This window comes from Croceibacterium selenioxidans, assembly GCF_018599195.1.
In the GTDB taxonomy this organism is placed as follows: domain Bacteria; phylum Pseudomonadota; class Alphaproteobacteria; order Sphingomonadales; family Sphingomonadaceae; genus Croceibacterium_A; species Croceibacterium_A selenioxidans.
In genome coordinates this window covers 951986-1009656 of sequence record NZ_JAHFVK010000001.1, presented here as the reverse complement: position 1 = coordinate 1009656, position 57671 = coordinate 951986, and the positions used below count along the sequence as shown (strand labels likewise).

Annotated in this window: 46 protein-coding genes (2 of these 46 running past the window's edge); 25 read left to right on the top strand and 21 right to left on the bottom strand. The window is 60.9% G+C overall.

The features are described 5' to 3' along the window. From KK137_RS04920 to KK137_RS04905, 4 genes are all read left to right on the top strand, one after another. A protein-coding gene (locus KK137_RS04920; RefSeq protein ID WP_250893583.1) for a TadE/TadG family type IV pilus assembly protein crosses the window boundary here: on the top strand, positions 1–178 show its end. It extends 470 nt beyond the left edge of the window; 178 of the gene's 648 nt are visible here — the last part of the coding sequence; its start codon lies off the left edge, out of view; its stop codon occupies positions 176–178. 251 nt (positions 179–429) lie between these two features. Next, positions 430–2520, top strand: coding sequence for a pilus assembly protein (locus tag KK137_RS04915; RefSeq protein ID WP_214534992.1), 2091 nt, complete (start codon positions 430–432; stop codon positions 2518–2520). Positions 2521–2591: 71 nt separating this feature from the next. Then, positions 2592–3149 carry a TadE/TadG family type IV pilus assembly protein gene (locus KK137_RS04910; protein ID WP_214534989.1) on the top strand — a complete coding sequence of 186 codons (558 nt, stop codon included), beginning with the start codon at positions 2592–2594 and terminating at the stop codon, positions 3147–3149. Further along, complete coding sequence (locus tag KK137_RS04905) at positions 3134–3835, top strand: TadE/TadG family type IV pilus assembly protein (RefSeq protein ID WP_214534987.1); 702 nt, start codon at positions 3134–3136, stop codon at positions 3833–3835. Before KK137_RS04910 ends, KK137_RS04905 begins: the two co-directional genes overlap by 16 nt. A 103-nt stretch (positions 3836–3938) precedes the next feature. Here KK137_RS04905 and KK137_RS04900 read toward each other — a convergent pair whose 3' ends face one another. From KK137_RS04900 to KK137_RS04890, 3 genes are all read right to left on the bottom strand, one after another. Beyond that, complete coding sequence (locus KK137_RS04900) at positions 3939–5300, bottom strand: pyruvate dehydrogenase complex E1 component subunit beta (protein ID WP_214534986.1); 1362 nt, start codon at positions 5298–5300, stop codon at positions 3939–3941. 2 nt (positions 5301–5302) lie between these two features. Continuing rightward, complete coding sequence (gene pdhA, locus KK137_RS04895) at positions 5303–6421, bottom strand: pyruvate dehydrogenase (acetyl-transferring) E1 component subunit alpha (protein WP_214535985.1); 1119 nt, start codon at positions 6419–6421, stop codon at positions 5303–5305. 120 nt (positions 6422–6541) lie between these two features. Further along, positions 6542–6871: an FtsB family cell division protein gene (locus tag KK137_RS04890; protein WP_214534984.1), complete on the bottom strand. Its 330-nt coding sequence runs from the start codon at positions 6869–6871 to the stop codon at positions 6542–6544. Positions 6872–6997: 126 nt separating this feature from the next. Between KK137_RS04890 and hppD the strand changes: the two genes are divergently transcribed. Continuing rightward, the gene (hppD, locus tag KK137_RS04885) at positions 6998–8089 is read left to right on the top strand and encodes a 4-hydroxyphenylpyruvate dioxygenase (RefSeq protein ID WP_214534983.1); all 1092 of its coding nucleotides are present in this window, start codon (positions 6998–7000) and stop codon (positions 8087–8089) included. 88 nt (positions 8090–8177) lie between these two features. Further along, positions 8178–8726 carry a hypothetical protein gene (locus KK137_RS04880; protein ID WP_214534981.1) on the top strand — a complete coding sequence of 183 codons (549 nt, stop codon included), beginning with the start codon at positions 8178–8180 and terminating at the stop codon, positions 8724–8726. Position 8727: 1 nt separating this feature from the next. Here KK137_RS04880 and KK137_RS04875 read toward each other — a convergent pair whose 3' ends face one another. Further along, on the bottom strand, positions 8728–10041 hold the full coding sequence (locus tag KK137_RS04875; protein ID WP_214534979.1) for a MarR family winged helix-turn-helix transcriptional regulator: 1314 nt from the start codon (positions 10039–10041) through the stop codon (positions 8728–8730). 613 nt (positions 10042–10654) lie between these two features. Here KK137_RS04875 and KK137_RS04870 point away from each other — a divergent pair. Beyond that, positions 10655–14122 (top strand): TonB-dependent receptor domain-containing protein, encoded by a 3468-nt coding sequence (locus tag KK137_RS04870; protein ID WP_214534977.1) that lies wholly within the window; start codon positions 10655–10657, stop codon positions 14120–14122. 139 nt (positions 14123–14261) lie between these two features. Continuing rightward, positions 14262–15251 (top strand): zinc-dependent alcohol dehydrogenase family protein, encoded by a 990-nt coding sequence (locus tag KK137_RS04865; protein ID WP_214534975.1) that lies wholly within the window; start codon positions 14262–14264, stop codon positions 15249–15251. A gap of 86 nt (positions 15252–15337) precedes the next feature. Here KK137_RS04865 and KK137_RS04860 read toward each other — a convergent pair whose 3' ends face one another. Further along, positions 15338–16696, bottom strand: coding sequence for a metal-dependent hydrolase family protein (locus tag KK137_RS04860; RefSeq protein WP_214534974.1), 1359 nt, complete (start codon positions 16694–16696; stop codon positions 15338–15340). Positions 16697–17037: 341 nt separating this feature from the next. On the opposite strand from KK137_RS04860, the gene KK137_RS04855 reads away from it, so the two are divergent. Genes KK137_RS04855 through KK137_RS04845 form a run of 3 tightly spaced genes read left to right on the top strand, consistent with a single transcriptional unit; the run spans position 17038 to position 19512 of the window. After that, positions 17038–17919, top strand: a complete 882-nt coding sequence (locus KK137_RS04855; protein ID WP_214534973.1) for an alpha/beta fold hydrolase — start codon at positions 17038–17040, stop codon at positions 17917–17919. Between the two features lie 55 nt (positions 17920–17974). Then, positions 17975–18571: a glutathione binding-like protein gene (locus tag KK137_RS04850; RefSeq protein WP_214534971.1), complete on the top strand. Its 597-nt coding sequence runs from the start codon at positions 17975–17977 to the stop codon at positions 18569–18571. A 23-nt stretch (positions 18572–18594) separates the two neighbouring features. Continuing rightward, on the top strand, positions 18595–19512 hold the full coding sequence (locus KK137_RS04845; protein ID WP_214534969.1) for a TIR domain-containing protein: 918 nt from the start codon (positions 18595–18597) through the stop codon (positions 19510–19512). A gap of 117 nt (positions 19513–19629) precedes the next feature. On the opposite strand, the gene KK137_RS04840 is transcribed toward KK137_RS04845, so the two are convergent. Continuing rightward, on the bottom strand, positions 19630–20526 hold the full coding sequence (locus KK137_RS04840) for a LysR family transcriptional regulator (RefSeq protein ID WP_214534967.1): 897 nt from the start codon (positions 20524–20526) through the stop codon (positions 19630–19632). Between the two features lie 100 nt (positions 20527–20626). On the opposite strand from KK137_RS04840, the gene KK137_RS04835 reads away from it, so the two are divergent. The 3 genes from KK137_RS04835 (at position 20627) to KK137_RS04825 (ending at position 22750) form a co-directional block, all read left to right on the top strand. Further along, complete coding sequence (locus tag KK137_RS04835) at positions 20627–21325, top strand: pirin family protein (RefSeq protein WP_214534965.1); 699 nt, start codon at positions 20627–20629, stop codon at positions 21323–21325. Between the two features lie 86 nt (positions 21326–21411). After that, a complete protein-coding gene (locus KK137_RS04830; protein ID WP_214534964.1) occupies positions 21412–21993 on the top strand; it encodes an NADPH-dependent FMN reductase in 582 nt (193 codons plus the stop codon). A 451-nt stretch (positions 21994–22444) separates the two neighbouring features. Next, positions 22445–22750, top strand: coding sequence for a hypothetical protein (locus KK137_RS04825; RefSeq protein WP_214534963.1), 306 nt, complete (start codon positions 22445–22447; stop codon positions 22748–22750). 49 nt (positions 22751–22799) lie between these two features. Here the strand turns inward: KK137_RS04825 and KK137_RS04820 are convergent, their stop codons facing one another. The 6 genes from KK137_RS04820 to KK137_RS04795 are packed head-to-tail and all read right to left on the bottom strand — an operon-like array spanning position 22800 to position 31429. Further along, the gene (locus KK137_RS04820) at positions 22800–23969 is read right to left on the bottom strand and encodes an acetate/propionate family kinase (protein WP_214534962.1); all 1170 of its coding nucleotides are present in this window, start codon (positions 23967–23969) and stop codon (positions 22800–22802) included. Positions 23970–24000: 31 nt separating this feature from the next. Continuing rightward, positions 24001–24972 (bottom strand): phosphate acetyltransferase, encoded by a 972-nt coding sequence (locus KK137_RS04815; protein ID WP_420829312.1) that lies wholly within the window; start codon positions 24970–24972, stop codon positions 24001–24003. Between the two features lie 25 nt (positions 24973–24997). Further along, positions 24998–26422, bottom strand: a complete 1425-nt coding sequence (locus KK137_RS04810; RefSeq protein ID WP_214534960.1) for an efflux transporter outer membrane subunit — start codon at positions 26420–26422, stop codon at positions 24998–25000. A gap of 13 nt (positions 26423–26435) precedes the next feature. After that, positions 26436–27563, bottom strand: a complete 1128-nt coding sequence (locus tag KK137_RS04805; protein ID WP_214534959.1) for an ABC transporter permease — start codon at positions 27561–27563, stop codon at positions 26436–26438. Positions 27564–27566: 3 nt separating this feature from the next. Then, a complete protein-coding gene (gene rbbA / locus KK137_RS04800; protein WP_338027975.1) occupies positions 27567–30329 on the bottom strand; it encodes a ribosome-associated ATPase/putative transporter RbbA in 2763 nt (920 codons plus the stop codon). A gap of 2 nt (positions 30330–30331) precedes the next feature. Continuing rightward, positions 30332–31429 (bottom strand): HlyD family secretion protein, encoded by a 1098-nt coding sequence (locus tag KK137_RS04795; RefSeq protein ID WP_214534957.1) that lies wholly within the window; start codon positions 31427–31429, stop codon positions 30332–30334. Positions 31430–31853: 424 nt separating this feature from the next. Between KK137_RS04795 and KK137_RS04790 the strand changes: the two genes are divergently transcribed. From KK137_RS04790 to pflA, 4 genes are read left to right on the top strand one after another with little or no spacing between them, the layout of a single operon-like run. Further along, a complete protein-coding gene (locus KK137_RS04790; protein WP_214534955.1) occupies positions 31854–33458 on the top strand; it encodes an L-serine ammonia-lyase in 1605 nt (534 codons plus the stop codon). A gap of 10 nt (positions 33459–33468) precedes the next feature. Beyond that, the gene (locus tag KK137_RS04785) at positions 33469–34761 is read left to right on the top strand and encodes an MFS transporter (protein WP_214534953.1); all 1293 of its coding nucleotides are present in this window, start codon (positions 33469–33471) and stop codon (positions 34759–34761) included. A gap of 17 nt (positions 34762–34778) precedes the next feature. Continuing rightward, the gene (gene pflB / locus KK137_RS04780) at positions 34779–37034 is read left to right on the top strand and encodes a formate C-acetyltransferase (RefSeq protein ID WP_214534951.1); all 2256 of its coding nucleotides are present in this window, start codon (positions 34779–34781) and stop codon (positions 37032–37034) included. Between the two features lies 1 nt (position 37035). Next, entirely contained in the window at positions 37036–37869 is an 834-nt protein-coding gene (pflA, locus tag KK137_RS04775) for a pyruvate formate-lyase-activating protein (RefSeq protein ID WP_214534948.1), read from the top strand. Between the two features lie 13 nt (positions 37870–37882). Here pflA and ppk2 read toward each other — a convergent pair whose 3' ends face one another. Then, the gene (gene ppk2 / locus KK137_RS04770; RefSeq protein ID WP_214534947.1) at positions 37883–38761 is read right to left on the bottom strand and encodes a polyphosphate kinase 2; all 879 of its coding nucleotides are present in this window, start codon (positions 38759–38761) and stop codon (positions 37883–37885) included. Positions 38762–38975: 214 nt separating this feature from the next. Between ppk2 and KK137_RS04765 the strand changes: the two genes are divergently transcribed. Beyond that, complete coding sequence (locus KK137_RS04765) at positions 38976–40748, top strand: SulP family inorganic anion transporter (protein ID WP_214534946.1); 1773 nt, start codon at positions 38976–38978, stop codon at positions 40746–40748. A 118-nt stretch (positions 40749–40866) separates the two neighbouring features. Here the strand turns inward: KK137_RS04765 and KK137_RS04760 are convergent, their stop codons facing one another. Beyond that, the gene (locus tag KK137_RS04760; RefSeq protein WP_214534943.1) at positions 40867–41064 is read right to left on the bottom strand and encodes a hypothetical protein; all 198 of its coding nucleotides are present in this window, start codon (positions 41062–41064) and stop codon (positions 40867–40869) included. Next, entirely contained in the window at positions 41061–41816 is a 756-nt protein-coding gene (locus KK137_RS04755; RefSeq protein WP_214534936.1) for a Crp/Fnr family transcriptional regulator, read from the bottom strand. The genes KK137_RS04760 and KK137_RS04755 overlap by 4 nt, the downstream gene beginning before the upstream one ends. Before the next feature lie 253 nt (positions 41817–42069). On the opposite strand from KK137_RS04755, the gene KK137_RS04750 reads away from it, so the two are divergent. After that, a complete protein-coding gene (locus KK137_RS04750) occupies positions 42070–44292 on the top strand; it encodes a catalase (RefSeq protein ID WP_214534934.1) in 2223 nt (740 codons plus the stop codon). A 10-nt stretch (positions 44293–44302) separates the two neighbouring features. On the opposite strand, the gene KK137_RS04745 is transcribed toward KK137_RS04750, so the two are convergent. The 3 genes from KK137_RS04745 to KK137_RS04735 all read right to left on the bottom strand — a co-directional run bounded on the left by KK137_RS04745 (position 44303) and on the right by KK137_RS04735 (position 47124). Further along, positions 44303–44929, bottom strand: coding sequence for a DUF1989 domain-containing protein (locus tag KK137_RS04745; protein ID WP_214534932.1), 627 nt, complete (start codon positions 44927–44929; stop codon positions 44303–44305). Next, a complete protein-coding gene (gene gntA, locus KK137_RS04740; protein ID WP_214534930.1) occupies positions 44899–45579 on the bottom strand; it encodes a guanitoxin biosynthesis heme-dependent pre-guanitoxin N-hydroxylase GntA in 681 nt (226 codons plus the stop codon). Before gntA ends, KK137_RS04745 begins: the two co-directional genes overlap by 31 nt. 207 nt (positions 45580–45786) lie before the next feature. After that, the gene (locus KK137_RS04735; RefSeq protein WP_250893582.1) at positions 45787–47124 is read right to left on the bottom strand and encodes a glycine zipper 2TM domain-containing protein; all 1338 of its coding nucleotides are present in this window, start codon (positions 47122–47124) and stop codon (positions 45787–45789) included. A 517-nt stretch (positions 47125–47641) separates the two neighbouring features. On the opposite strand from KK137_RS04735, the gene KK137_RS04730 reads away from it, so the two are divergent. After that, positions 47642–48943, top strand: coding sequence for a L,D-transpeptidase family protein (locus tag KK137_RS04730; protein ID WP_338027972.1), 1302 nt, complete (start codon positions 47642–47644; stop codon positions 48941–48943). 116 nt (positions 48944–49059) lie between these two features. Here the strand turns inward: KK137_RS04730 and KK137_RS04725 are convergent, their stop codons facing one another. Continuing rightward, the gene (locus KK137_RS04725) at positions 49060–49263 is read right to left on the bottom strand and encodes a hypothetical protein (RefSeq protein WP_214534928.1); all 204 of its coding nucleotides are present in this window, start codon (positions 49261–49263) and stop codon (positions 49060–49062) included. Between the two features lie 278 nt (positions 49264–49541). On the opposite strand from KK137_RS04725, the gene KK137_RS04720 reads away from it, so the two are divergent. Continuing rightward, a complete protein-coding gene (locus KK137_RS04720) occupies positions 49542–49778 on the top strand; it encodes a hypothetical protein (protein WP_214534925.1) in 237 nt (78 codons plus the stop codon). Next, positions 49775–50173 (top strand): YegP family protein, encoded by a 399-nt coding sequence (locus KK137_RS04715; RefSeq protein ID WP_214534924.1) that lies wholly within the window; start codon positions 49775–49777, stop codon positions 50171–50173. The genes KK137_RS04720 and KK137_RS04715 overlap by 4 nt, the downstream gene beginning before the upstream one ends. Before the next feature lie 767 nt (positions 50174–50940). On the opposite strand, the gene KK137_RS04710 is transcribed toward KK137_RS04715, so the two are convergent. Both KK137_RS04710 and KK137_RS04705 read right to left on the bottom strand, forming a co-directional pair. After that, positions 50941–52416, bottom strand: a complete 1476-nt coding sequence (locus KK137_RS04710) for a phospholipase D family protein (protein WP_214534923.1) — start codon at positions 52414–52416, stop codon at positions 50941–50943. Between the two features lie 251 nt (positions 52417–52667). Further along, on the bottom strand, positions 52668–55643 hold the full coding sequence (locus KK137_RS04705; RefSeq protein ID WP_214534922.1) for a hypothetical protein: 2976 nt from the start codon (positions 55641–55643) through the stop codon (positions 52668–52670). 248 nt (positions 55644–55891) lie between these two features. On the opposite strand from KK137_RS04705, the gene KK137_RS04700 reads away from it, so the two are divergent. Both KK137_RS04700 and KK137_RS04695 read left to right on the top strand, forming a co-directional pair. After that, complete coding sequence (locus KK137_RS04700) at positions 55892–56239, top strand: nuclear transport factor 2 family protein (RefSeq protein WP_214534920.1); 348 nt, start codon at positions 55892–55894, stop codon at positions 56237–56239. Between the two features lie 20 nt (positions 56240–56259). Next, on the top strand, positions 56260–57671 hold the 5' end (the start) of the coding sequence (locus KK137_RS04695; protein ID WP_214534916.1) for an FG-GAP-like repeat-containing protein. Its footprint extends 2017 nt past the window's final position; 1412 of the gene's 3429 nt are visible here — the first part of the coding sequence; its start codon is at positions 56260–56262; the stop codon falls past the right edge of the window.

Here is a 57671-nt window from a genome sequence, read left to right as displayed (position 1 = left end):
CGCGCCCGGCACCGCTGTGATGGTGGTGGAAATCGCCTACGAGTACGAGCCGTTGGTGCCTTTCATCGGCCTCCCCCTTGGGAAGATCACAGACTACGCCGCCTTCAACATCAGGGATAGCCGCGACCTTAGTCGGGTTGACAACTCCGGTAAAAACGAAGTCTCGAATTGCTCCTGAGCGAAGCTGGAACAGACATGACTTATGGCCTTGCCGGGCTCTTCGGGCTTCGGCAGGCGGACGTAAGTTCGGCGGCGACTATCTGATATCGTTGGCAAAATGATTTGACCGCGATCGGACATCCGCTATCGCGATAACGCGGTGCGGAGTCCGCCCTGATGGTAACTCCTCATTAACCCTTCTCCTTGAGGGTCCGGTCACCGTAAAATTGTAATGGCTGGAATTGGGTCGAGTTATTCGGGGTCAATTCCATGCTTGATGCCAAGCAATACGCATCACGGAATTCGTGCGCAAACAGCAGCAGTGGCGTGCTTCGCCGGCTGCTGCGCAGCGAAACGGGCAACGTCATGGCCCTGACCGCTGCGGCCACGCTTCCCATGCTTGCTGTAATAGGCGGCGCCGTCGACATCAGCCGGATATACCTCACCAAGAGCCGCGTGCAGGCGGCATGCGACTCCGCTGTGCTCGCCGGTCGCAAGGCCATGTCGACGACAACCTACACCGACGCAGCTAAAGGCCGCGCCCGGTCAATGTTCAACTTCAACTTCCAGGAAGCCGACTACGCCGCCACCGGGACGACCTTCCTTACTAGCGCCGATGCCAAGGGTAAGGTGAGCGGAACCGCCACCACCTCCATACCCATGGCCGTCATGGGAATGTTCGGCGCCGGCCCGGCAAACCTATCGGTGACCTGCAGTGCGGACATCCAGGTTCCTAACATCGACATCGTGATGGTGCTCGACGTGACTGGTTCAATGAACGACTGTCCGGAAGGCAAGTGTGGAAGCGGCGACGAACGAAAGATCGACTCGTTGAAGGCGGCCGCCAAGACGTTCTATGCCACCCTTAAGAAGGAAATGGCGGGAAATACGACCTCGCAGATCCGCTACGGCTTCGTACCCTATGACCAAGCGGTCAACGGCGCGGATCTGTTCAGCAGCACGCCCGATCAGACCAAGGGACAACTGCCGCTGAGCTACCTTAACGACTCGATGGTCGTTCAATCGCGCGTCGCTGTCTTTACCAACGTAGTCCAGTGGGTTCCGGATCGCACCGCTTCGGTCACGATCTTCGAACAGACCTATGACAGCGGCTCGGCCGATTCAAAGAAGCCGTTCAAGGCTGTGACGAATGGCGGGACCGACATCAGCAACAGCAACTGCACCAACTATGCCAAGAATTCGAACTTTGGCTCTGTCACGCTGTTATCGGGCGGCTCATCGGTCCTTTACCAGAAGGGGTCTGACGCAGGCACGGAGACTCTCCAAACCAGTGCGCCGACCACAGGAACCTCGTATACAAAAACAACCTTCGAACGTGTTTCGCCGACATGGTCAAATGGCAGCAAGAAGTGTACCCGAAGGGTCATACAGAAGAAATATATCAAACAAAAAGGCTATCAGTTCCGTCATTGGAGCTACGAGCCAACCACCTATTCGGTTGCCAACTTCAAGAATGGCAATTCGATCAATTACAATACCGCGATCGTCGATCCGGAATATACGCTCACCGAGGAAGAGTACGCAGCCACCGGCAACGATGGCAAGCTCGACTTGGTGGAGCTAGCTCAGCTTCCTTATCAAACCGGGCTCACCACCGCGGCAAGTTCAAAGTGGGACGGCTGTCTCGAAGAGCGCAACACGGTCCCGGCGACCAGTTTCGCGCCAATACCGTCGGGAGCACTCGATCTGGATTTCATTTCGGGCGGTACCTCGAACGAGCTGCGGTGGCGGCCTTCGCTGCTGGACCTGACCTATTACAGAAGCAGTAGTGCGGCTGTGACTAACACCAATATCAGCGCTACCCGGAGCAACCTGGATTATTCTTGCCCGACGGCAAAGATGCGCAATCTCAACCCGATGACCGAAACCGAGTTCGGGACCTACATCGATTCCCTCCAACCGGGAGGTTATACCTACCTCGATGTCGGCATGGTCTGGGGCCTGCGCATGATCTCGCCGCAAGGGATGTTCGCCAGCCGGAATCTTACCGGGCCGAACGGTGGTCAGATCGACAGATATATCATCTTCCTGACTGATGGTGTGCCGGTCTCGCGCGGGAATTCGTACACCGCCTACAGCGTAGAGGACATGGCCAAGCGCATCACGGGTACCACCGGCAAACAGCCTGCAGAGCTGCACGCCCTCCGTTTCCAGGCCCTGTGTGACGCGATGCGATCGAAGGTCAACATCTGGGCCATCGCCTTCGGAACTTCCGTCGAAGGCAACCTCTCCGCCTGCGCCGATACCGGCCGTGCCCTTCAGGCGGACAAAAAGGAAGATCTTGAAAAGGCTTTCACCGACATCGCGAAGCAGATCGCCGATCTGAGGCTCGTCCAATGAGCGAGCGCCAGTCAAGGCTATACCGCGCGAGACACTTGCGCCTCCGGTCAGATGAATCCGGCTCGACGATCGTGGAATTCGCTATCGTCGCCCCGATTTTCCTGATGCTGCTCATGGCGATCTTTGACCTTGGGTTCCTTGTCTACGCAAAGGCCGTTCTGCAGGGCGCTGTGGAAGAAGGGGCGCGTACTGCGTCGCTTGAAAACACCGAATGGGACAAGATCAAGCAACGCGTGAACGACCAGGTCGAGTCCGTAATTCCGGTGGGAGACGCCTCAACTGACATCACCTTCACGTTCAATCCGAACTATTACGCAAACTATAATGACATTGAGCTGCCCGAAGACTTCACAGATACTAACAAAAACAAGAAGTGGGACACCGACGAGTGCTACGTCGATCGGAACAACAACCAAACTTATGACACCGACGTCGGGCTTGCCGGTCGCGGCGGTGCTCAGGATGTCCTCTCGATCAGTGCCCAGGTGACCTACGTGCGCATCTTCCCGCTGTGGGCGCTGCTCGGTGAAAAGCAGGAACACACGATCGAGGCATCGACATATCTTCGCAATCAACCATTTTCCGCTCAGGCGGCCAGGGTGGGAGTCCAGATATGTCCGCCAAAGTAGGAACGGCACGATACCGATTGCCCGCGCTTCTATCTCGCCTGAAAGGCGATCGAAGCGGCGTGGCCCTTATCGAGTTCGCGTTCTCTCTGCCTCTCCTTATGGCGTTGGGATTTACCGGAGTCGAAGTCGCGGGCCTAGCAATTGCCAATATGCGAGTTAGCCAGATCGCGATGACCGTTGCGGACAACCTATCGCGCGCCAAGCAATCGGTTCCGCTCAGCCTCCCTCAGTTGCGGGAGGTCGATATCAACGACGCGCTTCTCGGCGCCCGCATCCAAGCTGGCAACAGCCTGGAAATCCTGGAACACGGACGAATTATCGTATCGAGCCTGCAACAAACCGATGCCGGCCTCCAAACGATTGCGTGGCAACGTTGCAAGGGTAAGCTAAACGTCGCCTCGAAGTACGGGGTTGAAGGAGCCACGCAGCCGGAGACCGGGACGGGCGGATTTCAGGGAATGGGGACAGGCAGCACACGCGTTCAGGCCGAAGCCAAATCAGCCGTCATGTTCGCCGAAGTCAGCTACGACTACCATCCGATTTTTGGCGAATGGGTGCTGGGGAAAATCCGCATCCGCCGCGAGGCCGCTTTTTACGTTCGCGACGATCGCGATTTGACTCAAATCTATAACACCGAGCCAGAAGCCAGTGCTTCAACGTGTGACAAGTTGGACTCAACGTTCTGAGCCCGACACGGCCTCTCTCCAACCGGGAGAGGCCGTGCAGTCTACAAACCAGCCACCATTTGGCCGCTATGTCTCACGCTCTCTGAGCGCGAAACTCGGTAGCCTACCGTCCAACGATCGACCGCACCGCCGCAGCGATCTTGTCTGCGTTGATCAACGCCATCGCTTCGAGGTTCGCCGCGTAAGGTAGCGGCACGTCCTCGTTGCAGACGCGCAGGACCGGGGCATCGAGGTCGTCGAAGCCTTCTTCCATGCAGATCGCGATGATCTCTGAAGCGATCGAGCAGCCGGGCCAGCCTTCTTCAGCGACAACCAGGCGATTGGTCTTGGCGAGGCTCGCCAACACCGTTTCCTTGTCGAGCGGGCGCAAGGTGCGCAAGTCGATCACCTCGGCGTCGATGCCCTCGGCAGCCAAAGCGTCTGCTGCCTCGAGGGCCAGGCCAACGGCAATCGAGTAGGAAACGATCGTCACGTCACTTCCTTCGCGAACCACGCGAGCCTTGCCAATCGGCAGGACGTGATCGTCAAGCTGAGCGACCTCGAAACTCCGCCCGTAAACAAGCTCGTTCTCGAGGAAAACGACCGGATCCTCACATCGGATTGCCGCTTTCATCAAGCCCTTGGCATCGGAGGAGTCATACGGAGCGATTACGATCAGCCCTGGCACGCTCGCGTACCAAGGAGCAAAGTTCTGGCTGTGCTGGGCGGCCACGCGGCTCGCCGCACCGTTGGGTCCGCGGAACACGATCGGACAACGCATCTGACCGCCGGACATGTAATTGGTCTTGGCGGCGGAGTTGATGATGTGGTCGATCGCCTGCATGGCGAAGTTGAAGGTCATGAATTCGACCACCGGTCGCAGACCCCCCATCGCGGCACCCGTACCGATGCCGGCAAAGCCATACTCGGTGATCGGAGTATCGATCACCCGTTGAGGACCGAACTCCTCCAACAGTCCCTGAGTGACCTTGTAGGCCCCCTGATACTCAGCGACTTCTTCGCCCATCACGAACACCCGATCGTCCAGGCGCATTTCTTCCGCCATGGCATCGCGCAACGCTTCGCGAACAGTCAGCTTGATGATGTTGGTGCCCGGCGGAATGTCCGGATCGGCAGCGGGTTGAGACTTGGCAACTGGCCGGTCCACGGCCGCCGGAGCTACAGGCGCGTCTGCCTGTGGCACGGGGGCGCTGGGAGCTGAAGTCGCGACAGCCGCATCCTCCCCCTCTCCCGCCAAGACCGCGATCACGGTCCCTACAGCAACGTTTTCAGTGCCTTCGGGGATGAGGATCTTTCCGACGGTTCCTTCGTCAATTGACTCGAATTCCATCGTCGCCTTGTCAGTTTCGATCTCGGCAAGCACGTCACCGGCGGAAACCGTATCGCCTTCCTTGACCAGCCATTTGGATAGCGTGCCCTCCTCCATGGTCGGTGAGAGGGCCGGCATTTTCAACTCGATCGCCATGGTCAGTACGTCTCCACCAGGACGTCGGTATAAAGCTCGCTCGGAGCGGGTTCGGGAGAGCTTTCCGCGAAATCGGCTGCTTCGGCAACTTGAGCGCGGATTCGCTTGTCGAGGTCCTTCAGCTTGTCTTCGTCAACGCCCAACTTGATCAATTCAGCCTTGGCGCCCTCGATCGGATCGCTGTGATCGCGCACGCCCTGCACTTCTTCGCGAGTGCGGTACTTGGCCGGATCCGACATCGAGTGGCCGCGGTAACGATAAGTGTTGAGTTCCATCAGCACCGGCCCGTTTCCGTCGCGTACATGAGCAACGGCGATTTCAGCGGCCTTGCGAACCTCGAGCACATCCATGCCGTTCACTTTCATGCCCGGAATGCGAAACGCCGTGCCACGACGATAGAACTCGGTTTCGGCAGAGCTGCGCTTGACCGAGGTGCCCATGGCGTACTGGTTGTTTTCGATGACGAAGACGATCGGCAGCTTCCACAAGCTCGCCATGTTGAAGGTCTCATAGACCTGCCCCTGGTTGGCCGCACCGTCACCAAAATAGGCCATGCAGACCCCGCCATCACCGCGATACTTGTGCGCAAAGGCCAGCCCGGCACCAAGCGGCACCTGGGCGCCCACGATGCCGTGCCCGCCGTAGAACGCGTGCTCGGTCGAGAACATGTGCATCGAACCACCCTTGCCGTGGCTGATGCCAGCCTGGCGACCGGTCAGTTCGGCCATGATGATCTTGGGATCGATGCCGTAAGCGAGCATGTGTCCATGATCGCGATAGCCGGTGATGACGCTGTCCTTGCCGCCTTGCAGCGCATCCTGCAGGCCAACGGCCACCGCTTCCTGACCGATATAGAGGTGGCAGAAGCCGCCGATCAGGCCGAGACCATAGAGCTGGCCTGCCTTTTCCTCGAAGCGGCGGATCAGAAGCATCCGCTCATAGAACGTCAGCAACTCCTCTGCAGTCGCGTCAAAGCGCGGATCCTGCTGAAACGCCTCCTGAAGGCTGTGCAGGGCAAAATTATCGCCCGACTTTCCGGCACTTGCAGTGGCTTGTGCAGCGGGTTTCTTTGCCGGCGCCCGCTTGGTCTTGCCGGAACTTGAACTGGCGGCTCGTGCCAAGGCCTCTTCCCCTGATGGCGCCACGATGACGCAGGATGAGCCTCGCCTATAGGCAATAGATCGCGTCGCTGGCAACGCCCCGATTGTCGCTATTTTTGCGGTTGCCGAGGACCAGGCGCCTCAGTGCGCCTGCTGCGCCTTGTCGAGTTCGATGACATATTCGTCAGGATGCGCAACATTCAGATTCTTGCGCAGCAATTCGGTCGCCAGATCCGGGTCGACGTGGTTGGGATCTAGCCGATCCACCAGGTTCTCAAGCTCGTCCTTCTCGGCCTTCAGCTTTGAGATTCGTTCTTGTCTTTGCTGCAGCAGAGCGAGATTTTCACCCCAGGCCAGAACGCCATAAGGGCCAACGAACGTCAGTCCCCCGAGCAGAAGCAGAACACCCAACGCACCGAACCGGGCAATCTTTTCCCTGACAACTTCGCGCTTGGTTACCACCGGATTCATGATTTGAGAGAATCACAGTCCCCTCCGCATTTCAAGCGCTTTCGTCTTATTCCTCGAGTTATCCGCAGATGCCCCCGCTATCGCCCATGATTGCTTGTGACCACCGAAGCGGTTACAACCGTAACCATGTCAGATCTTTTCGATAATCCGCTGGGACTCGACGGGTTCGAATTCCTCGAGTTTTCGGCTCCGCAGAAAGGCGTGTTAGAGCCCGCGTTCGAACGCATGGGCTTTAGCCAGGTCGCCCGGCACCGCAGCAAAGACGTACAGCTCTGGCGCCAGGGGCACATCAACCTGATCGCGAACTATGAGCCGCGCAGTCCCGCCGCCTACTTTGCCGCAGAACATGGCCCCTCCGCATGTGGAATGGGTTTCCGAGTGCGAGACGCGGGTCGAGCCTTTAGCCTGGCGATCGAACGCGGGGCCGAACCGGCCGAAGTCAAAACCGGAGCGATGGAACTCAATATCCCCGCCATCCGAGGCATAGGGCGATCGTTGATCTACCTCATCGACCGCTACGAGGATGACCTCAATATCTACGACATCGATTTCATCTATCTGGATGGCGTCGAGCGTTATCCTGTAGGCGCCGGCTTCCACACCATCGATCATCTTACTCACAACGTCTATGGTGGCAGGGCAGCCCACTGGGAGGATTTCTACTCTCGCATTTTCGGCTTCCGCGAGTTCCGACAGTTCGACGTGACCGGGGAATATTCCGGGCTCAATACCAAGGTAATGATGGCGCCCGACGGCAGGATTCGGATTCCCCTCAACGAAGAAGGGGGTGCCGGCGGCAAAGGGCAAATTGCCGAGTATCTTCGCGCCTACAATGGCGAAGGTATCCAGCATATCGCCCTGGCCAGTGACGACCTCTATGCCTCGCTCGACAACCTTTCGTTGCGCGGCATGGGGTTTGCCCCTCCCCCTCCAGAGGCCTACTATCGCCAGCTCGACGGACGCCTGCCTGGCCACGGCGAACCGGTCGATGATCTTCGGAAGCGCGGCATCCTGGTCGATGGAACGACGGAGGGCGGCAACCCGAAACTCTTGATGCAGATCTTCAGCCGTCTGATGATCGGCCCTGTGTTCTTTGAATTCATCCAGCGCAAGGGTGATGAAGGCTTCGGCGAAGGCAACATCAGCGCGCTGTTCAAGTCCATGGAGGATGACCAGCTTGAACGAGGGGTACTGAGTTCAGATGAGCCCCTCGATTGAGGTTTTCCCCGTTCTGACGGACGCAAGCCTATTGCACGCTATCCGGGTTCCCGCCACTAAGCGGCCAGAGAACGAGAGGGGAGTTTCAATGTCGATCATCGGGTACCGCGCAACGATCATGGCCGCTGCGGCTGGATCGCTGGCCGTCGCAAGCGGTCCTGCCTCGGCCCAGATTGACCAGCGTACAGCGGCCAGCATCATGGTCGAATGCTCGAAAATCGGCGATCCCAGCGCCCGTCTGGCTTGCTACGATAACAACATTCGCAATGTCGACCCAAGCGTTCCCATGCCACCTCCCACTACGAGAGCGGGGGTAGGTGCTGGAGCGCCGCCTGCCCAGGCCGGCCCCCAAGGCTTTGGCTTCGAGAGCGTAAAGCGGCGCGAAGAACGTTTCACGCCCGTAGCCCCTTCTGAAAAGCAGGTCACTGCTACCGTAACTGCGGCCGCGCAGCGTGAACCTGGGATCTATCTGGTCACCCTTTCAGACGGGGCGCAGTGGCTCTTTACCGATGGTGTTGCGTTCAGCTTCCGCCCCCCGAAACGCGGGCAATCGATCGAAATCGAGCGCGGCGCCATGGGAGGCTATCTCATGCGTATCGATGGTCAGGAACCTGTACCAGTCCGGCGCCTGCGCTGAGCTAGGCCCGGTCGATCTCAGCAAATGCTCGCTCACGCGCGAGCTGGGCAACTGCGTTTCGGCGCACTTTGTCGAAGGTCGACAGGAAGCGGGCCCTGTGCGCTGGCTCCAAGGGCGCCAGCAGGAAGGTACTTCTCTGGCGACCTGCCTCCTGGATGACTTCGACCAGCTTTTGTCCTTCATCGCTCGGATAGAAGCGACCGTGTCGACGACCCGGTTTCCCTTCACGCGAGACGAGGCCGCGCTCGACCAACGCGTTGACGGTCCGGGCGGCCTGACTGTGATCCCGCGCCAGCGCCGCCACGAGCGCGCTCCATTCGATCGGAGGATTCATGCCGATCTCGGACAGCACGAATGCCTCAAAGGTCGACAACCCCGTGAGGCGCTTGAACGCCAACGCCCCGCTTCGGCTGAAATAGGCACTCAGCGTCATAAGGGGAGCTATAATCCGTGAACGGTCGATGACGACCTTCTCGGCCTGCTTATCCTCATCGTCTCGATCGGATGGTTCGGTGGACTTTCCACCCTGCACCAACGCCCGCTCCTGGTCGTAAAGCGCAATCGCGCGGTCGAGCAAAATCTCGATGGCTTCGAAGAACTCGGCAAGTTCGGCTTCGGAAATGTCGATGGTCAGTTCGCGATTTCGCAGCTCCGCCATTCGGGAAAGGCGCTTTCCAAGCCGCTCCCCATCGCGGGTCAGACGAAGCGGTGCACGAATTTGCTCCCTTTCGACGAGCCGCATTTCGAGCAAGCGCTTCACGGAGCGGCTGACCTGGGCCTTATCGACGCCGACCGCACTTGATATGTCCGCCGGGACGAGAGCGCCTGCGTTCTGCAGCAGGAAAAGCAGCCTCCTGTCGAGCTCGATCAAATACTGCTCGCGAGAGTAAGAGAGCTCCGCACTTTCCCGGACCTTGTGCAGGACCTGCCACAGTTCACTCTGAATAACGTGAGGCTGAGCGCTCTCCTCCGCCGCCACGGGCATGAGACGCGCGTCTGCCGAAGCCTCGATCCCTTTGAGGATCAGGTCCAGACGGCTTGAAAAGCGCGCCGGAGTACTTTCCGGTGGAGACCATTGCCGAGCCCCAATCGCGTAGGCTTCCACCGCCTTGACGGCGTCGTCCGCTAAAGGGCCTAACGCCCGCGTCACGGCAGAGAGGCAGACATCGTCAACCGCCGCGGTTTCGACCGTATTTCGCCACAGGGTTTCGGCGCGACGGCGCAAGAGCGACCGCCAATCGGTCGCCCCAACGGTCGGCCCATCGAGCCCGCTGTTCACGAAATTGCCTTCCGGCGGCGCGTGCCGCGTGTCCATTAGTGCGGTCTCTCCCGACCGTTTCTTCCCTTAAGTGAAAACCTATAGCCTTTATTCCGCGAATGAACAGACGACCTGCGCAAGCTGTGGATTCGAACGGAAAGCAAACGATCCCGGCCGAGACAGTTAACCTTGCTATCCCCCTGAATCCCGCCCCCGAACATCGAGTTTAGAAGCGATGCACCTTGGCAACACATGCTGCGCCAGAAGAATTTACAAGCAGCAGAAAAACGGCAGAAATCCGCCAAAAACGTTGACTTAGCTAATCATCGGGCTCTCGGGGATTTCCTCCACCTCGCGCAACATTGCTGCCAGAAGTGCCGGAATTGAGACACTTTCAAGGGCCGATGGGGATTCCATCGCTAGACACCGCGAATGCCTGCCAATATGTGTCCTCCCTAAGCGGACCTCTTGCCGATTCCGAAGAGCGAGGCCGCAAAGGGTAGGGGTGACAATGTCCATGACATTTTTGCAAACTCGCGCCTCTGGCTTGCCGACGCTTTCGGCTGCCGGCGCGTCTGCACACCCTACTCCGTAAATTCGAACACCGGTCCAGGCTCGAAAGCTTGGGCCATCATTGTGAAGGGAGCACGACGTGAGGAGTCTACATAACATGGGGGTATACAAGGCCCTGCTATTAGCAGGATGCGCGGGTACCGTTTCGCTGGCGATGCCAGCTTACGCGCAAGACGTTGACTGCGATGCCACTCCGGACAATCCGGCCTGCGCCGTCGCCAGCGATGCGATCATCGTCACGGGTTCGCGCATTCAGCGCCAGGACTTCGAGTCGAACAGCCCGACCATCACCGCTGACCAAGCGCTGCTGCAGAACTCGGCGACCTCCGCGGTCGAAAGCAACCTGAACAAGCTGCCGCAGTTCGTTCCGGCCCAGACCCCGACCCTGGGCGGCGATATTCAGCCAACGGCAACCAACACCCCGGGCGCCGCAACCGTATCGCTCCGCGGTATCGGTTCGAACCGCAACCTCGTCCTCGTCGACGGTCGCCGTTCGACTCCGGCGAACGCTTCGGGCGTCACCGACATCAGCACGATCCCGTCGGCCGCTATCGAGCGCGTCGAGATCATCTCGGGCGGTGCTTCGGCGACTTACGGCGCTGACGCCGTCGCCGGCGTCACCAACTTCATCCTGAAGAAGAACGTCCAGGGCCTCGAACTCGACGCCCAGGCCGGCATCACCCAGGAAGGTGACGGCTTCGAATACCAGCTGTCGGGCATCATGGGCACCGACTTCGAAGATGGCCGCGGCAACATCAGCCTCGCCCTGTCGATGAACACTCGCGAAGGCAGCTACCAGCGCGATCGCGATTGGTACACTGATGTGTGGTCCAACCCGCTTACCGCAGGCTCGGGCTTCTTCAACAGTTCGCCGGCGGTCATTCTGTCGTTCGCGAACCCGGCCAGCCCGACCGTGATCAACAACATCTTCAATCAACGCCCCGCCAATACTCCGCCTCTGGGCGGCGCAGGCTACAACATCTTCTTCAACCCGGATGGCACGGCGTGGGCCGGAAGCGGTTTCCCCCAGCGTGGCGGTGCCTATCGCTTCAACTCTGGCGCGCTTGACGGCCAGCCCTGGAAGCAGACTGCGGCCGGTAATATCGCCTTCAACAACCCGAACCTGTATCTGATCCTGCCGTTGACGCGTTACAACGCCCTTGCGCGTGGCAACTACGAGATCAACGACTGGATCGGCGTGTTCGGCCAGGCGACGTTCAGCGCCGTCAACACCTACACCCGCAACGAGCCGGGCCCGATCACCAACGGTTGGGACGTGTTCCTGCCCTACGGCACGGGTACGTACGTCGGCAGCCAGGGCCGTCAGCCGAACGGCGCGACCCTCGGCACCAACAACCCGAGCTCGGTCATCCTCAACGGGATGTCCTACAATGGCGCTCAGTACATCGATCCGACTCCGGGCGATCTCTCTGACAACCCCAACAACCCGGCATTCGCTGCGCTCTATTCGGCAGCTTATGGATGCGGCGCAGTTGGCGGGACCGGTGGCTGCACCAACAACGCGGTGATCGGCCAATTCCTCCCAGCCGAGTTACAGCAGATCCTGAACTCGCGCATGCGTCCGGCTCGGCCGGGTGAGGCAGGGTACAACCCGGATCCGACCCAGAACGCTCAGGTCTCGGGTGCCAACGAACCCTGGCAAATGTCGACCCTCATGCCGGATGACCGTGAAACCTTCACCGACGTGATGACTTACAACATCACGACCGGCCTGCAGGGTTCGGTTCCGGGCACCGACTGGACCTGGGAAGCCTTCGTCAACCACGGCGAATCGCACACCTTCGCCCGTCAGACCGGCATCTACTCGCTCGAGCGTGTTCAGACCGTTCTCAGCTCGCCGGGCTTCGGCCGTGGCTTCAGCATGACTGGCAACCAGGAATCGGGCGGCTTCGGCGCTTCGACCGGATCCTGCACCAGCGGCGTGAACTTCTTCAGCCCGCCCACGGGTGGCTTCAGCGAGGACTGCCTCGAAGCCATGCGCGCGGACCTTAAGAACCGTTCGAAGTTCCGTCAGACGATCGCCGAAGTGAACGCCCAGGGTAAGGTCATCGACCTGCCTGCCGGTGAACTCCGCGGCGCGATCGGCGCCAGCTACCGTGAAATGGACTATGAGTTCATCAACGACACGCTGACCACACAGGGCCGTTCGTACCTTGATCAGGCTCTGGGCATCTACCCGAGCGGCAACGCGGAAGGCTTCATCTCCGTTCGCGAAGTCTACGGCGAATTGCTTGTTCCGGTTCTGGCCGACATCCCGTTCATCCAGGCGTTCAACCTGGAACTCGGCGGCCGTATGTCGAACTACAGCACCACCGGCACCAGCTGGACCTACAAGCTGCTGGGTGACTGGGCGGTCAATGACTGGCTGCGTTTCCGGGGCGGCTACAACCGCGCTGAACGCGCACCGAACATCGGTGAGCTGTTCCTCTCGGCACAGCAGACTTTCGGTGTGAACAACCGCGGCGATGTCTGCTCCAGGCTCAACCCGAACTCGTTCTCCGCCAACCCGGCGGCGAATGCTGGCGGCGCAGCGGGTGCGGCGGACGTCGAAGCCACTTGCCGTGCACTGATGGCCCAGGCCAGCCCGGATGCGGCGAACCAGTACTACGGCCAGACCCAAGCCACCGGATCGTTCGGTTTCGCGTTCCCGACGCTGATCGGCAACCCGAACCTGAAGCCGGAAACGGCCGACACCTGGACGGCTGGTGTTGTGATCCAGTCCCCGATGGACAGCGGCGTGCTTTCGCGCCTTCGCCTGTCGGTCGACTGGTACGACATCACCATCAAGGACGCGATCGGCGCCCAGACGGTTGGTGCGGTGCTGCAACAGTGCTTCGACCCGACGTTCAACCCGCTCGTCAATGGTGCTGCGGGTTCGGCTGCAGCCGCCAACTCGGCCGCGGCGAACGCGTTCTGCCAACTGGTACCGCGCAACGGTACCGGCCAGCTCGGCAACGTGAAGATCACCTACACCAACGATGGTCGGGTGCATCTCTCGGGTATCGACGCTCAGCTCGACTGGGGTTACGACGTCGGTCCGGGTACGCTCACGCTGAACAGCGTGCTCAACTACCAGATGGATTTCGAGAGCTCGTCTCTCTATCCGTCGCTCCCGCTGATCGACTATGTCGGAACCACGGGTTCGGGTGAGAACGGTCTGAACGCAAACGTGTTCGAATATCGTGTCTTCACCACGGTAGGATACAGCTGGGGCCCGGCGCGTGTTGCCCTCCAGTGGCAGTATTACCCGGGTCTTGAGGACGGCGGCGAAGCCACTGTCCCCGGCGGTACTCCGGACATCGTCGGCTGGCCGAGCTACAGCCTGTTCGCCCTCAACGCGAACTATCAGCTGACCGACGATATCGGTCTCCGCTTCGGTATCGACAACTTGTTCAACAAGCGTCCGCCGTGGGGTGGTTACAACCGGAACATCACGGAGGACACTGCCGCCGTGGACGGTCAGCTCTACCCGAGCAACCTGTTCCTCAGCGCGCACGACACCAACGGTCGTCGCTTCTACATCGGCGCCAACGCGCGCTTCTAATCGAAACGGCAACAGCCGAAACTTTAGGGCCCTCCCCTCGTGGGAGGGCCCTTTTTATTTGCGCCAGGCGCAGTTGATAGCGCTGGACAATGGGCGGCCCGCTATCCCAATCTCTCTTCAAACAGGGAGAGAATTGAAAATGTCCAAGGTCGTTCGCATCCATAGCCTCGGAGGTCCGGAGGTTCTTCAGATCGAGGATCTCGATATCGGCCCGCCCGGAGTTGGCGAGGTCCGCATTCGGGTCGAGGCTGTCGGTCTGAATCGCGCCGAAGCCATGTATCGCGCCGGCCGCTATCCGATAGCGCCGCAACTACCGAGCCTCATTGGCTATGAGGGGGTTGGAGTGGTCGAGCAACTCGGCCCAGGCGTCGATGATTTTCGGGTGGGCGATCGAGTGTGCGTGTTGCCCATGATCCATCAGGGGCAGTACGGCATCTGGGCCGAGCAGGCGATCGTCCCCACTCGCATCCTCCTCCCCGCACCTCCTGGGCTTACCCCGTCCGAGGCGGCCTCAATCTGGATGCAGTACATGACGGCCTACGCGTTGATAGAGGTCGCCGAAATCGGGATCGGCGACGGCGTGGTCATCCGGGCCGCCTCATCAAGCGTCGGCATCGCGGCTATTCAACTGGCCAACTGGGCCGGCTCGATCTCGATCGCCTGCACGCGCACATCCGACAAGGCTCAGGCGCTTTTCGATCACGGGGCGGCGCATGTAATTGCGACCGACGAGGAAGACCTGGTGGCGCGCGTCATGGAAATCACCGGCGGCAAAGGCGCGCGCACCGCCTTTGATCCGGTCGGCGGCCCGTATGTGGAAACGCTCGCCAACGCCCTCGCCCCGCGCGGCATTCTCTTCATCTACGGCGGGCTCAGCGGAGAAGCTACGCCCTACCCCCATTGGCCGTGCGCTTACAAAGGCCTTTCAGTCCGCGGGTGGGTGGCGAGCGAGATCTGGAACCACCCTCATCGCTACAAGAATGCGCAGGACAAGATCCTCGCCGGGCTCGCAGGCGGTCACCTGAAGCCCGTCATCGCGAAGGAATTCCACGGATTGGACCAGATCGTGGCGGCCAACGAATTCCTGGAATCGAACCAGCAGGTCGGCAAGGTTGTCGTGAAATTCTAAGTTAAATAACAATTTACCGCAGGGAACTCAGCTTTTCTAAGAACAATGGGCGGCATCACTGCCGCCCATTGAACCCCAGAAGGAAATCAGTTCGCGAGGCTGTTCTTGTAGATCTTGCCGTCCTTCATGATGATCACGAAGCTGCGCTCGGGATCGGCAATCAGGTTGATGTTCTCCAAGGGATTTCCGTCCACCAACAGCAGGTCGGCCAGTGCGCCCTGTTCCACGACCCCCAGTTTACCGGGGTAGGGGTTGCGCCTTCCTGACAGTCGGAGGAGCTCTCCGTTGGTTCCGGTCGCCATGGCTAGTGCCTCGGCCGGAGTGTACCAACGAGTCAGCGAAGCGAGGATCGCCCCTTGCTGCTGGGCAAGAGCGCGGGAGAACAGCACATCGGTACCCCAGGCGGTCTTGAGGTGGTACTTTCTTGCCAACTGATAGGTTCGGTCGATGCCCGGCCAGACTTCATCCGCCCCTTCCCGCTGGACCGAGCCAACGGGAAACCCTTCACGAAGCGCCTCCGGAAGGGGCTGTAAACTGAGCCAGATACCTTTCTGCGCAATGAGCTGGGCCGTCGGCTCGGTCATCAGAAAGCCGTGTTCTATCACTTTGACACCGGCGTCGATCGAGGTCCTGATAGCTTCATCGGTGAATGCATGCGCGGTGACGTAAGTCCCCCAGTTGCTCGCTGCTTCGGTCGCCGCGCGTATTTCAGCTTCAGTGAAGGTTGAGACGTCCACCGGACTGAAAGGCGACGAGACTCCGCCTCCGGCGGTAAGCTTGATCTGCGAGGCGCCTCGCATCAGTTGCTCGCGCACCCGCATCCGCATTTCGTCCGGACTGTCGACAATCGCGGCGCCGCCGATTTCCTCGATCCTCGAGAGCTTGCCTGGCACTCGGGGCAGGTCGATCAACTGCCGAAAGTCGCCGTGACCGCTGGTGACTGTGATCATCGCGCCAGATGGATAGATACGCGGCCCATCGACAAGCCCCTCGTCGATCGCGCGCTTGAGCGAGAAGGCGGGACCGCCGACGTCGCGGACGGTGGTGAAGCCGCGCATTAGTGTGTCAGTCGCTTCGTCGGCCGCCACGATATTGGTGTAGCCAACGTCGTCGGCCATCATCTGGATGGGGTTCCCGCGGATCAGCATCGCATGCCAGTGGGCGTCAATAAGCCCTGGCATTAGCGTGCGCCCTCCACCGTCGATAACGGTCGCTCCAGGTTCCACTTCGATCGCCCCGGCCGAGATGCGCTCGATCGTTTGTCCCCTGACGAGCACGTTGGACGGGCCTGAAAGAGGCGATCCGGTGCCGTCGAATATTCGGACATTCTGGAATAGCGTCGTTTCGCTCGTCGCCGTAGGTTCTTGTGCGCTGGCGCTGGGTAGAGGTACCGTGGCGATGGCCAAAAGCACGGCCAGCACAGACGGTCGGAACAACACTTTCATAGAGCTACTCCCTGGTTTTGGTTTCTCCGTCGCAGGCAGTTAGAGCGAAGTGAATTCCACTTCGGATTATGATTTCAAAGGTCGATGAGTGGCAGCAGAAAGAAACCCCCAGAACCATAACTCTCTTGTCGGTCACCCGGTTCCCATGCTGGCGAGAGGAGGCAGCCGAGCGGCAAACCGTCGAGCGCTCGGGTTTAACCCTGATTGCCACCGGGGGCCGGAGCCCGGAGTCTTTCCAGTAGATTCGATCCGAACGGATCGCTTCCCGTCGCCCGAGGTGTAGATCTCGGTTCTGCAGCGCCGGTCCTGCAGGCCGGCATTTTGGTAAGGGATCCTGTCCCATGACTCACGTCACGACTTCTGATGGCACCCGCATTTTCTACAAGGACTGGGGACCGAAAGACGCGCAGCCGATCGTATTTCACCACGGTTGGCCTTTGAGTGCCGACGATTGGGACAACCAGATGCTGTTCTTCGGCGCCTTGGGGTATCGTGTGATCGCGCACGACCGTCGCGGCCACGGTCGCTCGAGCCAGACAAGCGACGGCAATGAGATGGACACCTACGCGTCAGACGTGGCGGCACTTGTGGCTGAACTCGATCTTCGCAATGCAATCCATATCGGACATTCCACGGGTGGCGGCGAGGTCGCGCGCTACGTCGCCCGAGCCGAACCGGGACGGGTCGCCAAGGCGATACTGATCGACGCCGTGCCTCCGGTCATGGTCAAGAAGGATACGAACCCGGGTGGCACGCCAATCGAAGTCTTCGACGGCTTTCGTGCGGCGCTGGCGGCCAATCGTGCGCAGCTTTACCTCGATATCCCCACCGGGCCTTTCTACGGCTTCAACCGACCAGGCGCGAAGGTCTCCGAAGGACTCATTCGTAACTGGTGGCGGCAGGGCATGATGGGGAGCGCCAAGGCTGGATATGAATGTATCAAGGCGTTTTCCGAAACAGACTTCACCGAAGATCTCAAAGCCATCGCTGTGCCGGTGCTGGTCATCCACAGCGAGGACGACCAGATCGTGCCCTACGCTGACTCCGCCCCCCTCACCGTGAAGCTACTGAGAAACGGCACACTCAAAACATACAAGGACTTGCCGCATGGCTTGTGTCAGACTCATCCCGAAATCGTGAATGCGGACATCCTTGCCTTCATCCGCGGCGAAGAGGCGAAACCAGAGCTGCAGGAGGCAAACGCTCAGCCCGTCGCAGGGTAAAGCCAGAATACGCCGGCCCGGTCGAACGGCTGGGCCGGCACAAGGGAGTCGACCAATGAAGCTCTATTATTCTCCTGGCGCCTGCAGCCTTGCTGCCCGTATTTCCCTGCACGAGGCCGGGATCGTGGCCGAGTTCGAACGCGTCGACCTCAAGGCCAAGATCACGGAGACTGGAGGTGACTATACGGCGATAAATCCGGCAGGCTCGGTCCCCTTGCTGGTGCTCGACGACGGTACTTCAATCACCGAGAACGTCGCGGTCCTTGACCTGATCGCCCAGCGCGAACCCCGGCTCGGTGTCGGGGGTCCGCTTGGCCGCACCCGTCTTATCGAGATGTTGTCGTACCTTTCGACCGAACTCCACATCGCCTTCAAGCCTTTCTGGCGTGCCGCGAACGCGGCAGAGAAAGACGACGCCACTCAGGCGGTCGCCAAACGCTTGACCTTGCTCGAAAACCGTATTGTCGAGCCCTATCTGTTCGGCCCCGACTTCACTATCGCTGACGCCTACCTGTTCGTCATGTTGCGCTGGGCCAAGGCGTTCGGGCTGATCATCCCACCGCGCTTGCTCAAGCAGTTCCAGCAGACCTCGCAGCGAAGCTCGGTTCAGCAGGCTCTGGCCGAAGAGGCGGAACCCGCCTTACACGATTGATCGTCATCACAGGGGGAAATCGGATGGGCAAGCCGCGCCTTTTCCTGGGTTCGTCAGGCAAGCAGGGCAAATTGCTCGCGGCACTGACCCGAGGCCTGGGGGACGTCGCGGAAGTTGAACCCTGGACGACGAGCTTTAGCCCAGGCACGACAACCCTGGGGCGGCTCTTAGAGCTCACTCGCGAGGTGGACTTTGCCGCCTTCATTTTCGCTCAGGACGATTGGACCAGCGCACCAAGCGACCCCGACAACGGCCAGGCCTCGCCGCGGGACAATGTTGTTTTCGAAGCCGGCCTGTTCGGTGGGGTACTCGGCATGCGGCGAACCTTTATCTTGCATGCCCGTGGCTCGAAGCTTCCGACGGACCTGCTCGGCCTCACATGCGTCCGCTACGAAGACGTCATAACTGCGGCGGAAACCAGGAACATCAACCAGAAGCTCCGCCAGGCGATCGAAAGCGAAGGGAACCTCACCCGGATGCAAGGAAGCTGGTGGCAATATTCGCTGACCGAGCGCACCGAGCGTGAACCCTCCGCCCTGGGCCTCTTGCGGATTTCACGGGACCGAGACGGCGCCCTCGAGTTGACCGGCAGTTCCTGGCGAGAAGACGGGAAACTCTCGGCCAGATATTGGAGCGAGGCAGCGAAGGAGAAGCGCGAGCCGGCAGGGCTCTTCTACTACTGGAAGGGAGAGCGACCTCTGTCGGCAGACGCTCCTCAAATGCATGGCACCGGCGAAATCCGCCTGGAGTCGGCTGACCGGGCGTCAGGATATTTTACGACCCAATCTGATGCCGACCCTCAATCGAACACCCGCACGGCCGGAGTTTACGTTCGGGCCGACGCCGAAGACATTCGCATCCTCGACAGCGGCACCGACCAACAGCGTGCAAGCCTCCTTTCCGAACGGCTACGAGAATGGCGAGGAGTGGTTAGCAGCTGACGGGGCTATCGAGCGCGGCCCAGGCACCACGGTGTTCGGATCATCGCACCATCACGGTTCCAATTGCGTGGTTGCCGGTCTCGCAGGCAAATCCGCCACAACAATCGTCCGCCGCTTCTAGGTCGGTAGCCGGTCAGCTAGTGCCTCCTGCATCCACGACGTCGCAGGACCCGGGCGGGTGTCCCTTCGCCACAGCGCGTGCAGCAAGTAGGCCACCGGTGGATTTTCGGGAAGTTCCAGCTTCACCAGGCGGCCTTGGCTGATTTCTTCGGCCACGACGTGCAATGGCATGTTCCCCCACCCAATCCCTTCCAGCAATAGGGCGTGCTTTGCGCCCAAGTCGGCCAGCCGCCATGTTCGGGGGCTGATGACCGAGAATTCCTTGCCCTCGGTAAGGGAGGACCGGTCGGTCAGAACGAGCTGAAGGTGGCGCTTCGCTTCGCCAGGCGCGATCTCTTGTAGTTGCGCCAAAGGGTGTGCGGGCGACGCGACCGGTATCAGGCTTACGCTGCCGACAGACCTGCGCTGCAATTCGGGCAGGTCGAGGATGTCCGGCCCGGCCACGGCCAGATCGGCTCGGCGGTCGAGCACGAGCGCCGCGACTGCGCCGAGCGCCTCGACATGGAGCCGCAAGTCCACGCTCGGGAAGATGACCTGGAAGTCACGGAGTATCGCGGCGACGGTCGTGCTTGGGACCATCACGTCGACCGCCAACGACAGCTCCGTCTCCAAGCCCTGGCGAACACTTCGCGCGCGCGCCATAAGACCGTCTACCTCGTCGATCACGGAGCGCGCATCGGCCAGCAAAGCACGCCCCGGATCGGTCAGCTTCGGGCGACGCGATCCTTCTCGGTCAAACAGCTTCACTCCGAGATGCAGTTCGAGCGCCGCGATTCCATAACTTATTACCGACAGCGCGCGGCCAAGTTTCCTGGCGGCCTGGTTGAAGCTTCCCTGCTCCGCGACGGCGAGGAATATCCTGAGCTGATCAACGGTGGGACTGCCTACTTCCATCGTACAACTTTCCTGATCATTTCATGTCACTTTATCCGGCTTTTTCTGAATAGCTGCAAGGGCCATATCGGTCGGGACACAAGTGTTCCGGAGATCAAAAATGATAGAAGTTCGACCGTTCGCTGGCCTCGGAGCCGCTGACCATGGCTGGCTCGATGCACACCATCACTTTTCTTTTGCCGACTATCACGATCCGGCGCGCACCAATTGGGGTCAACTCCGGGTGTGGAACGACGACACTATCGCGCCAAAGACGGGATTTCCGCCGCACCCTCACCGGGACATGGAGATCATTACCTATGTCCGCCAAGGGGCGATCACGCACCAGGACAGCCTGGGCAACACAGGCCGTACCGAAGCTGGAGACGTTCAGGTCATGTCCGCAGGCAGCGGCGTCACCCACTCGGAGTACAATCTCGAGGACGTTGCCACGCAGATCTTCCAGATCTGGATCATACCCGACCAGCGTGGTGGTGAACCGAGCTGGGGTGCGCGGCCCTTTCCCAAGGGTGATAGGGCGGGACAATTCGTGACCTTGGCTTCAGGCATCGAAGGTGACGCCGGCAGCTTGCCAATCCGCACTCACGCTCGCGTGCTCGGAGCGACCGTCAAGGCCGGAGAAACGGTAGCCTACGAGACGTCGCCCGATCGCCACCTCTACCTGGTGCCCGCTATCGGAAGGGTCCGCATCGGCGAGGCGGAGATCAACGCACGTGATGGGGCGGCGATCACGGGGCTCGGGCGGATTGAGGTGACCGCCCTGGAAGACGCCGAATTGGTTCTGGTCGACGCGCGCTGAACCCGCGCGCTCGCCCCGCCGGCCGGTGAGCGAGGCTTCCCCCTGCTCCCGCTCACTGGCCCTCAGCTTGAAATTGGAGACATGAAATGACCCAGACCCGTAAAATAGCCGTCATCGTTGGCAGCCTCCGTAAGGAGTCGCTGAACCGCAAAGCCGCGCTCGCGCTGGCCCGCCTTGCGCCTCCAGGCGTGGAGCTGGAGATCGTCGAGATCGGTGACCTGCCTCTCTACGACGAGGACATCGAGGCGGCCGGAGTGCCCGGTCCGTGGGCTCGGTTTCGCGACGAGATAAAGGCCAGCGACGCGGTCCTGTTCGTAACCCCTGAATACAACCGCTCGGTTCCCGGTGCGCTCAAGAACGCTATCGACGTCGGCTCGCGGCCTTACGGCGCCAGCGCTTTCGCGGGTAAACCGGCGGCCGTCATGAGCCTGTCGCAAGGGGCCATCGGCGGCTTCGGTGCCAATCATCACCTGCGCCAGTCGCTCGTCTTCCTCGGGATGCCCGTGCTGCAGCAACCCGAAGCGTACGTGGGTGGAGCGGGAGCCCTGTTCGGCGCGAATGGCGACATCACCGATGACGGTACCCGGGATTTCTTCAGGACCTTCATCGAGGCCTTTGCGGCTTGGATGGAGCAAAACTCCGAACCGCAGGTGGCTTCAGGCAGGTAGCAAAGTACATCAGGATCGTGGCAAGGCTCTAGATTTCTGGATAGAGCCTTGACTACCTAAACCGATCACCATCAAGCGTAACCGAAATTTCTTTATACAGAAGAAAAGTCATTCTATTAATAAATATACTAGCTTAGAACATTTTTACATTTTTACAATTTGGTCTTTCAATATGGTTCCGCACAGTCTTCCCGTTGAAAGATATCTCGAAGAACCTATATAGCGGTCATGAAAGTCAAATTTCCATTCGGTTGCCGTGAGCCTCAGAAGCTGAAGATCGGCACTTAGCCGGACGCGCGCCTCGCCGCGCCCGTCCGGCAAGCGAGGCATCCCGAGACATCCTCAGCCGTCGAGGCTGATCCAACCGAATCTTTCGATGCCAGGCGAATCCCTCTCCGAGAGGCTCGCGCCGTCAGGCGCTCATCATTTTGCTGCGCAAGGAAGATGCACGATGGCAACCCAACACTTTTCTAGGTCACGAGCGCTGTCGGAAGGCGCCGCCGAGGCCGAAACTTTGCTCAACCGCTATCCGGAGATCAGCGAGCAGGAGCTCGACACCATGATCCGCACGTTCACCCATCTGCCGCTACTCGACTTCGGACTGCTTGCAGCCGACGAGCGTTTAGGCGGCAAGCTCGACGCATTCTACGCCGACCACGGCGACAAGCTGCGTCCGCCGCTTTCGGGAATGGTGTGGGCTATCGCTGTTCCGGTTCTGATCGTCGCGATCGCGCTGATCTACTCCGCTGTGACCTGACCGAAGTTGGCGACGTGGGGAAATTGAAGACACCGCTGGTCTTCGAAACTCAGGACAGCACTTCCTGCGTATGACGGGCGATCATGCGCTCCTCATCTGTTGGTATCACCCAGACCTCAACAGCGGCGGTAGGGTGACTGAGCCTTCGTTCGCCAGAGCCTTCCGTCTCAGTGATTTGGACCCCGAGCCACGAGCAACGCTCCGCCACGCGACGGCGAAGGTCATGGTCGTTTTCTCCAATGCCGCCAGTAAAGACAAGTCCGTCCAGCCCGCCCAGCGCCGCTGCAAGCGAGCCTATCTCCCGTACAATGCGATAGACGAAGAGGTCGATTGCAAGCGAGGCGCGTTGGTCCGCGGAAGCTTTGAGTTCACGCATGTCGGATGAGATGCCGGACACTCCAAGAAGGCCGGACTTCTTGTAGATCAAGGTCTCAAGGGCCCGGGCATCCATGCCGTGCTGATCCATCAGGTAGATCAGGATGCCGGGATCGATAGAGCCACAGCGCGTCCCCATCACCAATCCTTCGACAGCGGTGAAACCCATTGTCGTTGCCTGGCTCTGGCCCTTCTTGATCGCGCACAAACTTGCGCCGTTACCAAGGTGGGCGAGGATCGCACGACCTTCCGCAAGCCATGGAGTCAATTCGTGGAGGCGCCCGGTGACATATTCGTACGACAGGCCGTGAAATCCGTACCGTCTGATCCCTTCCTCGGTTAGTTCCTTGGGGAGGGCGTAAATTTGTGCGAGCTCGGGCTGGTTGCGGTGAAAGGCCGTGTCGAAACACGCCGCCTGCGGCATCTCGGGCGCCGCCGCTGCTATGGCCTCGATCGCGGCCAGGTTATGGGGTTGATGCAGAGGGGCCAAGGGCGTTAGCGCTTTGAGTTCACGCATGACCTCGGGGTCAATGCGCGTGGGCGCATGGTACTTGGTCCCGCCGTGGACGACGCGGTGACCGATCCCCGATACCTTCCGCCCAGCGAGCAGTTCGATCGAAGTGTGCAAAACCACCTGCGCCCCGTCATGGTGGTCGATCGCGTCGGGCGCCCACTCGCGATCAACGAGCACTTCGCCGTTTGCATCGGTGATATGGAGACGAGGAGCGACGCCCAGCTTTTCCATCTGTCCGCGAAAGAGCAGATTTCCCTCGCGGCCATCGGCATAGAGGGCAAACTTTATGCTCGACGAGCCGGCGTTGATGACCGCGATGGCCTGGCTCATCGACCACCCCCGACGATGGCGAGAGCAAGGTTCATGGAATCGCTCCGCTTGCGTTCGCTCGGCCGGCGGCAACGAGCAACAACGCCACGGCGCAGGATGCCAGCCGAGTCAGGAGCAAGTCCGCCCGGCTGGTGAGGATGATCGGAACTCGTGCCCCGAGAACGATCCCGGCCGCGTCTGCCCCCGCGAGAAACGACAGGCTTTTGGCCAGCATGTTCCCCGCTTCAAGATCTGGCACGACCAATACATTGGCCCGTCCCGCGACAGACGAGACGATCCTTTTCACCGCTGCAGCTTCCATGCTGATGGCATTGTCTAGCGCCAGGGGCCCGTCGAGCACTCCGCCGGTGATCTGGCCGCGGTCGGTCATCTTGCACAGCGCCGCAGCTTCCAAAGTGGAGGGCACGTCCGGGTTGATCGTTTCCATCGCGCTCAGGATCGCCACGCGCGGCTCCGCCACACCCATCGCGTGAGCAAGATCGATTGCATTCTGAACGATGTCGATCTTCACCTTGAGGTCGGGCGCAATGTTGACGGCCGCGTCGGTGATGATGAGCGCGTCGGGATGGCCCGGGACATCCATGATGAAGCAATGGCTGATGCGGCGCTCCGTGCGCAAGCCGGTCTCACGTGCGACGACGGCGGACATCAACTCGTCGGTGTGGAGGCTGCCTTTCATCAAGGCTTCGGCACGCCCTTCTCGCACGAGCCCGACGGCCTTTGCCGCTGCGTCATGGCTGTGCGCGGCGTCCACGATCTCCAGGCCGCCGGTGTCGATGCCAGCTTCCGCCGCCGCGTGTTCGATCTTCTCGCGCGGACCGACAAGAATGGGCGTGATGAGCTTGAGCCGCGCCGCTTCCACGGCACTCTCCAGCGAAACCTTGTCGCAGGGATGCACGATCGCAGTGACCGCGGGTGCTTCACGCTGAGCACGCTCCACAAGCCGCCTGAACTTCTCGTGATTGTCACCCGCGGTGGCGGAACTCGCTTCGAGGGTAGGCATTATCGGTCTCCTCTCGAGCCAAGCCTCAACCGGGCCTGTTCCACTGGGCGTCATCCAGGTTCCACCCGCCCCCAAGCGCCTTGTAGAGGCTCACGACCGCCACGAGCTGAGCCTCCTGGACTCGCGCAAGCTCGGCTTCGGCCGGGAAGAGCTGCTGCTGCGCTTCGATCACCTCGAAGTAGCTCGCCCGGCCGGCACGATACCGGGTGTCGGCCAGTTCGACCGCCTGTCGCATCGCCGCGACCTGGGATTCGAGCGAGGCCCGACGCTCAACGAGAGTTTGCTGGGCGGTAAGCGCGTCCGAGGTCTCGCGGAAAGCCACGAGGATGGTCTGGCGGTATTGGGCGACACTCTCGTCCCAATAGGCCTTCCGTTCGTTGTAGATCGACTCCAGTCGCCCACCGGTGAACAGCGGCCCGGCGAGGCCGAGCCCCGCTTGCCACAGACCGAAAGTGCCATCGAGGCCGCCCTGCCCATTCACCCCGATCACGCCCGCGAGCGTCGACAGGCCGATGCGCGGATAGAAGTCCGCGATCGCAGCGCCGATCTGGGCATTGGCCCGGATCATGTCCTGCTCGGCCCGGCGAATGTCGGGCCGGCGCTTGATGAGGTCGGTGGTCAGGCCAACTGGGGTTTCAGGCATGCGCTGCGCGGTCAGCGGCTGGCCGCGTTCGATCGCGTGCGGATAGCCGCCGGCGAGCACGCTCAGGGCGTTCTCCTGCTCGGCGATCTGGCGCTTGAGGTCGGCAATCCGGGCGCCGGTGGAATCGAGCGCGGCCTTGGCTCGTTCCACGGGCAGTCGGCTGTCGCGGCCGGCTTCGAAGCGCAGCGTGAACAGCTCGTGTGTCTTGTTGAAGACGCCCTGGCTCTCTTCGGCGATGGCCAGTTCGCGGTCTAGCTGGAGCAAGCGGAAATAGCCGCTTGCCGCATCGCTGACCAAGGCGAGCATGATCCCCCGGCGCACTTCTTCCTGAGCATAGAGATTGGCGCGAGCCGCTTCGGTCTGACGCGCGATGCGGCCCCAGATATCGAATTCCCATGCAGCTTCGATCACGCCGCCAACCGAGGCGAACTCGGCCGTGCCGATTTCGTCGGGCGTTGGGAGGAAGCTCTTCTGGCCGCCGGCGAAGCCATCGACGTTGACCTGCGGGAGGCCTTCGGATTTGGCCACGCCGACCAGGGCACGAGCCTGCTCGATCCGGGCGACCGCGACCGAAAGATCGTTGTTGTTCTGCAGGGTCTGCGAGATCAGCTTCTGCAAGGCAGGATCGTCGAACACTTCCCACCAGGCTCGGTCGGCCAGAGAGTTCGCGTCGGCCGGCGTTATCTGCGACCGGAACTCGCCCGGTTGAGCCACCTCGGGCCGCTCGTAGTCGGGACCCATTACGCAGCCGGCCAACATCAGCGGGACAAAGGCAGCTGTCAGTCGAGGCCAACGATCTATTCGCATAATCGCCTCCAAGTCACTGGATCGCAGCGAGCATCTTCCGGAACCGGGTGAGAGTGAAAAACGTGTAGGCCATGCCGATGAGGAACATTTTCGCCAGCAATGGCCAGACCATAGCCGGCGTCGCATCGCGGAAAAGCACCGCCTGCGAAAAGCTCACGAAATGAGTCGAGGGCACGAACTGCATGATCTTTTGCAGCGGCACGGGCATGCTCTCGAGCGGTGTTTGGCCGCCGGACAACAGGCTCATGACAATGAAAGTCGGGAAGGCCAGCAAGCCGAACTGCGGCATCGAACGGACCATCGTCGAGAGCATTATGCCAAGCGCGGTGACCGAGAACAGGTAGACCATGAGGCCGAAGGCAAAGAGCGGGATCGACCCGGAAATGGGCACTCCGATAAGACCTTTGACGACCAGAAACAGCGAGGCCATCGCGGCGACGATCACCACCAGGCCGTTCGCCCAGATCTTGGCGAACATCAGCTCGTAGGGCCGCAGGGGCATCACCAGCAGATGCTCGATATTGCCGTGCTCGCGCTCGCGCAGGACCGCTGCGCCGCAGAGAAAGATCGCCAGGACCGAGATGTTGTTGATCAACTGATTGATCGCCACGAACCAGCCTTGCAGCATGTTCGGATTGAACCGCGCCCTGGTCTGCAAACCCACGAGCGGCTGATTGTCAGGGTTCCCCCGCCCCGACCAATAGGGCTCGACCGTGCTGTTGATGATCGCTGAGATGTAGCCCGGGCCGCGACCGGCCTGGCTCATGGCCGTGGCGTCAGTGATAATCTGCACGTCGGGAAAGCCGTCCTCGGCCAGTTCGTCCTGGAACTCGGGCGGAATGTTGATCACGAAGGTATAGCGCCCGCGATCCATGTCCGGATTGATCTCGGCAAAGTCGATCAGGCGCGGCGGAAGGAACAGCGGTGGCAGCATTGCGTCATGCACGGCCCGCGAGGCTTCGCTGCTGTCCTCGTCGACGATCGCGATCGATGCGTTGACCACGTCCATCACCGCGCTCTTCGACGGCGTGTAGACCGAGAAGGTGAAAGTATAGAGGATCAGGAAGATCAGCACCGGATCGCGCGACAGGCTGATCAGCTCCTTTATGCCGAGGTGAAAGATGTGCCAGACTTCGCGCATGGCTCAGGCCTCCTGCTTCTTGAGCAGCGCAACCGAGACCGAGAAGTAGACCAGCGCGATGATGGCAAGCGCCAGCAGGCTGGGCCAGAGCGCCTGGATGCCGAGCGCTTTCGTAAAAGTGCCAACGCTGATCGATTGGAAGTAGGTACTCGGGAAAATCAGCGACGCCCCCCACGCTCCGCCGGTCAGCGACGACGAGGGCACGAACATGCCGGAGAACTGCACGGCGGGCAGGATGGCGATGATCGCCGCGGCAAAGATCGCCGCGGTCTGTGTCGAGGCGAAAACCGAGATCAGCAGGCCGAACCCGGTGCTCGCCAAGACGAAGACCAGACCGCCGATCAGGAGCACCGGAATGCTCCCCTTGATCGGAACCTGGAACAGGATCACCGCGAGCAGCACCAGCGACACGAACTGGATGAGCGCCACACAGATGTACGGCAGCTGCTTGCCGAACAGGAATTCGGCCTTCGTCGCCGGGGCCGCGTAGAAATTGGCGATCGAGCCGAGCTCTTTCTCGCGCACGACGCTGAGCGCGGTGAGCATGCTTGGGATCAGCATCAGCAGCAGCATGATGTCGCCCGGCACCATGGCGTAGACGCTTTCGAACGACTGGTTGTAGAGCGCTCGCGCCTCGATGTTCACGGGCATCGTAATGGCCGGGATTCCCTTATCCCGACGCAGGTTCGCCTCGTAGGCCTTGTGGGTCGCTTCGACGTAGCCGCGGGTCGTCTCCGCCCGGAATGGCACCGCCCCGTCCACATAAAGGGCGACCTCGGGTCTGCGACCTTGCTCAACGTCTTCCTGAAACCCCGCCGGGATATCGAGGGCGAACCGCAGCTCGCCATTGCGCAATCGGCGATCGAGATCCTGGTCGCTAAAGATCGGCGCTCGCTCGTCGTAGTAGATCGAACCTCGATATGAGTCTGCATAGGCGCGACTTTCGACCGTCTGGTCGTTGTCGAGAACTGCATAAGTCAGGTTTTCGACGTCGAGCGAGATACCATAACCGAACACCACCATCAGGAAGAGCGGACCAAGGATCGCAAAGATCAGGCGCACGCTGTCGTGGCGCAGTTCGATCGCTTCTCGCCGAGCGAAGGCCCAGACACGCGACCAGCTGAATTTGCCGGGTTCGGCGCCGTGCTGCGCGAATTCAATCTCTTCCTGGGCCTGGACGGGAGCCTCCTGGGCACCGGTTTCGGCTTGGACTCGCGCCTTGGCTTCCGCGGCCTCGTCTTCGAGATAACCGATGAAGGCCGCTTCGAGGCTCGGGGCGTTGCGCTGCTTCACCAGTTCCGCAGGCTTGTCCTGCGCTAGCACCCTTCCCTGGTGCATCATCGACATTCGGTCGCAGCGCGCGGCCTCATTCATGAAGTGAGTCGAAAGGAAGATCGTCACTCCATCCTCACGGGACAGCTTGATGAGCAGCTCCCAGAAACCGTCGCGCGCGACCGGATCCACGCCCGAAGTCGGTTCGTCGAGGATCAGCACCTCCGGCTCGTGCAAGACCGCCACGGCCAGGGAGAGGCGCTGGCGAATGCCGAGCGGAATGTCTTCGGCAAGAGTATCGGCAACCGGCCCCAGACCGAACTTAGCGATTAGCTCCTCGACCCTTGCTTTACCTTGCTCGGGCGGCAGATCGAACAGCCGGGCATGCAGGATCAGGTTCTGCCGGACGGTCAGCTCGGTGTAGAGAGAAAAGGCCTGCGACATGAAGCCGACTTTGCGGCGGGCGTCGATGTCGCCACCCTTCATCTCCTTGCCGAACAATAGCGCGCTGCCTTCCGTGGGCTCGAGCAGGCCGGTCAGCATCTTCATGGTGGTGGTCTTGCCGCAGCCGTTCGAACCGAGAAAACCGAAGATCTCACCCTTTTCGATCTTGAAATTGACGTGGTCGACCGCGGTGAAAGCACCGAACCTTTGGGTCAGGCCATGAGCTTCGATCGCCGGCGGACCTCCGAATGACACGAGTGGGGTGATGACCGGCTCGCGATGGCCGACCTTGGCCTCAGGAGGGAGCAAGGCGATGAAGGCTTCCTCGAGCGTGCTCGACCTGGTCTTCTGACGTACTTCTTCGGGGGTCCCGGTATCGAGTACCTCGCCCGCGTTCATCACCATCAGCCAGTCGAAGCCCTCGGCCTCGTCCATGTAGGCCGTGGCGACGAGGACACTCATCTGCGGGCGCCGTTCGCGGATGCGGTCGATCAACTCCCAGAACTGCCGCCGCGCGAGCGGGTCCACGCCCGTGGTCGGCTCGTCGAGGATCAGCAGGTCGGGGTCATGGATAAGCGAGCAGCACAGCCCCAGCTTCTGCTTCATGCCGCCGGAGAGCTTACCCGCTGGTCTGTCGCGAAAGGGCGAAAGGTCGGTGCTCTGAAACAGGTCGGCAATGCGCCATTCCCGCTCCTCTTTCGACTGCCCGAACAGACGCCCGAAGAAATCGGCGTTCTCGAAGATCGAAAGGGTCGGGTAGAGGTTCTTGCCCAGACCCTGCGGCAAGTAGGCGATGCGCTCGGCCACGTTGGTGCGGAACCTGGGATCGCCCATGTCGCCGCCAAGGACGTTGACCTCGCCCTCCTGCATCTTGCGCACCCCGGCGAGCAGGCCAAGCAACGTCGACTTGCCCACGCCGTCCGGCCCGATCAGACCGATCATCTTGTTGGCCGGTATGTCGATGCTGACGTTGTTGAGCGCGACTACGTCGCGGTATCGGTGCGTGACGTTGCGGACGCTCGCGGCAATTTCAAGCTGGGGGGTGTCCACGTTCAGCGGCCGGCATTTTCGGAAGCCTGGAACAGGTTCGCGGGCATTTTGGCAGGCGGCTGCAGCTCCGCGGGCCACTGAGCGCCGTTGTCGAACCGGACATAGCCCACACCGGGTACCCCGGCTTTCACGAGCGCCTCATACTGCTGCAACCGCTCCTTCGGGATCTGCAACTTGACCCTGAAGGTGAGGTTGTGCCGCTCCTCCTGCGTTTCGACCGTCTTCGGCGTGAACTGCGCGGTCGGCGAAATGTAGGAGACCACGGCCTTGATCGGATACTGTGGAGCGGCATCGAGCACGATCCGCGCTTCGGACCCGACCTGGAGCCTGCCAACCACCGGTTCGGGCAGGAAGACGTACATGTAGACGTCGCTCAGATCGACCATTGAATAGACACGGCCTCCGGCACCGACCACTTCACCGGGTTCCGCCAGCCGACGCTCGATCCGCCCGCGCATCGGGGCAACGAGCACGGCGTCCTTGATCTGCGCTCGGATCCGGTCGGCCTCGGCAGCAGCGGCGGCGATGGTCGAGGACGAACGGCCAACGAGAGCCTGCGAGCCGGTCAGGTCCGCCGAGGCGGCAGCGAGATCGGCGCGGGAGCCGGCGACCTGGGCGCGTGTCGAGTTCATCCGTGAGGCATCGAGCTCGGCTTCCTGTTCACTGACGGCGCCGGTCCGGACTAGATCCTTCGATCGCGAGAATTGCTGCTGGGCGAAGCGGTAGTCGGCCTGCTTGGCATCGATCTCTGCCCGCCGTGCCGCGATCAGCGCGGCCTTGGTGCCGACATCGGCGCGCGCGACGCGTTCGCTTTGCTGGGCCTCGGTCATGACGGCCAGGGCTTGCCTCAGTTGGGCCTCGAGTTCGGAGGTGTCCAGCTTGGCAACCACTTGCCCCGCCTTGACCGTATCGCCCTCGTTGACGAGAACTTCGGCGATCCGGCCCGGATATTTTGCCGAAATGTAGACCTCGTTGGCTTCGAGCCTTCCGTTTCCACGGGCGAAACCTTCAGGCACGTCGTCGCCCGAGAAGATCTGCCAGGCGATGAATCCGACCACTACGATCCCGATGGCGGCCAGCAGCATGTTGCGCTTCGACATCCACGCATCTCCAGGAGTTGCTGATGTGGCCCCCCGAGCCAACGAGTCTGGCTACGCCTCATCTGGCATGGATTGCATCGGGACTTTTCCTGATGGTTTCGAAATCTTCACTCTTAAGTCCCCCCAGAATGACACAACCGTCTGAATTACAAGAATTAACAATTGTTGTTGAGAGGAAATGTAACACAATATCATTCCCTAACTGTATGTATAAACTGAAGCTTTTTCTCCTAATAGTCAGCGAATATCCCGTTGAAGTTTATGACTATCGATTGAGGGTTTAACCCTATTCACCCAAGGGCCCTGAGAGGAATACCTAAAGCTGAAGGGATTTCTTGGGTCGGGAGTCCCTTTGTTCCCTCGTGCCCGGCTAGGCGGCAGTGTCGCGATTGACGGGGCGCGGGTCGACAGGAGGGCTTAGGCCATGGATTGTCTGGCTCCAGAGGTTCCCCAGAATGCCGAGTTGGCGCTTCCGGAACTCGACCTTTCCGAACCCCCGCTTGGATCGGACCGTCGGGCCTTCATGATGCGCAGCGCGCTTGCCACGGCCATCGTGGCGCTCACGGGCCGGCCTCTTGTCGCTTTCGCCCAATCGCCGGCCATCGATCCCGTCGTCAACGTCGGCGTCGACCCGAACCTCGATGTCGTACGACGGTCCAAGGGGCCAGTGATGACCCTGATCGACGAGTTCTACAAAGTGGGCCCGGGGCCATCTTCGTCGCACACGATCGGCCCGATGCGGATTACCTATGATTTCTATCAGCGCGCCAGCAAGCTGCCCGCCGCGCAGCTGGACCAGGCGACCGCCCTGAGGGTCAACCTGTTCGGGAGCCTGAGCGCGACCGGCAAGGGACATGGAACCGAGCGTGCGGCGCTGGCGGGGCTCATCGGTATGGAGCCTGCTACGACCGATCCGGCCTTCCTCGACGGTCTGGCCGCCGATCCCACTCAGACCTTCAAGGTCAAACTCGGATCGAAGGAAATTCCCGTCTCGCTGGCCGACGTCATCTATGACGAGACCAAAGGCGACTTCCACCATCCGAACACCATGAGGGTTGCGCTGCTCGCCGGCGACAAGCCGCTGCTGGAGCAGGAATATTATTCGGTCGGCGGCGGCTTCATCGAATGGGAGGGATACGTACCGCCCAAAAAGAACCCGCCCAAGTATCCCTACTCCACGATGGCCGAGGCACTGGCGCATGCAGAGCGCGACAACCTCACGCTGGCGCAACTCATGATGGCCAACGAGACCGCGATCTCGGGTCGAAGCGAAGCCGAGATCAACGCTTTCCTGGACAAGATCATCGGCGCGATGCGGGCCACGGTGAAGACCGGATTGGAGGCGCCGACCGCTGTGCTGCCGGGGCCCATCAAGCTGAAGACCAAAGCGGGCGACGTGTACAAGAACGCGCTCAAGCAGGAGTCCCCTGCCCGGCGCGGCATCGGCGTAGTGTCAGCCGCCGCGCTCGCCGGTTCAGAGGAGAATGCCCGAGGCCACCTGGTCATCACCGCGCCCACCGGCGGATCAGCCGGCGTCATGCCGGCCATTGTCTACTCGCTCGGGCCGGACGGAGCCAAGGTTTCCGACGAAAAGATCCGCGAAGCCCTGCTGGCCGCCGGGCTGGTCGGATATCTGTGCAAGCACAACGCGACCCTCTCGGCAGCGGAAGGGGGCTGCCAAGCCGAGATCGGCGTTGCCTCCGCCATGGGGGCCGCCGCGCTGGGCCAGGCCCACGATACGTCGAACCTGGTCATGGCCAACGGGGCAGGCGCGGCCCTGGAGCATCATTTGGGGATGACTTGCGACCCGGTGGCGGGCTTCGTGCAGATACCCTGCATCGAACGCTGCGCTTTCGGGGCGGTCAAGGCCTGGACCGGCTTCCTGATGGCGCAGAATGAAATCCCGGCCAACAGGCGGGTCGATCTCGATACTGTGATCGAAGCCATGGCGCTCACGGCCAAGGAAATGAACTCGAAGTACAAAGAGACCTCCGAAGGCGGCATGGCCGTCTCTCTGGTGCTCTGCTGAAGCCTGTGGGATGAGTCAGGGCGCGCAGCCGGGCCGGTCGGCTTTGGGCATGGTCGCCGCGGCCTGGCTCGCCACGTCGGTTTTCTATTTCTACCAATACATCCTGCGCTCTGCGCCATCGGTGATGGTGCCGGAGATGTCGCTCGGTTTCGGATTGACGCCGGTCGGCGTCGCGTCGTTGCTGGGGTTGTTCTACTACGCGTACGCCCCATTCAGCCTGGTGGCCGGCGTGGCCATGGACCAGTTCAGCCCGCGCAAGATCGTACCGGTCGGCGCCGCCGTCGTGGCCCTCGGCGCGTTGCTGTTCTCGACCGGAGATCCGACGATGGCCGGCTTCGGGCGGTTCCTGCAAGGCGCGGGCGGCGTCTTCGCCCTGATCGGCGCGGTCTACATCGCCAGCAGCCACCTTCCGGCGGCCCGTGCGGCAACGCTCATCGGGGCGACACAGATGTTCGGCATGGCGGGCGGATCTGCGGGGCAATTCGTCGTCGGCCCGCTGATCGCCGGAGGGCTCGAATGGGACCGCTTCTGGCTGCTGATGGGCCTTGTCGGCCTGCCGCTTGCCGTGCTGCTGTTCGTGCTGATCCCATCCCAGGGGCCCAAGCAAGCGGCGGGCGGGAGTGAAGGTCGCTTGCAGCAGGCGGGCCGCGCCATGAAAACCGTGTTCATCAATCCGCAGTCGATCCTGTGCGGCGTGATCGCAGGTCTTCTTTTCATTCCCACGACGATCTTCGACATGGTGTGGGGCGTGCGGTTCCTCGAGGAGGCCCACGACCTTCCCTACTCGGTGGCGGTCCTTCGTTCGGCCTCGGTACCGTTCGGGTGGATCATCGGCTGCCCCCTGCTCGGCTGGCTGTCAGATCGCCTTGGCCGCCGCAAGCCGGTGATCGTGGGTTCCGCCGCGGTGCTGTTCGGCTCGCTCGCGCTGATCCTCTATGGTCCGCCGGGTCTACTTCCGAGCTACAGCCTAGGCCTCGTCGCCGGTATCGCCTCGGGCGCCGCGATGATCCCCTACACCGTGATCAAGGAAGCGAACCGGCCCGAGCACAGCGGCACGGCGACCGGCGTGATCAACTTCATCAACTTTTCGATCTCCGCCCTGCTCGGTCCGGTGTTCGCGGGCATGCTGATCCGCGCCAGCGGCGGCGGCGAGCGTGACCTCGAGCATTACCAGGCGACGTTCCAGCCCATGCTGTGGGGAGTCGCGCTGGCCATCGTCCTGACCCTGCTTCTGCGCGAAACCGGGTCGGCCGCTCGCCCGGTCGCCGCTCCGCCCCGTCCGACACCGCAAACCCAACCCTGACGCCCTGGGGAGTTGTTATGCCGACCATCGAACTCGAGACCGCCCCGGCGAACGCCGAAGCCGACCAGGCCTTTCGCCCTGGATTGTGGACCAAGGAGGTCAATGTCCGCGACTTCATCCAGGAAAACTTCACGCCCTACTACGGAGACGAGACATTCCTGGCTGGGCCGACCCAGCGGACCCTGGCGATCTGGAAAATCCTGCAGGATCTGTTTGTGGAAGAGCGCAAGAAGGGCGTGCTCGATGTCTCGCAAATCCCGAGTTCGATCACTGCGCACGAGCCCGGCTACATCGACAGGGAACGGGAGATCATCGTCGGCCTGCAGACCGATGCCCCGCTCAAACGGGCGATCATGCCCAACGGCGGCCTGCGCATGGTCACGATTTCCCTCGAGGCTTTCGGTTACCAGCCCGATCCGCAAGTGGTGGAGATCTTCACCAAGTACCGCAAGACCCACAATGACGGGGTGTTCGATGCTTACACCGAGGACGTGCGCCGTTGCCGCAAGTCCCACGTCCTGACCGGTCTGCCCGACGCCTATGGACGGGGCCGGATCATCGGCGACTACCGACGGGTGGCGCTCTACGGTGTCGACCGCCTGATCGAGCGCAAGAAGGAAGAGAAGGCCGCGCTGGACCGCGAGTGGACGACTCAGGACATCATCCGCGATCGCGAGGAGTTGAGCGAGCAAATCCGCGCGCTTGGCGAACTCAAGGAGATGGCGGCCAAATACGGGTTCGACATATCCGGACCTGCAGCCACCGCTCGGCAGGCGGTGCAGTGGCTCTATTTCGCGTATCTCGCGAGCGTGAAGGAACAGAATGGTGCGGCGATGTCGCTCGGCCGGGTCTCGACCTTCCTCGACATCTATTTGGAGCGCGACCTGAAGTCCGACCTTCTGACCGAGGAACAGGCGCAGGAGATCATCGACGACTTCGTGATCAAGCTGCGCATCGTACGCTTCCTGCGCACGCCCGAATACGACGCGTTATTCGCAGGCGACCCTACCTGGGTGACCGAATCCATAGCGGGCATGAGCGACGATCTCCGGCCCCTGGTCACCAAGACCAGTTTCCGGTTTCTGCAGACGCTCTACAACCTGGGCCCAGCCCCGGAGCCGAACCTCACAATCTGGTATACGCCACTGCTTCCAGAACCGTTTCGCCGCTTCACGGCCAAGGCCGCGATCGACACCAGTTCGATACAGTTCGAGAACGACGAGATCATGCGCAATGCCTGGGGGGATGACGGCGCCATCGCCTGCTGCGTCTCGCCAATGGGCGTCGGCAAGCAGATGCAGTTCTTTGGGGCCCGCTCCAACCTCGCCAAGTGTCTGCTCTACGCCATCAACGGAGGGCGAGACGAAGTTACGGGAGATCAGATTGCCCCGCCTTCCGATCCAGTTCAAGGCGATTATCTCGACTTCGACGACGTGCTCGAACGCCTTGAGGCGATGATGGACTGGCTGGCGGGCACTTACGTTAGCGCCATGAACGCCATCCACTACATGCACGACAAGTACGCCTACGAGCGGATCGAGATGGCGCTGCACGACTACGGACCGCTGCGCACGATGGCCTTCGGCATCGCCGGCATGTCCGTCGTCGCCGACAGCCTCTCGGCGATCAAGCATGCGCGGGTAAAGGCGATCCGTGACGAAACCGGGCTGATCGTCGACTACGAGACCGAGGGCGACTTCCCCAAGTTCGGCAACAACGACAATCGCGTCGATCATCTGGCGACGTGGCTCGTCAGCACGTTCATGGCGAAGTTGCGCAAGTACCCGACGTACCGCAACGCGCTGCACACCCAGTCGGTCCTGACGATCACTTCCAACGTCGTCTACGGCAAGGCGACCGGCAACACGCCGGATGGCAGACGCAAGGGCGAACCTTTCGCGCCCGGAGCCAATCCGATGCATGGGCGCGATAGCCATGGCATCCACGCCTCGGCCGCGTCGGTCGCCAAGATTCCCTACCGTGATGCGGCGGACGGCATTTCGCTCACGACTACCCTGGTCCCCACGGGACTTGGAAAGGACGAAAACGAGCGGATCACCAATCTCACCGCGATCCTCGACGCCTATTTCGGCGTCACCGGCTATCACATGAACGTCAACGTGTTGAACCGCGAAACCTTGCTCGACGCGATGGACCATCCGGAGAATTATCCCAGCTTGACGATCCGGGTGTCGGGCTATGCGGTCAACTTCGTGCGGCTCACTCGGGAGCAACAAATGGACGTGATCAACCGCACGTTCCACGGCGGCTGACATGGCCCAGGCTGAAGCGCCTGTATCGTTGGAAGCCAAGAGCCCGTTCGAAATGCGCGTCAAGCTGGGCGAGACTGTGCCGGAAACGGATGTGCGCACTGCCCTGAAGACCGGCGACATGGGGTTCCTGCATTCGTTTACCACCGGATCCGCGGTGGACGGACCCGGCCTCCGCCTGGTCGCCTGGACAACCGCCTGCATGTTCCGCTGCCAATTCTGCCACAACCCCGATACCTGGACCTTGGCGAACGGCATCCCGGTCGCGCTCGATCGCGCCGTTTCCGAGATCCAGCGCTACGCGAACAGCTTGAAGCTCATGCACGGTGGCTTCACCCTCTCGGGAGGCGAGCCGCTGATGCAAGATCGTTTCGCCGCCCGCCTCCTGGGTGCGACCAAGAAAATGGGCGTGCACACTGCGCTCGAGACGAACGGCTACTATGGCGAACGCCTGTCCGACGAGGAATGGGCGGACGTGGACCTCGTCATCCTCGACATGAAAGGTTTTGCGCTCGAACAGCACAAGCGAGTAACCGGCGGCCTCAGCAATGAACCCGTGATGGAATTCGCCCGCCGTCTCTCCGCCCTCAAGCGCCCCATGTGGTTGCGCTATGTACTCGTCCCTGGGCTGACCGATGTGGACGAGGAGATGAAGCCACTCGCGGAATTCGCTGCCTCGCTTGGCGTCGTGGAGCGTGCCGAGGTCCTGCCTTTTCACCAGCTTGGAAGATACAAGTGGGAAAGACTTGGGCTGACTTACCAGCTTGAAGACACGGAACCACCGACGCAGCAGTCGATCGACCACGCGACGGCGATCTTCGCGGCCGCGGGCCTTTGACGACAACCCGACCTCAGTAGATCGCGGATACGAACCTCACCTTATCAGGATCGAGCCTGTCATCGTAACGGTTCTTGTTCGAACGCTTCGGCAGCTTGGGCTTTTCGTGTTCGGTGGCCTTGTAGGGAACCCGCGAAAGGATGTGGCTGATGCCGTTGAGGCGGGCACGTTTCTTGTCGTCACTCGGCAGGACATGCCAGGATGCCTCTTCCAGGTCAGTGGCCTCGAACATCTCGTCACGAGCGCGCGAGTATTCGTACCATTTCGTGAAGGACTTGAGATCGAGAGGACTGAACTTCCACTGGCGCAGCGGATCGTTGATCCTCTTGCGCAAACGGCGTTCCTGCTCGTCCTTGCCGATCTCCAGCCACAGCTTGATGAGAATGATCCCCGCATCGGTCGCCCAGCGTTCGAAGATCGGTACATCCATGAGAAAGCGGCTGACCTGCTTGTCGCTGGCGAAGCCCAGTACCCGCTCCACGCCCGCACGGTTGTACCAGCTGCGGTCATAGATCACGACTTCGCCGGAGACGGGGAACTGTTCGATATAGCGTTGCAGAAAGAGTTTTGAGCGCCTCTCCTCCTTGGGCGAACTGAGCGCGACGACGCGAAAGACCCGGGGACTGACCCGTTCCTTTATGACTCGGATCAGGCCACTCTTCCCGGCCGCGTCACGCCCCTCAAGGATAATGATCACCCGTTCGCCGCGATCTTTCACCCATTCCTGGAGATGGCAGAGTTCGACCTGCAGCTTGCCCAGCTCTTCCTCGTAGATTTTGCGGGAGAGCTTTTCGGGCTTGGCCTTGCTCTTTTTGGCTGATGTCTTGCCCTTCTTTACCGCGGCGTCGGCCTTGGCGGTTTTCTCGAACGGCCTGTGCACTTGCGCTGTCATGATAGTCACTCCGGCGAGAGGGAATTGCAGCACAGCCCGGGCCGCGGCGGTATCGGTATATAACCCGAGGGGAATCTCTCATTTCGTCTCGGCCGAGCTCACAGGCGCCTGGCCAGATGTGCCCCGCTCTTCGTTTCAAATTAGGGGTTTTGTCTCGGCGAATTGCGGGGAACCCTTGATTGCCCGTACTCAGCGCAGGTCGTTTCCTGCGCCAATGGGATCGGGAAGCACTGACAGTCCCGGAAGGGTAACCGGCTTCGCTCCGCGCCTGTGGCGGGTGGCGCCCGGCCTTGAGAGCATTGTCAGCCTCCCGCGCAGCCTGATCCCCACCGAAATAGTGGTTGGCATGAGCGTCGCGGCGATCGCCGTGCCGGGCGGCCTTGCCATGGCGCAGCTCATGGGAGTGCCCGCGCAAGTCGGCCTCTATGCCTGCATTGTGCCGGCGCTTGTCTACGCGTTAGTCGGACCGTCTTCCCGCTTTATGGTCGTCGGACCCGATACCGCCACGTGCATGCTCCTGGCAGCCAGCGCGACTACCTTTGGCGCTGTAGGTCCCGAGGCCCGGATGGACCTGATCGCCGTACTGACATTGCTAGTGGGGATGCTGTGCCTAGTGGCCTACTTCGCGCGCCTCGGCCTCATCTGCACGCTGATCTCACGGCCAGTGTTGCTGGGCTACCTGGCGGGCGTCGCGGCCACACTGCTGTTCGACCAGCTGAGTCCCTTGACCGGGGTAAAACTGGAAGCGCCCGGCTTGCTGCGCCCTTTGATCGAGCTCGCCAGGCGCTATGCGGAAATCAATGGGCTGACGGTCGGCCTGGGCATCTCACTGTTCGTGGTCCTTCGTCTGGTTAAGCGATACCTTCGGCCGATCCCGGGGCCGATCGTGGTGCTCGTTCTCGCCATTTCTGCCTCGTGGTGGTTCGATCTCGGTCGATTGGGCGTAGCTTTGGTTGGAGCCGTGCCGTCGGGATTGCCCAGCTTCCGCGTCCCCGAGAACCCTGGGCACTGGACCGGTTTGTTCAAGGCCGCGGTGGGGATCATGGTCGTGAGCGCTTCGAGTGGAATCATCACCGCTCGGGCTTTTGGCGAGTATGTCGGAGCTCGCAGCAGGCCCAACCAGGAGCTTGCCGGGTTTGGCATGGCCAATTTGGCCTCGGCCTTCTTCCAGGGCTTTGCTGTCACTGGCTCCGATTCTCGGACCGCAGCGGCGGTCAGCTCGGGCGGCCGGTCGGCCCTGGTCGGGGTGGCGGCGGCCGTGTTCGTCGGGTTTGTCGCGGTGTTCCTGGTCGGTCCGATCGCCCTCCTGCCCAGCGCGGCCCTTGCCGCCATCCTGGCTTCAGCGGCCGTAGACCTGGTCGATATCCAAGGCTTTCGCGATCTCGCCCGGATTAACCGCCACGAGCTGGTACTCGCGCTAGTCGCCGTAGTCGGGGTGATCTGGATCGGCGTGCTCGAAGGCGTAGTGATCGCGGTTGGGGCGACGTTAGCGCACCTGGTGGTGATGGCGGCCCGCCCGCGCGACGGTGTGATGGGCCGCGCGCCAGGAAGCAGATCGCTCGTCACCCTGCGGCGAGATCCTACAGCGCGACAGTCCGATCAGATCCTTGTTTACCTATTCGAATCCTCGCCCTTCTTCGTCAACGCAGACTACTTCGGCGATCGCGTGCGCCTCGCACTCAAGGCCGAGCCGCGGACTCGTTTCCTTGTTCTCGACACTTCCGTAATGATGCACGCCGACAGTATGGCAGTGTCGGTGTTTACCAAGCTGATTGAGGAGCTCGAAGAACGCGGTATCGTCCTCATGATCGGCGGAGGACACGGCCGCTTCCGCGAAATCCTCTACCGTTCGGGTTTGGCTGAGATGGTGGGCTTGGATCACATTTTTACGACTCCCGAGGAGGCGCTTGTCGCGGCCGAGGCAATGCGAGACGGAGAAACGCAGGTCGGAGTCGACCGGCCGTTCACTACATCCGGACCGCGCTGACCAAATCGACCTCGGTGCACTGGTCGCCTTCGCCGTCTCAAGGGTGCGCCCGCTGGCGTGGGTCACCAACCGGCCGACCCGCACCATGCGGATTCAGGCGTTCAACGCGTCAAACAGTCTAATCGTCGTCCTTGTCGGCAATCTGCCGTTCTGCGGCTTCCGCAGCAGCGATGAGGCTGTGTCCAGTTCCTGCGGCTGCAATGGCCGTCATCGTGATGGCAACTCCATCGGGTCCGTCGAGGACGACGAGACCATTCTCGGCGCTGGCAACGCCGGGCTCGGTCTCGGCGTGAATGCGGTCAAAACGGGGGATCATGAAAGGGCAGACCTTGGATGGGAGGAAAGGGACGCGTGCGTGCGATCGTCGATATAGAGATAGGAAGGATCGAACTGGCCACGGGCTGCGAGCGCCTCAGGTTTCAAGATCTCGACCAGCGATGACCTGAACACGCAGAGCCGCTCTTCACGCAACTGCCGCATCACTCGGTTCACGTGGACGTTGGTCAGTCCGCAAATCTCCGCGAGATCGGCCTGAGTGATGCCCAGCGCAAAGCGCCGGCCATCGCTTAGACCCGCAGAGACAAGACGCGCGTTGATCTCGGCTAGGAAGTGCGCGACCCGACCGACGGCATCGAGCCGTCCAAGACGGAACAGCCAGGCGCGGTGGATCGATGCGTCGATCAGCGTCGCAAACCACAGCTTGCGCGCAAGAGCCGGCATCTCCAGCGTGATGGTCTCCAGCTCCGCATGGGGAACGATCGCGACCGTGGCCGCAGTCATAGTCGCCACGTCGTGATCGAGAGTCTGAAGCGGAAACGCGTGCAGATCCACGAAATCGCCCGGCACATGCACCGCGACCAGCTGTCGCAGACCGTTCCGATCGTCGATGTAGCGCGACATGATGCCTTCGATCAGCAAGGTGCTCTGATGAAGCCGCTCGCCTGCGCGAGCGATGGTAGTCCGGGGTTCGAGGGTAAGAACCTCACTGATAGCTCTTTCCAGCCGTTGACGCTCAGCCAGTTCAAGGCTGACTCCGCGTTTGTCTCTGAGGAAGCGTTCGGTGAACACGGCTGGCCATCGATCCTATGGACTGAACTGCAACAGCAAGCTGTGCACGACCACCAACCGATGAACGCGAGGCCTGTTTCGCGATGCACTGAACAATCGTGATGATGCAGGTTAATTCTGGCGTCCTCGCCGCAACTTAGCGGTTCCGATGGGGTTTTCTGGACGACTTCTGCGATCGGCTTCGCGGTCAACGCTTGGATGGATCTGAGCGCCCGTGTCGCCAATCGCATCCTGACTCAGCAAGGTATCTATCATGGCCAAGAAGCCGACATCCCCCCAGGGCACCGACAAATCCGCAGCGAACCGAAAGCCCTTCGATCCGGCCGGACCGGATATCGGCGGTGAAACCCCGTCCAAGACCTCTCCCCTTCCCAAGGACGCGGCGATTTCCGTTTCCTACGGAGAGACGCAAGGCGAAGGTGGCGAAACACACCAGGTTGCCAATGGGGACGTGGCTGTCTTGACGACGCAGCAGGGGGTTCCAGTTGCCGACGACCAGAACAGCCTGAGGCAGGGCGCCCGCGGACCTACGCTGCTGGAGGACGCCCATTTCCGCGAAAAGATCTTCCACTTCGATCATGAGCGGATTCCCGAACGGGTTGTCCATGCCCGCGGGTACGGCGCGCACGGATTCTTCGAGCTGACCGACAGCCTCGCCGATGTGAGCCGGGCCGACGTGTTTCAGCGTGTGGGCGAACGCACGCCAGCCTTTGTGCGCTTCTCGACGGTGGCTGGAGCGAAGGGCTCTTTCGACCTTGCCCGCGACGTCCGGGGTTTCGCGGTGAAGATCTATACGAAGGAAGGCAACTGGGACCTGGTGGGCAACAACATCCCGGTGTTCTTCATCCAGGACGCCCTGAAGTTCCCCGACCTCGTCCACTCCGTAAAGCCGGCGCCCGATCGCGAGTTTCCGCAAGCAGCTTCGGCGCACGACAACTTCTGGGATTTCATCAGCCTTACGCCCGAAAGCTTCCACATGATCATGTGGACCATGTCCGACCGGGCGATCCCGCGCTCCTTCCGGACTATGGAGGGCTTCGGCGTGCATACCTTCCGGCTGCTCGACGACGATGGAAACTCGACCTTCGTCAAGTTCCACTGGAAGCCCAAGCAAGGGTTGCAGTCCGTGGTCTGGAACGAGGCCGTCAAGATCAACGGGGCGGACCCCGACTTCCATCGCCGCGACCTGTGGGACGCGATCAACGGCGGAGACTTCCCCGAATGGGAGCTAGGGGTCCAGCTCTTCGACGATGAGTTTGCCGACCGCTTCGACTTCGACGTGCTCGACGCGACGAAGCTGATCCCTGAGGAACTCGTTCCCATCCGTGTGATCGGACGGCTGGTGCTCGACCGGGTGGTCGACAATTTCTTCGCCGAGACAGAGCAGGTAGCCTTCTGCACGCAGAATGTCCCGCCGGGCATAGACTTTTCGAACGATCCGCTGCTCCAGGGCCGCAACTTCTCCTACCTCGACACCCAGATCAAGCGACTGGGCAGCCCGAATTTCACGCACATTCCGATCAACGCGCCCAAATGCCCGATGGCTCATTTTCAACAGGACGGGCACATGGCCATGCGCAATCCGCAAGGTCGAGTGAACTACGAGCCTAACAGCTGGGGCGCGGCTCAGGGCGGGCCGCGTGAGGATCCCAATCGCGGGTTCACCAGCTTTGCCGAAAGGGCCGATGGCCCCAAGCAACGCGTGCGATCGGATAGTTTTGCCGACCACTACAGCCAGGCGCGGCAGTTCTTCATCAGCCAGACCGCGATTGAACAGAAGCATATCGGCGATGCGCTGGTGTTCGAACTCTCCAAGGTCGAACGGCCGGATATTCGATCACGGGTGGTCTCTCATCTCATGAATATCGATGGGACGTTGGCAGCCACGGTTGCCGATGGACTTGCGCTCGACCTGCCCGCCCCAGCAGCGGCCGCACGCAAGCCCCTGGCGAACCTTCCAGCCTCGGATCCGCTGAGCATCGTCAAGAACGGTCCAGAGAGCTTCAAGGGTCGCAAGCTCGGCATTCTGCTGACCGACGGCGCCGATGCCGCGATCTTCAAGGCTTTGCTTGCCGCGGTCGAAGGCGAAGAAGCGATCTATGAGGTGGTCGCTCCAAAGATCGGGGGTGTCACGCTGGCGGACGGGACGACTGTTGGGGCAAAACACAAGATAGATGGGGGTCCGTCGGTCCTGTTCGACGCAGTGGCGGTACTGGTCTCGGTCGAGGGCGCTGAGCTGCTGGCCAAGGACGCGGCGGCGAAGGATTTCGTTACGGACGCCTTTGCCCACTGCAAGTTCATCGCGATCGGGGCCCATGCAAAGCCCATCTTCGAAAAGGCCGGCATCGCGGATGATCTGGACGAGGCCTGTCTGCCGCTCGCAAAAGCTGCCGACGCTTCAGCGTTCATCATCGCGGCCCGCGCACTCCGTCACTGGCCGCGTGAGTTGAAAGTCGACCTCGACGCCCAGTCCTAGGCAGCTGACGCTAAGCTGGGCTGTCAGTCTCGATGGCATAGTGGATCGGCTTGAAGCTGCCGCCGTTCGAGGCATAGGCCGAACAGGCGGTGAGGCCGATCACGAGGTCCATCTCGGCGCGCAGGCGAATATAGTCGCCCGGCTTGCTGATCGGCGGCGCCACTTGCAAGGTGCCGTCCGGGGCGACCGGAACGTTCATGAACAAGTTGAACGCGCATGGGATCATGTCCGGCTCTATGCCGTACGGCGCGAGGGCCTCGGCAAGGTTGCCAAAACAGCCGCGATGAACCGGATGTTCAGGATAGAAGTGGCGGAAGGTAGCCTCGCTGCAAGGCGTAAGCAGGAAGTCGTGCCTCCCGACCGTATCTTCCGCGATGGTCAGCATGGGGTTGGACCGATTGGACCAAAGCCGACTGCCGGCGGTCAACGCGATCGTCTCTTCATAGTCGAAGGTGCGGCCGTTGGAGATGGCCTCGCGCACATCATGAGCATTGTAGGCTAGCAGGTCGGACACCTGGACCCCGAAGGGATCTATCACCTTGAGCACGTGGCCTCGGCGCAGAGGAAACGCCACGCCCGTGCGCGGGGAAATCTCGTTGGCGGTCGTCACGCTGCGCGCGGGTCGCGGAAGGGACATTCCCAGTCGTCACCCACCACCCGGCCACTGTACTGGCGCGCTTCGCTTGCCTCGCCGTGGCGTGACAGCATGGGATTGGGATGGCCAGCCAGCTCAACGTCACGTTCTATGATCTTCTCACGCATACGTTCGTAACGGCCTTCGTCGCGCAGACGCTCGAACTGGTCGTGGAGGTTGAACACAAGCGTCGGGCGCGGGAAGCGCCGGGCAGGTCGCGAAGCATTAGGATGCAGGCCAACGACAAAGAAAGCCTCGCCCCCGAAACTCAAGGAAAAGTGCATGTCCATCGGATCGGCGCTGACACGCTCATCGTAGGGCTGACCCCGCCAATCGTCCTTGTCGGCGAGAGATTGGATGCGTTCCCACATAGCCGCCTCGAACCGCTCTTCGGTCAAGTGGCTCGGCCCCTCGAATGCTACCGCAAGACTGCGAAGACCCGTCGGGTCGGCCCGATAGGCGTATGCCCACTCGAGCAACTCGGAGTGAATGCGCACATCGTCCCAAGCGCTCGTTATCGAATGACATACCAGGACCTTCAGTGTGCCCCTGGCAAGCGCGGATTTGGCGCCGACGCAGGGGAACGCGACATCGCCCACGCATTCGAGTAACTCGTCCCGCACCTGCGAGCAGGTCTCTTTGTCGACCAACATGAAAAACCTGCTCCTGCTTTATGGGGCAACGGCCGAGGATGGTGTCGGGGCTCGGAGTTGATGACTGTTAATGCAAGCTCGGCAGGCCTCAGCACCGGTCATTTCGCGCAGGACGAGGCTGAACTTTCCCAGACGACGCCGGGACAAAGGAAGGGAGAGGCGGCGGATTGCCCCCTCTCCCTGTCCCCTCTCCCTGAAGATCACCGATTACTGAAGGTTCACCTGCAAGCGACTGTTCAGCCGATCGATCCTCGCCTGCAACTGAGCTTCGTTGCGGGCAGATAGGTTGCCCATTCGGTCATGCTGCATATTCTGCTCACTGTTCCGAATGGATCTCAGCTCTCGCTGCAGACTGTAGGCCTCTCGACTGCTCAATGTCCGCTGGGTCCGGGCGTCGATGACATTCTGATCGAGCTGAGAGAGCTGCGCCAGCACTTGGGGACGGTCCGCCGTGTAGCTGCCGCCAGGCTCGCCAGGCATAGTGGAGACCCAGCGTCCGCGACTGTCGTAGTAGCCCGACGTCGTCCCTGCGTGCCATCGTCCGTTGGTATCGTAGTAGCCCGGCTGGGGATCGGCGATCCAGGCGCCGTTTTGATCACGCCGTCCGCTCGCCTGGCCTGCCATCCAGCGGCCGTTAGCATCGTAGTGGCCAACAGTCGCCCCTGCGACCCAGCGCCCGCGCTGATTGTAATAGCCGCTGGCCGTACCCGCGACCCATTTCCCACTGGTATCGTAATAGCCGTTGGACGATGACGGGATCCAGCGGTTCTGACTATCGTAGCTCCCGCTCGCGGAACCATCTTCCCTTTGCGGGATCCAGTTGCGGCGTTCGTCATAATAGCCGTTGGGCGTACCCTGGACCCAGTTGTTGTCCCGGTCATAATAGCCGGTCGCTCGGCCTGGACTGACCGAACTGGCATGCCACATGCCCTGGTTGTCGTAATAGCCGTAAGCATCGTCGCGGCGGTTTGGCTGGGCGGCAGTGCTGCCGTCCACCCAGCGGCCTCGATCGTCATAATGGCCGCTGTTCGAACCGCCCACCCATTGGTTGTTGCGGTCGAAATAGCCATTGGCCGACGCCGGGACCCAGTCACCCTGCGAATTGTAAGAACCGACATTCCGGTTGGAACCCGAATTCGAGATCCAGCGATTGTCATCGCCATAGCGGCCATTGGGTGGACCATCCATCCAGCTACCGTCACGGTCGTAATAGCCCTTGGCAGCCGACGAACTGACGCCCGTCGCGTGCCAGCGATTGTCATTGTCGTAATAGCCAAAGGCATCGTCGCAGTCGCGTCCGGACTTGGCAATCTGGTTGCCCACTATCGCGCCCCCGACCGCCCCGATGATCGTGCCCAGTGTTTTGTCACCTTGCCCCGCGACAACATTGCCAAGCACGCCTCCGGCCCCCGCGCCGGCCACAGTGGCAATGGCACGGGTCGAACTCTGCTGTTCGCAAGCGGTGTGGGATCGCGTCTCGGCGCTGGCGATCGACGGCACGAGAGCGGCCGTGGCGATGCCCGCCATGAATATTAACCTACGCATGATGGAAACTCCTGAAGCAAGCGGAAGCCGACTTCTCATCACGAAAACCACCTGACGCCCAATTTGTTCCTATAAAGGAGATTATTATTTACAACTAATTTTCTTAAACCCGCCGCCTCATAGATGACGAACACTTGTCGTTTGTCTATTATTCATTGCGTCGCTTTATAGATTTTTCCTTATTACGGGAATTGCGACGCTATATTGAGCTCGATCATTCCTGAATCCCGGGCCGGCCGGTGCACTGATGGCCAAAATGCACCGCGGTGCGTTGTGCTTTTTGTGGGAGTGGCACTCTTCTTCCAAACCAAATCGACCGGGAGCCAAAGGCGTCTTCCAGGATTTGGAACATTCGTCCTGCAAGGAGATCTCGGTGCATAGAAGTCCGTTTGCCTGCTGCTTTCTGGCCATATCACTTTCATTATCGGGCTGCGGAATTCTTTCCGGTGACTCCGACCGACAAGATACCGATGAGGCGGCCCAACAAGCGCGTTGGAGCGAGGCCTCGGTAAAGCAATTGCGACAAGCCATTGATCGCCGGGCCGTTCATGCGCTGGATCGGTTACACTTCGAGGTGGAAGGTCAGCCTGACACAGCAGCCGGCCAGGAAGCTCTCACACGAAGCGCCCTTCGCTATGCGAAGGCAGTTGCTCAAGGGGCGTCCGATCCTGCCAAGCTGTTTACGATCTACACGGTCCCAGGCCCAAGCCCCGACCTGCACCGCGGACTGGCGGAGGCCTTGAGGAAAGATAAGCTCGGCGAGTGGCTCGACGGCCTTGCACCCCGAGACGTCAACTACACCCGGCTGTCACGAGCGTACCTTGCGCTGCGAAATCAAAGTGAGGCCGCGGGAGCTGACATCCCCAATACGGCCGTGCCGCTAAAACCAGGCGCGACTGATCCGCGTGTACCGGCGATCGCTCGCCAACTCGTCGCATCCGATTATCTCGATCCCTCCTCCGCCCAAGGAGACGGCTACAGCCCGGCGATAGTGCGGGCCGTCAAACACATGCAGGCCGACTATGGCATCAAGCCGGACGGCGTCATTGGCAAGGAGGCGCTGGAAATTCTCAACCTGTCGGACGCCGAACGTGCTCGAGCCCTTGCGGTTGCGATGGAGCGCATGCGCTGGCTAGACGAGAATGCGCCGCCCACTCGCATCGACGTCAACCTCGCCTCCGCCAGGCTAACCTACTGGCGCGATGGCAAGGTCGCGGACATGCGCAAGGTCGTGGTCGGCAAACCCGACGCGGAGACGCCGCAGCTGGGATCGCCTATCCATCGGCTAGTCGCCAATCCCACCTGGACGGTGCCGCGTTCGATCCAGAACAAGGAGATCGAGGGCAAGGGTGCCGGCTATCTCCGCCGCAACAATATGACCTGGAAGGACGGCTGGATCGTTCAACAGCCAGGGCCGCGCAACTCCTTGGGGCTCGTCAAGTTCGACATGAAGAACGAGCATGAGATCTACCTTCACGACACTCCCGCCAAGCAGCTGTTCAAGGAAGCCCAACGTCAGCGCAGCCATGGCTGCGTCCGCGTTGAGGACGCTGTAGGGTTTGCCACGATGCTCGCGCGAGACGAAGGTATCCTCGACGAATGGCAGAAGGCACGTAGGACCGGCAAAGAGAGTTTTGTCCCACTGCCTCGCGAGATTCCGGTCAGGCTATTCTACCAGACGGTGCTATTCGACGATACCGGCGAGCCCGTCATTCGGGCCGATCCTTACGGCTGGAATGACCGCGTGGCGGCCGCGATAGGGTTTCCGGCCAATGAAAGCCCCCTGCTCCACCCTTCGGCATCCGATATGGGACCTTAGGGCGCGGAGAAGGTCCCAAGCGGCGCATCAGTTTACCATCCACCAAATGAGCAGCAAAATGCCCGCGAGCGGCAGCAGCACTCCGAAGTAGGCAGGGCCCTGACCCTCGCGCAGGCTCATCGTCCAATTCTCGGCGCTTGAATGCGCCGGGCCTGTGCGACGGCATCCGCCAGATTGGTGTAGGTGTAGCCTCCTACCTTGAAGGTCTCGGTGAGCACCCGCACCACCCCTAAGGAACCAGCATAGGACTCGGGGCCCACGCTGCCACCTTCGTTCTCCCAATTGTGGGAGGCGGCATTCGGATGGGTGAATTGTGACATGATGGACGCTCCTCGATAGCGGGAGCTCAATGTCTCTCAGCCGACAGCGCTAGAAAAATTGCCGCCGATGATCCAGATATGGCTTGCCGAATTGTGATTGCAATGGATACTTAAAATATAAGATCAAAATAATATATATGACTCTATTCTACTATATGACCGCCCTGTCCTTGAAATTCTGGGAATATACAATATATATATTTTATCACGAGCCGATGCCCCGTAGGCGCCCGTGACTGAGAGATCCGATGTGCTCCCGCTACGAAGAGGAGGATGCCGTGGATCTCAATCAGCTTTATTTCGATCACCAGATACTCTTGATCAAGGCCGGACGGGCAAGTTCCGCAGAACTGCGCCATGAGCACGAGGTGAGCGCCTCTCACATCGCAGGCCGGATCGGCTGCATGCAGCGGTCAATGGGCGCATCCGGCGCTCCTTCCTGGGACGCGCTAGCTGCGATTGATAACCGATCTCTCGCCGGTCCCGTGCGGCACCAGCAAGGATACCTGGCATGAGGCAGACTCACCCAGGCAGCGTGCAACGCGATCGTTTCGCTAGCCGCGCACGTGCAACGGCGCATGACCGCCCCTTGCTCGGCGAGGAGATTCTCATGAACGACCATTCTCGTACGCCCATCGAAGCCGATGAGCCGAACATTTCCGACGGCGCGGCATGCCGTTTCGAGGTCTACCGCGCGGACCAGGTCCGGCTCACGGCGACCCAGTTCTCCGGGGGAGATTGGCGCTGGCGACTACTGGACAAGGCTGGGCAAATCCTTGTCGAGGCCGGGGGCTATCCCAGCGAGGAGAAGTGCCGAGAGGCGGTGGCCGTACTGAAGCGCTACGCCGCGCCCGTCTCCTTGAAATTTGCAGCGCCCTTTGGCCTATCAGTTAGAGAGGGCCGGTCATGAATTCGAAATGCAGAACTGAACTCGCCGAGCCGGTGTCCCTTGATAAGCCGGAGATCAGTAGCACCTCGGTCGCCTACTACGCGGTCGGGGGCTATAACTACACGAACCTCGCCTACGCCATAACGGAAGCGAAGCGCGCTCGTCGGCTGAGGCAAAGCAGATGAAGGAGACCCCCGCAGATTATCTGCGCCTGGCAGCGGCGGCGCGGATGGAGGCCGTAAACGTGGTCCTCGAAAACGTGCGCGAAAAATACCTTACCTCAGCCCACACATTGGAAGGGCTAGCTCGGTTAGCCGACGAGGTGACGAAAGTTCGAGCGAAGCGTTTGGCAACGTCCCATGCGGCCATAGGGTAAGGACAGTTACGTCTCCTGCCATCACACGAAACCGCCCTGCTCCTCGTCGTCCTCCCGCACAGCGTTCTCGGCTTTGCCGACAACCCCAAGATCTAAAAAGAGGGCGGCCCCTTTAGAGGGCCGCCCTTAGACGTTGAACTCGTTACACTGCTGCTTCGAGCCCTCCGGGTCGCTAGACGTATGTACTGGAACGCAAACCGCTTGTCTTAATAAATTAGAGACGCGGCTATATTTGTTTTGCAATGATTTAATCTAGATTAAATCAACTCTTTAACCCAGGTTATAGTTGACTAAACTAACTAAAAATACATTGGGCATTTTTATGGACTTAATTCTGCGGACTAACAAAGTGCAAGAAATTTGGTTGGCTCGAACACATTCGAATTTGTGACTATTTTGCTGCAGAAGCAGTTTATCCGACGATCACACCCTGCGTGGTCGATCCACCGGATTGAGCGAGCCAATTTGGAACGAGCGGTAAGTTAGCACCCTGCCGGTTGACCAAGGGCATGAGGAATCCCTTGCGTTTGGTCGGGGGCCTCGCCGCATTCTTGGCTGCAAGGTCGCCCCAACTCTTGGCAAACACCGCTGGCTTCCACCCTGAAAAATCGACCCCGGAGCCCAAAATCTCCTTCCAGAGCGATGCGCGAAGCGCCTTGACGATTTTGGGCGAGTGCCAAGCAAGATTGAGCTCGAAGTCAAGCTTCGTGCCCCGCTCGTTCAAGTTGGCGCTGCCCATCGTGGCGAAGACGTCATCTACAATCATCACCTTGTTGTGGACGTAGATCACATCCTTGAAGGGCTCTCCCTTCTTGGGAGGCGCGATCGGCGCAAAGAGACCAAACGCGCCGAACCTATTGCCGAAGGCCTCGAGCTGCCTGATGATCTCGAACTGGAGTGCAACCCCGGTCAGGCTTATCGGGTCTGCCGCCCCCATCATCTCCTCGGAAACGGCAGGCAGGACTACGATGAGGTTCAAGTCCTTGGCGGCCGTCAGCTTGTCGATGAGTGCCTGACCTATGCGCCCGTCGCGCAGGTACTGGTTTTCGAGATAGATGAACTTTTCGGCCTGTTTGATCGCGTTGACATGACCTTCGACGATGTCGGCGACGCTCGTATCAGGCTGATCGCTCGAGTTAATCTTCCGGCTCATGGTCCGCCAGGCCTGGCAGGGTATCGGCCCCGCCGGTTTGGGCTTGGATTTCGTCGAGGTCTTTGCTGGCTTGGCGGAACTCGCCGGGACCAGATCGAGGGTCTTTCGAGCCGGGATGGCAAGGCGCGGCTGCGCTTTGTTGGCCTTGTCGAGGAAAGTCGCCGCCTTGATCCGCTGATCGTTCCAAGTGGCATAGGCGGAATTGACGATATCGTCGAGAATCTCCCCCGTCACTCGCACCGAACCGTCGTGCCACTTCTTGGTATCGCGAAGCAGGGTATGGGCACGATTGTCGCGATTCACCCCTACGTGATTGATACCCGAAACATAGGCGATCCGCTCGTCGACGATGAGGAGCTTCTGGTGAAGGCTCCCAACAAGGATCGGCGCGATGGTCGTAGGATCGATCCATTCGGCAGCGCCCCCCTTGAACTGGATCCTGTCCCAAAGGCCTGGAAGCAACCTGACGGCGCTTGCAGTCTTTGGATCGTTGATCGCCGCTAGAACAGCGTCGTAGCGCGATCGGAGAAAGGTGTTCAGGAGCGGGTTTGGGGACCAATCGGCGTCATGCCGGCCGATGACCATCTGGAACTTTTCTTCAGGAATTCTGAGCCGATCCACGCCAACGGCAAGTTCGGAAAAGGCTAGCCAAGCTGCCAGATGTTTGTCGAACTGGAAAATGGGGTCAAAGTCGCTTGTCAGGATGTGAACCGACACCTTCTTTTTGCCAGCCATGTGGACGAGCAAATCTCCCCATCGGAAAAAGCTCTTACGAAGAGTCTTATCGCTAATAGGCAGGTGCGGATTGAACGCCCAGGATGCGAGAAGCACCGATTTCGTCGCAGCGAAAATCGTCCTCTCCTGATCGGCAAAGATCGGTTCACCGTCGATGATTGGGAAGAGCGCGGTGGCGCTTCGCTGCGGACCTCGGACTTCGTCGAAGGCTCCCGTTTTTTCAGGAAGGAAGAAATCTTCTGGCTTGGCCATCAGGGCGGATTGAGTTCTTGCCCGTTCGCCGGATCCCAAGCTGGCAGCCGCGTTTCCTCCCGGCCGCGCAGCAGGAGCAGGGAGGTCGGCGCTACGATGTCCCATTCCCGCGGATTGTCGGGCGGCCACTGAATTTCTTCGCCGGGCGCCCCTAGGGAGGTTAGCTGCTCGTCGATGAAGGTGACGTAGCCCGGGTCCCCCATTTTCGGCAGGCCTTCGCCTTCATAGACTTCGCCTGTTTCCATGAAGTGTTTGACCATCGCTTCGAAGCCCGGCCTTACGGGGATTTGGACGCGGGCGGCGCCGGCGTTGAGGAAAGCCGAAAAGTCCGGATCGGGATGAGCGACGACTACCGTCTTGCTCCATTCGCTCCTCCGGCCCCAGAAATACGGGTAGAGCACCCAGCCGAGATGCTCCCATTCGAAGGCTTGCTGGAGAAACCGCACCTCGGGCGCCGCCGACGCCAGGGCGGCCAGGTCGACTATCGGATGCGCGTCGAGCGTCCCGTCTTCGTTCACGGACGGATAGTCGGCAACCAGATCGTAGTCGACGGGCCGATTCCGCATCACGTCGATCGACGAGCGTTGAAGTTCACTTCGCACCACCCGCTCCAACCACGAGCGGCTCCCGTCGGGGAGATTGACTTCACTTTGAGGCTGGTTGGCTGAGGCCTGGATTACGGCGGTTGCATACTCGCGCCTTAGGGATTCAAAGCGGTCGGCGACTTTGGAATAGGCGTTGATGGCCCATTGTTCGCGAGCCTGATCGGTCAGCTTGAGCTTGACCGAGATTGTGCCGCCAAAACTTGTGAAGTTGTCCGCGTTGACCGCGTAGGCGACCGTGGGTCCTGGCCGCGGGTTTCCTGAAAAGTCGAACTGCAAAGAAGCCTGGCCCTGATTGCCCGTCGTCGCGATCGTCCACTGCTGGACGTCGCCGCCAAGCGAGAACCCGCCATTCGGAACCATCGGGTCTTCAATTTCGACCGAGATTCCAACGCTGGCGCTGACCATCACGTAGCCATCGGGGATCTGGAGTTCCTTGCCCCCGGCATATTTGCCGCTGTCGCCGCCGCCAGTCCCCGAGAACGTGTCCGAAACGGTCCGCTCTTCGACAAGGGTAGGCGGCATGTCCGTGACACGAAAGGCCCGAATAATCGCTTCCCTGTTGTCGGCGATATTGGCCAACGTCAGAGATGCGAAGAGGTCCGCGTCCGGCGCTTCGATTGGAATCTGGATTTCGCGCCGCTGGATCGCGAAATGCCACATGAGAGCAGCCGGCTCCGGGATCAGGATGTCATAGAGTTCGCGTTCGCCGTACCAGAAGATCTTCGCGCGACTAACTCTCTCAAGGTACTGGTAGACCCCGGAGACATGATCGGTCGCGTTCCCGTCAACCTTGAAGCCGTGCTTGTTATCCTCGGTAATCTCGCGTTCGTATATCGATCTCGTCTGCCGAACCACGCGTTGAAGGGTCCGCTTGACCGCCCTTTCGATGGTCTCGCGGGAGTATTGTTCTGCCGCCTTGGCCGCTTCTTCGGTGGATCGCTGCGCAGAGCCCGAGACAGAGGCGACAACCGTCGTTGGTCCGCGACTGGTAATTTGGACATTCCCCTCGGCCTTGAGATTCTCCTGAACGACATTGCTGACCTCGCGGCTGAGTTCGGCTTTGTCGGTTACCTGGAGATCGCGAGTCTCCTCGGTCTCCTGTTCAACCTCTTCGAAGAACTCCTGTCTGCTCAGGCTGCGCTCGGTGTGATTGCGGCCGCGTTCCTCTCCGACCATCACATTTTCGACGTAGGCAATTTCGGTGCGACGGTACCCGGTCGTAGTCTGGCGAACCAGAAGCAAGTCGTTCCGCCCCACTGGCTCGAGATAACTTGGAGAGGCCGTAGCGGCACTGAGTACACCCGGCCAGGTGTCCAGTTCTTCTAGGGCGACGCCCGAACTTAGTAGCCTGTCGCGAAGGTCCTCTGGAAGCACTGCTGCCACTTTCCGGGCAAGCGCGCTTCGCAACGCGGCGGTACGGTGCTCTGCTGCGCCGATGTCGAGCAGGACAGGTGCGCCGAAAAGATGGAGGCTCACAATCCGGGAGCGCTTGCGCGGCGCTGCAATCCTGCTTCGCTCCGAGACATTAGAGGCGTCGGATCCTGAAATTGTAGCTGACACGCGAGACAATAGATTGCGATCGGTTACGCCAGCGGAGTGCAACATTTCGCGCACACGGGCCGCATCCGTTGCGTCCTCTCTGGCATCTAGTTCGGAATGCAGTCTCGCAAGCATGTCTGGCGTGGCGGCGGCCACCACATCTGTGGCCACGAAATGGGGTGGATGGGGGTGCGTTGACGGCTCCGGCGGCTTCTTCGGGCCTCGGGGGCCAGGCAGCCTGGTCATGACCCCTGGAACGACCAGGGGCGCTGTGAGCCACAACACCATGTCCTGGCGGGTCGTCGGTCCATCGTTGGCAAGTAGAGTCCGCGCGAAGCGATAGAGATCCGCGGCAGTTCGGATCGATCGCGTCTGCCCGACCGCCGCGTACTTGAAGATCAGCACGACGTCGTTGAGCTTTGCCAGACAATCGCTGTCGATGAGAGTCGAACGGATCGAGGCCCATGCCTGACCCGCAAGATCGCTTGTCAGCTGCTGCAATTCCGATTGATCGTTCGGCCAGCCGGCTTCGTCCGTCGATGCCAATCGCCCGATCGCAGGAAGGAGCAAGGATACGCCGGTGATGTCGCGCCAGGCATTGGTCCGCCCGTCAAGCTGGGCTGCAACGGGCGACTTCCATAACAGCGTCGCAGCTTCTTTGGGACCGAGGGGATCGCGCTGACCGTTGTCGGCAAGTTTCGCTTGTTCAGCGACCGCCTCGGGAAGCTCGAGTTCGAAATGGACCAAATTTTCGCCGCGCCTGAGATCGGGTGGTCTCAGCGTCGTCAGGGCCAGCAGCGCGGATCCGAATTGATTAGTGTTTTCCGCCATGTCGTGCCCTCCGACGTGTCGATAGGCCCCGACACAGTTCTACGCATGTCGCCTTCGGACAACTTGTAGGAACGCGACAGTCGACTCATTAGGTAAGCCGTCGTCGACCTCCAATTCAGGCGTTCCAATTGAACTTCATCGCGAATGGTGTACCTTCGAGTGCGCGATCGTTTTGAATCGCACCCCTATTAGTCCTGCAACAGAATTCGCGGCCTGCTTCTTCACCTAGAGAGCGGAGTTGCTGATCGATGGCGGACGATCTCACAACGCTGATACAGCTGAACGCCGATATCGGCCTGGCCGAGACGAAAGGCGATAGCGTCTTTCTGGAGAGTGCGGTCGCTGGACAACTCGCATTCAGACGGGCCAACGGCGTGGTGGTCGATCGAGGGGGCTACCTCGCGGCAGTTGCCCGGAGCGAAGAACGGGAAACCGAAATCGAGTCCGTTCAACTCTACGGCGATCGCGCCGTCGTGACCTGCATCGTCACCCTGGTTCGGGCCGATGGCACAAGGCCGCGATTCCACAACACGCGATTGTTTATCAGCACTCCTGCCGGGTGGAAGATGCTCGGTTGGGCAAACGCAGCGATGTAAGACCGGAAGAGAGTGGTGGCATGAAGACCTATTCACTCCCTGGAGGCGGCCTTGCCGGACCGCCCAGCACGTGTTCGGCCGCACCCGACAGAGTTGACACATTCGCCGTCGCAGCGGGAGGCACGGTGTGGTGCTGGTCGCTCGTCGGAGAGACGATGCTGGCACCCTTCCCGCTTCCGCCGAACGGGTCGATCCCCGCTAAGGGACTCTGTGCGATTGCCTCCGGTCCCGGACGTGCGGAAGTCTTCGCCGTGGACGCGCGCTCACGTCTTCCGGTCTGGTGGAGGGGCAATGGAACGGCGTGGACCATCGGCGCGCCCTTGCCGGGTGGCACGAGCATCCCGGCTATTCCGGTGGCGGCCGTGGCGGCCGCACCCAACGACATTGACGTACTGGCGGTTGGCAACGACAGGGCGCCCTGGTGGTGGCACTGGAATGGAGTGATCTGGGCCGGACCACAGCGCCTCCCCGATACTGCCAGCCTGTCGGCGGTTCGGATCGCGGCTGTATCGCCCTCTCCAGGGTGGCTGGACGTGTTCGCCGCCGGGTCAAACCGCCATCTCTGGCACTGGTCCAAACAGGGTGCGACGCCCTGGACCCTTGAAGACCTGGGGGGCGACCTTTCAGCCGAGGGAGTGAGCGCAGTCTCCTGGGGGCCCGGCCGCGTCGACGTCTTCGCGGCGTCACGACTGCCGAACAGCCCCCTGATGCACTGGTATGGCAACAACGGCGCTTTTTCTGCGCCCGAAGAGCTGGGCGGCATTCTGGCGCAAGGAACCGTTAGCGCCGTGTCTCACGCCGCCAATCGGCTCGACATCTTTGCCGTCGCCGGCGACCGGGGGTTGGCGCACTGGCAGTGGGATGGCAGCCATTGGTTTGGGCCCGCTATTCGCGGGGAGAACATTCCGGCGGGCGACGTCAGCGCGGTCGCCCGGGCACACCATCGGCTCGATGCGTTCGTTACCGGCGCCGGCAACACCCTGATGCACTGGCCAGGAGGAGATGGCGCCGAGAACAGCAAGGACCAACGCTGGGAAAACTGGCCGACGACTTTCGAAAAGCAAGCACCTCCAGGCGTCGTGAGACCCGATACGCTGGCGGAACTGGTCGACATCGTCAGGCGCGCTGAGCAGCAAAACGTCGGCGTTCGCGCGGTAGGCACGAGTTGGTCGAGCTCAGACGTTGCGATGAGTTCAGGCTATGTCGTGGAAACGGACCGCCTCGGTGGCGTGCTGACGGACGTGCTCGCGACAAGCCTCAATCCAGCCGGCGCCGGTATGCGCCTGCTGCATGTCGAAGCAGGCATCAAGCTCGACAAGCTGGTGGCGGAACTCAGAGACCTCGGTTGGGAGCCCAAGACCCTTGGCGGATCTACGGGTCAGTCGCTGGCCGGAGCGATTTCTACGAGCGTACACGGCATGGATCCGACGCT

What these genes read in the sequence shown, in the direction of transcription:
- KK137_RS04915 (WP_214534992.1), top strand. Translation starts at nt 430, where the DNA reads ATGCTTGATGCCAAGCAATACGCATCACGGAATTCGTGCGCAAACAGC.
- KK137_RS04905 (WP_214534987.1), top strand. Translation starts at nt 3,134, where the DNA reads ATGTCCGCCAAAGTAGGAACGGCACGATACCGATTGCCCGCGCTTCTA.
- KK137_RS04900 (WP_214534986.1), bottom strand. Translation starts at nt 5,300, where the DNA reads ATGGCGATCGAGTTGAAAATGCCGGCCCTCTCACCGACCATGGAGGAG.
- KK137_RS04890 (WP_214534984.1), bottom strand. Translation starts at nt 6,871, where the DNA reads ATGAATCCGGTGGTAACCAAGCGCGAAGTTGTCAGGGAAAAGATTGCC.
- hppD (WP_214534983.1), top strand. Translation starts at nt 6,998, where the DNA reads ATGTCAGATCTTTTCGATAATCCGCTGGGACTCGACGGGTTCGAATTC.
- KK137_RS04880 (WP_214534981.1), top strand. Translation starts at nt 8,178, where the DNA reads ATGTCGATCATCGGGTACCGCGCAACGATCATGGCCGCTGCGGCTGGA.
- KK137_RS04875 (WP_214534979.1), bottom strand. Translation starts at nt 10,041, where the DNA reads ATGGACACGCGGCACGCGCCGCCGGAAGGCAATTTCGTGAACAGCGGG.
- KK137_RS04870 (WP_214534977.1), top strand. Translation starts at nt 10,655, where the DNA reads ATGGGGGTATACAAGGCCCTGCTATTAGCAGGATGCGCGGGTACCGTT.
- KK137_RS04865 (WP_214534975.1), top strand. Translation starts at nt 14,262, where the DNA reads ATGTCCAAGGTCGTTCGCATCCATAGCCTCGGAGGTCCGGAGGTTCTT.
- KK137_RS04860 (WP_214534974.1), bottom strand. Translation starts at nt 16,696, where the DNA reads ATGAAAGTGTTGTTCCGACCGTCTGTGCTGGCCGTGCTTTTGGCCATC.
- KK137_RS04855 (WP_214534973.1), top strand. Translation starts at nt 17,038, where the DNA reads ATGACTCACGTCACGACTTCTGATGGCACCCGCATTTTCTACAAGGAC.
- KK137_RS04850 (WP_214534971.1), top strand. Translation starts at nt 17,975, where the DNA reads ATGAAGCTCTATTATTCTCCTGGCGCCTGCAGCCTTGCTGCCCGTATT.
- KK137_RS04845 (WP_214534969.1), top strand. Translation starts at nt 18,595, where the DNA reads ATGGGCAAGCCGCGCCTTTTCCTGGGTTCGTCAGGCAAGCAGGGCAAA.
- KK137_RS04840 (WP_214534967.1), bottom strand. Translation starts at nt 20,526, where the DNA reads ATGGAAGTAGGCAGTCCCACCGTTGATCAGCTCAGGATATTCCTCGCC.
- KK137_RS04835 (WP_214534965.1), top strand. Translation starts at nt 20,627, where the DNA reads ATGATAGAAGTTCGACCGTTCGCTGGCCTCGGAGCCGCTGACCATGGC.
- KK137_RS04830 (WP_214534964.1), top strand. Translation starts at nt 21,412, where the DNA reads ATGACCCAGACCCGTAAAATAGCCGTCATCGTTGGCAGCCTCCGTAAG.
- KK137_RS04825 (WP_214534963.1), top strand. Translation starts at nt 22,445, where the DNA reads ATGGCAACCCAACACTTTTCTAGGTCACGAGCGCTGTCGGAAGGCGCC.
- KK137_RS04820 (WP_214534962.1), bottom strand. Translation starts at nt 23,969, where the DNA reads ATGAGCCAGGCCATCGCGGTCATCAACGCCGGCTCGTCGAGCATAAAG.
- KK137_RS04815 (WP_420829312.1), bottom strand. Translation starts at nt 24,972, where the DNA reads ATGCCTACCCTCGAAGCGAGTTCCGCCACCGCGGGTGACAATCACGAG.
- KK137_RS04810 (WP_214534960.1), bottom strand. Translation starts at nt 26,422, where the DNA reads ATGCGAATAGATCGTTGGCCTCGACTGACAGCTGCCTTTGTCCCGCTG.
- KK137_RS04805 (WP_214534959.1), bottom strand. Translation starts at nt 27,563, where the DNA reads ATGCGCGAAGTCTGGCACATCTTTCACCTCGGCATAAAGGAGCTGATC.
- KK137_RS04795 (WP_214534957.1), bottom strand. Translation starts at nt 31,429, where the DNA reads ATGTCGAAGCGCAACATGCTGCTGGCCGCCATCGGGATCGTAGTGGTC.
- KK137_RS04790 (WP_214534955.1), top strand. Translation starts at nt 31,854, where the DNA reads ATGGATTGTCTGGCTCCAGAGGTTCCCCAGAATGCCGAGTTGGCGCTT.
- KK137_RS04785 (WP_214534953.1), top strand. Translation starts at nt 33,469, where the DNA reads ATGAGTCAGGGCGCGCAGCCGGGCCGGTCGGCTTTGGGCATGGTCGCC.
- pflB (WP_214534951.1), top strand. Translation starts at nt 34,779, where the DNA reads ATGCCGACCATCGAACTCGAGACCGCCCCGGCGAACGCCGAAGCCGAC.
- pflA (WP_214534948.1), top strand. Translation starts at nt 37,036, where the DNA reads ATGGCCCAGGCTGAAGCGCCTGTATCGTTGGAAGCCAAGAGCCCGTTC.
- ppk2 (WP_214534947.1), bottom strand. Translation starts at nt 38,761, where the DNA reads ATGACAGCGCAAGTGCACAGGCCGTTCGAGAAAACCGCCAAGGCCGAC.
- KK137_RS04765 (WP_214534946.1), top strand. Translation starts at nt 38,976, where the DNA reads ATGGGATCGGGAAGCACTGACAGTCCCGGAAGGGTAACCGGCTTCGCT.
- KK137_RS04760 (WP_214534943.1), bottom strand. Translation starts at nt 41,064, where the DNA reads ATGATCCCCCGTTTTGACCGCATTCACGCCGAGACCGAGCCCGGCGTT.
- KK137_RS04750 (WP_214534934.1), top strand. Translation starts at nt 42,070, where the DNA reads ATGGCCAAGAAGCCGACATCCCCCCAGGGCACCGACAAATCCGCAGCG.
- KK137_RS04745 (WP_214534932.1), bottom strand. Translation starts at nt 44,929, where the DNA reads ATGTCCCTTCCGCGACCCGCGCGCAGCGTGACGACCGCCAACGAGATT.
- gntA (WP_214534930.1), bottom strand. Translation starts at nt 45,579, where the DNA reads ATGTTGGTCGACAAAGAGACCTGCTCGCAGGTGCGGGACGAGTTACTC.
- KK137_RS04735 (WP_250893582.1), bottom strand. Translation starts at nt 47,124, where the DNA reads ATGCGTAGGTTAATATTCATGGCGGGCATCGCCACGGCCGCTCTCGTG.
- KK137_RS04725 (WP_214534928.1), bottom strand. Translation starts at nt 49,263, where the DNA reads ATGTCACAATTCACCCATCCGAATGCCGCCTCCCACAATTGGGAGAAC.
- KK137_RS04715 (WP_214534924.1), top strand. Translation starts at nt 49,775, where the DNA reads ATGAGGCAGACTCACCCAGGCAGCGTGCAACGCGATCGTTTCGCTAGC.
- KK137_RS04710 (WP_214534923.1), bottom strand. Translation starts at nt 52,416, where the DNA reads ATGGCTGGCAAAAAGAAGGTGTCGGTTCACATCCTGACAAGCGACTTT.
- KK137_RS04705 (WP_214534922.1), bottom strand. Translation starts at nt 55,643, where the DNA reads ATGGCGGAAAACACTAATCAATTCGGATCCGCGCTGCTGGCCCTGACG.
- KK137_RS04700 (WP_214534920.1), top strand. Translation starts at nt 55,892, where the DNA reads ATGGCGGACGATCTCACAACGCTGATACAGCTGAACGCCGATATCGGC.